Annotated in this window: 51 protein-coding genes and 1 riboswitch (2 of these 52 running past the window's edge); of the genes, 26 read left to right on the top strand and 25 right to left on the bottom strand. The window is 59.8% G+C overall.

Going from position 1 to position 55,997, the window contains the following annotated elements:
- The 15 genes from nuoG to AC2I9W_RS04860 form a co-directional block, all read left to right on the top strand.
- A protein-coding gene (gene nuoG / locus AC2I9W_RS04790; RefSeq protein WP_486408893.1) for an NADH-quinone oxidoreductase subunit NuoG crosses the window boundary here: on the top strand, positions 1–2,040 show its 3' portion. The gene continues 78 nt to the left of window position 1, outside the view; 2,040 of the gene's 2,118 nt are visible here — the last part of the coding sequence; its start codon lies beyond the left edge, outside the window; the stop codon is at positions 2,038–2,040.
- Complete coding sequence (gene nuoH / locus AC2I9W_RS04795) at positions 2,037–3,113, top strand: NADH-quinone oxidoreductase subunit NuoH (RefSeq protein ID WP_486408894.1); 1,077 nt, start codon at positions 2,037–2,039, stop codon at positions 3,111–3,113. Before nuoG ends, nuoH begins: the two co-directional genes overlap by 4 nt.
- Positions 3,114–3,124: 11 nt before the next feature.
- Positions 3,125–3,634 (top strand): NADH-quinone oxidoreductase subunit NuoI, encoded by a 510-nt coding sequence (nuoI, locus tag AC2I9W_RS04800; RefSeq protein ID WP_219344979.1) that lies wholly within the window; start codon positions 3,125–3,127, stop codon positions 3,632–3,634.
- A 34-nt stretch (positions 3,635–3,668) separates the two neighbouring features.
- Positions 3,669–4,343, top strand: coding sequence for an NADH-quinone oxidoreductase subunit J (locus AC2I9W_RS04805; RefSeq protein ID WP_486408895.1), 675 nt, complete (start codon positions 3,669–3,671; stop codon positions 4,341–4,343).
- Positions 4,340–4,648, top strand: coding sequence for an NADH-quinone oxidoreductase subunit NuoK (nuoK, locus tag AC2I9W_RS04810; RefSeq protein ID WP_158390244.1), 309 nt, complete (start codon positions 4,340–4,342; stop codon positions 4,646–4,648). Before AC2I9W_RS04805 ends, nuoK begins: the two co-directional genes overlap by 4 nt.
- A gap of 30 nt (positions 4,649–4,678) precedes the next feature.
- Positions 4,679–6,700 carry an NADH-quinone oxidoreductase subunit L gene (nuoL, locus tag AC2I9W_RS04815; protein WP_486408896.1) on the top strand — a complete coding sequence of 674 codons (2,022 nt, stop codon included), beginning with the start codon at positions 4,679–4,681 and terminating at the stop codon, positions 6,698–6,700.
- Between the two features lie 16 nt (positions 6,701–6,716).
- On the top strand, positions 6,717–8,192 hold the full coding sequence (locus AC2I9W_RS04820) for an NADH-quinone oxidoreductase subunit M (RefSeq protein WP_486408897.1): 1,476 nt from the start codon (positions 6,717–6,719) through the stop codon (positions 8,190–8,192).
- A 24-nt stretch (positions 8,193–8,216) separates the two neighbouring features.
- The gene (nuoN, locus tag AC2I9W_RS04825) at positions 8,217–9,710 is read left to right on the top strand and encodes an NADH-quinone oxidoreductase subunit NuoN (RefSeq protein WP_158390248.1); all 1,494 of its coding nucleotides are present in this window, start codon (positions 8,217–8,219) and stop codon (positions 9,708–9,710) included.
- 56 nt (positions 9,711–9,766) lie between these two features.
- Entirely contained in the window at positions 9,767–10,072 is a 306-nt protein-coding gene (locus tag AC2I9W_RS04830) for a DUF2818 family protein (protein ID WP_486408898.1), read from the top strand.
- A gap of 8 nt (positions 10,073–10,080) precedes the next feature.
- Positions 10,081–10,617, top strand: a complete 537-nt coding sequence (locus tag AC2I9W_RS04835; protein WP_486408899.1) for a DUF1178 family protein — start codon at positions 10,081–10,083, stop codon at positions 10,615–10,617.
- 669 nt (positions 10,618–11,286) lie between these two features.
- The gene (locus AC2I9W_RS04840; protein ID WP_486408900.1) at positions 11,287–12,054 is read left to right on the top strand and encodes an ABC transporter ATP-binding protein; all 768 of its coding nucleotides are present in this window, start codon (positions 11,287–11,289) and stop codon (positions 12,052–12,054) included.
- A 115-nt stretch (positions 12,055–12,169) separates the two neighbouring features.
- On the top strand, positions 12,170–12,889 hold the full coding sequence (locus tag AC2I9W_RS04845; RefSeq protein WP_486408901.1) for an ABC transporter ATP-binding protein: 720 nt from the start codon (positions 12,170–12,172) through the stop codon (positions 12,887–12,889).
- A 74-nt stretch (positions 12,890–12,963) separates the two neighbouring features.
- The gene (locus AC2I9W_RS04850; protein ID WP_158390258.1) at positions 12,964–14,160 is read left to right on the top strand and encodes an ABC transporter substrate-binding protein; all 1,197 of its coding nucleotides are present in this window, start codon (positions 12,964–12,966) and stop codon (positions 14,158–14,160) included.
- A 72-nt stretch (positions 14,161–14,232) separates the two neighbouring features.
- Positions 14,233–15,117, top strand: coding sequence for a branched-chain amino acid ABC transporter permease (locus AC2I9W_RS04855; RefSeq protein WP_158390260.1), 885 nt, complete (start codon positions 14,233–14,235; stop codon positions 15,115–15,117).
- 13 nt (positions 15,118–15,130) lie between these two features.
- Complete coding sequence (locus tag AC2I9W_RS04860) at positions 15,131–16,123, top strand: branched-chain amino acid ABC transporter permease (RefSeq protein ID WP_486408902.1); 993 nt, start codon at positions 15,131–15,133, stop codon at positions 16,121–16,123.
- A gap of 161 nt (positions 16,124–16,284) precedes the next feature.
- Here AC2I9W_RS04860 and AC2I9W_RS04865 read toward each other — a convergent pair whose 3' ends face one another.
- From AC2I9W_RS04865 to AC2I9W_RS04875, 3 genes are all read right to left on the bottom strand, one after another.
- A complete protein-coding gene (locus tag AC2I9W_RS04865) occupies positions 16,285–17,448 on the bottom strand; it encodes a lipocalin-like domain-containing protein (RefSeq protein WP_486408999.1) in 1,164 nt (387 codons plus the stop codon).
- Between the two features lie 62 nt (positions 17,449–17,510).
- Positions 17,511–17,951: a VOC family protein gene (locus AC2I9W_RS04870; protein ID WP_486408903.1), complete on the bottom strand. Its 441-nt coding sequence runs from the start codon at positions 17,949–17,951 to the stop codon at positions 17,511–17,513.
- A 101-nt stretch (positions 17,952–18,052) separates the two neighbouring features.
- Positions 18,053–20,734, bottom strand: a complete 2,682-nt coding sequence (locus AC2I9W_RS04875) for an ABC transporter permease (protein ID WP_486408904.1) — start codon at positions 20,732–20,734, stop codon at positions 18,053–18,055.
- 61 nt (positions 20,735–20,795) lie between these two features.
- A riboswitch (cobalamin riboswitch) is annotated at positions 20,796–21,021 on the top strand.
- A gap of 65 nt (positions 21,022–21,086) precedes the next feature.
- Between AC2I9W_RS04875 and AC2I9W_RS04880 the strand changes: the two genes are divergently transcribed.
- Genes AC2I9W_RS04880 through AC2I9W_RS04890 form a run of 3 tightly spaced genes read left to right on the top strand, consistent with a single transcriptional unit; the run spans position 21,087 to position 24,345 of the window.
- Positions 21,087–22,961: a TonB-dependent receptor domain-containing protein gene (locus AC2I9W_RS04880; RefSeq protein ID WP_486408905.1), complete on the top strand. Its 1,875-nt coding sequence runs from the start codon at positions 21,087–21,089 to the stop codon at positions 22,959–22,961.
- Complete coding sequence (locus AC2I9W_RS04885) at positions 22,946–23,794, top strand: ABC transporter substrate-binding protein (protein ID WP_486408906.1); 849 nt, start codon at positions 22,946–22,948, stop codon at positions 23,792–23,794. Before AC2I9W_RS04880 ends, AC2I9W_RS04885 begins: the two co-directional genes overlap by 16 nt.
- A gap of 11 nt (positions 23,795–23,805) precedes the next feature.
- A complete protein-coding gene (locus AC2I9W_RS04890; protein ID WP_486408907.1) occupies positions 23,806–24,345 on the top strand; it encodes an ATP:cob(I)alamin adenosyltransferase in 540 nt (179 codons plus the stop codon).
- On the opposite strand, the gene AC2I9W_RS04895 is transcribed toward AC2I9W_RS04890, so the two are convergent.
- The 5 genes from AC2I9W_RS04895 to AC2I9W_RS04915 all read right to left on the bottom strand — a co-directional run bounded on the left by AC2I9W_RS04895 (position 24,342) and on the right by AC2I9W_RS04915 (position 29,835).
- Entirely contained in the window at positions 24,342–25,049 is a 708-nt protein-coding gene (locus AC2I9W_RS04895) for an ABC transporter ATP-binding protein (RefSeq protein ID WP_486408908.1), read from the bottom strand. The genes AC2I9W_RS04890 and AC2I9W_RS04895 overlap by 4 nt on opposite strands.
- A gap of 37 nt (positions 25,050–25,086) precedes the next feature.
- Positions 25,087–26,094 carry a tRNA (adenosine(37)-N6)-dimethylallyltransferase MiaA gene (gene miaA, locus AC2I9W_RS04900; protein ID WP_486408909.1) on the bottom strand — a complete coding sequence of 336 codons (1,008 nt, stop codon included), beginning with the start codon at positions 26,092–26,094 and terminating at the stop codon, positions 25,087–25,089.
- A gap of 109 nt (positions 26,095–26,203) precedes the next feature.
- Positions 26,204–27,526, bottom strand: a complete 1,323-nt coding sequence (locus AC2I9W_RS04905; protein WP_486408910.1) for a sulfatase family protein — start codon at positions 27,524–27,526, stop codon at positions 26,204–26,206.
- A 16-nt stretch (positions 27,527–27,542) separates the two neighbouring features.
- Positions 27,543–28,541 carry a tripartite tricarboxylate transporter substrate-binding protein gene (locus AC2I9W_RS04910; protein WP_486408911.1) on the bottom strand — a complete coding sequence of 333 codons (999 nt, stop codon included), beginning with the start codon at positions 28,539–28,541 and terminating at the stop codon, positions 27,543–27,545.
- 97 nt (positions 28,542–28,638) lie between these two features.
- Positions 28,639–29,835, bottom strand: coding sequence for a multidrug effflux MFS transporter (locus AC2I9W_RS04915; protein WP_486409000.1), 1,197 nt, complete (start codon positions 29,833–29,835; stop codon positions 28,639–28,641).
- A gap of 383 nt (positions 29,836–30,218) precedes the next feature.
- Here AC2I9W_RS04915 and AC2I9W_RS04920 point away from each other — a divergent pair, with 383 nt between their 5' ends.
- Positions 30,219–31,094 carry a methylglyoxal synthase gene (locus tag AC2I9W_RS04920; protein WP_486408912.1) on the top strand — a complete coding sequence of 292 codons (876 nt, stop codon included), beginning with the start codon at positions 30,219–30,221 and terminating at the stop codon, positions 31,092–31,094.
- Between the two features lie 5 nt (positions 31,095–31,099).
- Here AC2I9W_RS04920 and AC2I9W_RS04925 read toward each other — a convergent pair whose 3' ends face one another.
- The 8 genes from AC2I9W_RS04925 to AC2I9W_RS04960 form a co-directional block, all read right to left on the bottom strand.
- The gene (locus AC2I9W_RS04925; protein WP_486408913.1) at positions 31,100–31,465 is read right to left on the bottom strand and encodes a YfeK family protein; all 366 of its coding nucleotides are present in this window, start codon (positions 31,463–31,465) and stop codon (positions 31,100–31,102) included.
- Between the two features lie 103 nt (positions 31,466–31,568).
- On the bottom strand, positions 31,569–31,976 hold the full coding sequence (locus AC2I9W_RS04930) for a cupin domain-containing protein (RefSeq protein WP_486408914.1): 408 nt from the start codon (positions 31,974–31,976) through the stop codon (positions 31,569–31,571).
- Between the two features lie 94 nt (positions 31,977–32,070).
- Entirely contained in the window at positions 32,071–33,672 is a 1,602-nt protein-coding gene (locus AC2I9W_RS04935; RefSeq protein WP_486408915.1) for an alkaline phosphatase D family protein, read from the bottom strand.
- Positions 33,673–33,747: 75 nt separating this feature from the next.
- Positions 33,748–34,764: a porin gene (locus AC2I9W_RS04940; RefSeq protein WP_486408916.1), complete on the bottom strand. Its 1,017-nt coding sequence runs from the start codon at positions 34,762–34,764 to the stop codon at positions 33,748–33,750.
- A 228-nt stretch (positions 34,765–34,992) separates the two neighbouring features.
- Positions 34,993–35,562: an ankyrin repeat domain-containing protein gene (locus AC2I9W_RS04945; protein ID WP_486408917.1), complete on the bottom strand. Its 570-nt coding sequence runs from the start codon at positions 35,560–35,562 to the stop codon at positions 34,993–34,995.
- A 127-nt stretch (positions 35,563–35,689) separates the two neighbouring features.
- On the bottom strand, positions 35,690–37,036 hold the full coding sequence (gdhA, locus tag AC2I9W_RS04950; RefSeq protein ID WP_486408918.1) for an NADP-specific glutamate dehydrogenase: 1,347 nt from the start codon (positions 37,034–37,036) through the stop codon (positions 35,690–35,692).
- Between the two features lie 607 nt (positions 37,037–37,643).
- Positions 37,644–39,896: a DNA mismatch repair endonuclease MutL gene (gene mutL, locus AC2I9W_RS04955; protein ID WP_486408919.1), complete on the bottom strand. Its 2,253-nt coding sequence runs from the start codon at positions 39,894–39,896 to the stop codon at positions 37,644–37,646.
- A 118-nt stretch (positions 39,897–40,014) separates the two neighbouring features.
- Positions 40,015–40,275 carry a glycine zipper 2TM domain-containing protein gene (locus AC2I9W_RS04960; protein ID WP_158390292.1) on the bottom strand — a complete coding sequence of 87 codons (261 nt, stop codon included), beginning with the start codon at positions 40,273–40,275 and terminating at the stop codon, positions 40,015–40,017.
- Between the two features lie 377 nt (positions 40,276–40,652).
- On the opposite strand from AC2I9W_RS04960, the gene AC2I9W_RS04965 reads away from it, so the two are divergent.
- On the top strand, positions 40,653–41,306 hold the full coding sequence (locus tag AC2I9W_RS04965; RefSeq protein ID WP_158390294.1) for a DedA family protein: 654 nt from the start codon (positions 40,653–40,655) through the stop codon (positions 41,304–41,306).
- Positions 41,307–41,430: 124 nt separating this feature from the next.
- Here AC2I9W_RS04965 and AC2I9W_RS04970 read toward each other — a convergent pair whose 3' ends face one another.
- The 3 genes from AC2I9W_RS04970 to tsaE all read right to left on the bottom strand — a co-directional run bounded on the left by AC2I9W_RS04970 (position 41,431) and on the right by tsaE (position 43,855).
- On the bottom strand, positions 41,431–41,646 hold the full coding sequence (locus AC2I9W_RS04970; RefSeq protein ID WP_486408920.1) for a glycine zipper 2TM domain-containing protein: 216 nt from the start codon (positions 41,644–41,646) through the stop codon (positions 41,431–41,433).
- A 197-nt stretch (positions 41,647–41,843) separates the two neighbouring features.
- Positions 41,844–43,337: an N-acetylmuramoyl-L-alanine amidase gene (locus AC2I9W_RS04975; protein WP_486408921.1), complete on the bottom strand. Its 1,494-nt coding sequence runs from the start codon at positions 43,335–43,337 to the stop codon at positions 41,844–41,846.
- Positions 43,334–43,855 carry a tRNA (adenosine(37)-N6)-threonylcarbamoyltransferase complex ATPase subunit type 1 TsaE gene (tsaE, locus tag AC2I9W_RS04980; protein WP_486408922.1) on the bottom strand — a complete coding sequence of 174 codons (522 nt, stop codon included), beginning with the start codon at positions 43,853–43,855 and terminating at the stop codon, positions 43,334–43,336. The genes AC2I9W_RS04975 and tsaE overlap by 4 nt, the downstream gene beginning before the upstream one ends.
- Before the next feature lie 12 nt (positions 43,856–43,867).
- Between tsaE and queG the strand changes: the two genes are divergently transcribed.
- Entirely contained in the window at positions 43,868–44,908 is a 1,041-nt protein-coding gene (gene queG, locus AC2I9W_RS04985) for a tRNA epoxyqueuosine(34) reductase QueG (RefSeq protein WP_486408923.1), read from the top strand.
- A gap of 56 nt (positions 44,909–44,964) precedes the next feature.
- On the opposite strand, the gene AC2I9W_RS04990 is transcribed toward queG, so the two are convergent.
- Positions 44,965–45,873, bottom strand: coding sequence for an AEC family transporter (locus AC2I9W_RS04990; protein WP_486408924.1), 909 nt, complete (start codon positions 45,871–45,873; stop codon positions 44,965–44,967).
- Between the two features lie 238 nt (positions 45,874–46,111).
- Between AC2I9W_RS04990 and AC2I9W_RS04995 the strand changes: the two genes are divergently transcribed.
- Positions 46,112–47,092 (top strand): tripartite tricarboxylate transporter substrate binding protein BugE, encoded by a 981-nt coding sequence (locus tag AC2I9W_RS04995; protein WP_158390307.1) that lies wholly within the window; start codon positions 46,112–46,114, stop codon positions 47,090–47,092.
- 88 nt (positions 47,093–47,180) lie between these two features.
- On the opposite strand, the gene AC2I9W_RS05000 is transcribed toward AC2I9W_RS04995, so the two are convergent.
- Complete coding sequence (locus AC2I9W_RS05000; protein WP_486408925.1) at positions 47,181–48,422, bottom strand: AAA family ATPase; 1,242 nt, start codon at positions 48,420–48,422, stop codon at positions 47,181–47,183.
- A gap of 41 nt (positions 48,423–48,463) precedes the next feature.
- Here AC2I9W_RS05000 and xerD point away from each other — a divergent pair, with 41 nt between their 5' ends.
- A complete protein-coding gene (gene xerD, locus AC2I9W_RS05005; protein WP_486408926.1) occupies positions 48,464–49,420 on the top strand; it encodes a site-specific tyrosine recombinase XerD in 957 nt (318 codons plus the stop codon).
- On the opposite strand, the gene AC2I9W_RS05010 is transcribed toward xerD, so the two are convergent.
- Positions 49,421–50,077 carry a Twin-arginine translocation pathway signal gene (locus tag AC2I9W_RS05010; RefSeq protein ID WP_486408927.1) on the bottom strand — a complete coding sequence of 219 codons (657 nt, stop codon included), beginning with the start codon at positions 50,075–50,077 and terminating at the stop codon, positions 49,421–49,423.
- 231 nt (positions 50,078–50,308) lie between these two features.
- Here AC2I9W_RS05010 and AC2I9W_RS05015 point away from each other — a divergent pair, with 231 nt between their 5' ends.
- Positions 50,309–51,310, top strand: coding sequence for a Bug family tripartite tricarboxylate transporter substrate binding protein (locus AC2I9W_RS05015; protein WP_486408928.1), 1,002 nt, complete (start codon positions 50,309–50,311; stop codon positions 51,308–51,310).
- Positions 51,311–51,435: 125 nt separating this feature from the next.
- Here the strand turns inward: AC2I9W_RS05015 and AC2I9W_RS05020 are convergent, their stop codons facing one another.
- The 3 genes from AC2I9W_RS05020 to AC2I9W_RS05030 form a co-directional block, all read right to left on the bottom strand.
- Positions 51,436–52,722, bottom strand: a complete 1,287-nt coding sequence (locus AC2I9W_RS05020) for an EAL and HDOD domain-containing protein (protein WP_486408929.1) — start codon at positions 52,720–52,722, stop codon at positions 51,436–51,438.
- Positions 52,723–52,767: 45 nt separating this feature from the next.
- Positions 52,768–54,027, bottom strand: coding sequence for an EAL and HDOD domain-containing protein (locus tag AC2I9W_RS05025; RefSeq protein WP_486408930.1), 1,260 nt, complete (start codon positions 54,025–54,027; stop codon positions 52,768–52,770).
- Between the two features lie 156 nt (positions 54,028–54,183).
- The gene (locus AC2I9W_RS05030) at positions 54,184–54,990 is read right to left on the bottom strand and encodes a ferritin-like domain-containing protein (RefSeq protein ID WP_486408931.1); all 807 of its coding nucleotides are present in this window, start codon (positions 54,988–54,990) and stop codon (positions 54,184–54,186) included.
- A 47-nt stretch (positions 54,991–55,037) separates the two neighbouring features.
- On the opposite strand from AC2I9W_RS05030, the gene AC2I9W_RS05035 reads away from it, so the two are divergent.
- Both AC2I9W_RS05035 and hslO read left to right on the top strand, forming a co-directional pair.
- The gene (locus AC2I9W_RS05035; RefSeq protein WP_486408932.1) at positions 55,038–55,562 is read left to right on the top strand and encodes a gamma carbonic anhydrase family protein; all 525 of its coding nucleotides are present in this window, start codon (positions 55,038–55,040) and stop codon (positions 55,560–55,562) included.
- A gap of 30 nt (positions 55,563–55,592) precedes the next feature.
- Positions 55,593–55,997: the 5' end (the start) of an Hsp33 family molecular chaperone HslO gene (hslO, locus tag AC2I9W_RS05040; RefSeq protein WP_486408933.1), read on the top strand. Its footprint extends 603 nt past the window's final position; the window shows 405 of its 1,008 coding nt (coding positions 1–405); it begins with the start codon at positions 55,593–55,595; the stop codon falls past the right edge of the window.

Consider the following 55,997-nt stretch of genomic DNA (forward strand, 5'->3'; position numbering starts at 1 on the left):
GGTACCTATATTCCTCACTTCTGCTACCACAAGAAGCTCTCCATTGCGGCCAATTGCCGCATGTGCCTTGTGGATGTTGAAAAGGCTCCCAAGCCCATGCCCGCCTGCGCCACACCTGTGACGCAAGGCATGATTGTGCGAACCAAGAGCGAAAAGGCCATCAAGGCCCAGCAGTCGGTGATGGAGTTCTTGCTCATCAATCACCCGTTGGACTGCCCCATTTGCGACCAAGGTGGCGAATGCCAGCTTCAAGACTTGGCGGTAGGCTATGGCGCAGGCTCTTCTCGTTACGAAGAAGAGAAGCGTGTGGTGCCTGTGAAAGACGTAGGTCCGCTGATTTCCATGCAGGAAATGAGCCGCTGCATCCACTGCACCCGCTGTGTGCGCTTTGGTCAGGAAGTGGCCGGCGTCATGGAGCTGGGCATGATTCACCGCGGTGAGCACTCCGAAATCACGACGGTGCTGGGTGAGACAGTGGATTCGGAGCTGTCGGGCAACATGATCGACATCTGCCCCGTGGGTGCGCTGACCAGCAAGCCTTTCCGCTACAGCGCCCGTACCTGGGAGCTGTCGCGTCGTAAGTCCGTGTCGCCTCACGACTCCACGGGCGCTAACCTGATTGTTCAGGTCAAGAACCACAAGGTCATGCGCGTTGTGCCTTTCGAGAACGAAGAGGTCAACGAGTGCTGGCTTGCCGACCGTGATCGCTTCTCTTACGAAGCACTGAATAGCGAAGAGCGCCTCACCAAGCCCATGCTAAAGCAGGGCGGTGTGTGGAAAGAAGTCGACTGGCAGACGGCTCTGGAGTATGTGGCCAATGGCCTGCAACAGATCAAGAACGACCATGGCGCCAGCGCCATCGGTACTCTGGTTAGCCCTCACAGCACGGTGGAAGAGCTGTACTTGGCTGGCAAGCTGGTGCGAGGCATTGGCAGCGAGAACATTGACTACCGTCTGCGCAATGCTGACTTCACCGCAGCACAAGGCGTGCAATGGCTGGGTCTGCCCATCGCAGCGCTGAGTCAGCTGCAATCTGCTCTGATCGTGGGTTCCAACCTGCGCAAGGATCATCCGCTGTTTGCACAGCGCATCCGTCAGGCTGCCAAGAAGGGCTGCAAGGTTTTTGCTATCAACGAACGCGTGTACGACTGGGCTCTGCCCGTCAATGCTTCCGTGGTCGCTGCTGGTGACTGGGCACAAGCTCTGGCGGATGTAGCCGCTGCTGTTGCCGAAGCCAAGGGCGTAGCTGCACCTGTGGCAGGCCAAGCACATGATGAAGCCAAAGCGATTGCTGCTGCGCTGCTGGCGGGCGAGCAAAAGGCGGTGCTGCTGGGTAATGCCGCTGCTCACCACGCTCAGGCCTCGACTCTGCTGGCTGTTGCCAACTGGATTGGCGAGCAGACCGGCGCGTCTGTGGGCTACCTGACCGAAGCCGCCAACACTGTGGGCGCGCAATGGGTCAAGGCGGTTCCTGCTGCTGGTGGCATGAATGCGGCTCAGATGCTGTCTGGCAACATCAAGGCTGCCATCCTGCTGAACAACGAACCCGAGTTCGACAGCGCTGCTGGCAAGGCTGCCATCGCTGGTCTGAGCAAGGCCGAGATGATTGTCACGCTGAGCCCGTTCAAGGCGAACATGGAGTTCAGCGATGTGCTGCTGCCTATCGCTCCGTTCACCGAAACATCGGGCAGCTTCGTCAATGCAGAAGGCCGTGTGCAGAGCTTCCACGCTGTGGTCAAGCCTCTGGCAGACACCCGTCCTGCATGGAAGGTGCTGCGTGTGCTGGCCAACCTGATGGGTGTTCAGGGCGTGGACTACGAAACATCTCAGGATGTGCTGGCCGCTGCCACCAATGGCGCAGCTCAAGTGCCCGCCAATGTGCTGAACAACATGGCCAAGGCAGTGAGCGCTGTGGGTGCTGGCAATGTGGGAGCTCCTGTGGTCGCAAGTATCTATCAGCTCGACAGCATTGTGCGCCGCGCTACGTCGCTGCAATTGACGGCTGATGCTCGTCAGGTTCGTGAGGGAGGCGCCGCATGATCGACGCATTGAAAGCTTGGGGCCTCGGTCTGTCCGCAGCCCCCTTCTGGACCGACGTGGCCTGGCCCGTCATCTGGATTTTGCTAGGCATCGTGGCCATCGTGGCTCCGCTGATGGGTGCTGTGGCTTACCTCACATTGTGGGAGCGTAAGCTGCTGGGCTTCATGCAAATCCGCTTCGGCCCCAACCGTGTGGGCCCCATGGGTCTGTTGCAGCCTCTGGCCGACGGCCTGAAGCTGCTGACCAAGGAGCTGATTCAGCCTACCGCTGCGGCCAAGGGCCTGTTCTACGTTGGCCCCATCATGGCCATCATGCCGGCTCTGGCTGCCTGGGTGGTGATTCCTTTTGCTCCAGACGTCGCTCTGGCCAATGTGAATGCGGGCTTGCTGCTGCTGATGGCCATTACTTCGATTGAAGTCTATGGCGTGATCATCGCGGGCTGGGCTTCGAACTCGAAGTACGCCTTCCTGGGTGCACTGCGTGCCTCGGCTCAGATGGTGAGCTATGAAATCGCGTTGGGCTTCTGTTTCCTGGTGGTCATCATGGTCTCGGGCAGCATGAATCTGAGCGAAATCGTGATGGGTCAAAGCCGTGGTCAGTTTGCTTCCATGGGCGTGAGCTTCCTGTCCTGGAACTGGCTGCCTCTGCTGCCTATCTTCATCGTCTACCTGATTTCTGTGGTTGCTGAAACCAACCGTCACCCGTTTGACGTGGTTGAAGGCGAAGCGGAAATCGTGGCCGGTCACATGGTCGAGTATTCGGGCATGGGCTTCGCAGTCTTCTTCCTGGCGGAATACGCCAGCATGTGGCTGGTGTCCATCCTGGCCGTGGTCATGTTCCTCGGCGGCTGGTTGCCTCCGTTTGACTTCCTGGGCTTTATCCCTGGCTGGATCTGGCTGGCGGTCAAGACTTTCCTGGTGGTGTCGTGCTTCATCTGGATTCGCGCTACCTTCCCTCGCTTCCGTTATGACCAGATCATGCGTCTGGGCTGGAAGATCTTCATTCCCGTCACACTCGTGTGGCTGGTGGTTGTGGGTGCTTGGCTGTACTCGCCCTGGAACATCTGGAAATAAGCGGAGTACGTATGTCTGCAGTCGCTGCAACTCCTTTCTCCTTTAAGGATTTCCTCAAGAGCTTCATGCTCTGGGAACTGGCCAAGGGCATGGCCCTGACTGGTCGCTACACCTTCCGTCGCAAGATTACGGTGCAGTTCCCTGAGGAAAAAACACCTCAGTCGCCACGCTTCCGTGGCCTGCACGCTCTGCGCCGTTATGACAACGGCGAAGAACGCTGCATTGCCTGCAAGCTGTGCGAGGCCGTGTGCCCCGCGATGGCCATCACCATCGAATCCGATGTGCGTGATGACGGCTCGCGCCGTACCACGCGCTACGACATCGATCTGACCAAGTGCATCTTCTGCGGCTTCTGCGAAGAAAGCTGCCCGGTGGACTCCATCGTCGAGACGCACATCTTCGAATACCACGGCGAAAAGCGCGGTGACCTCTACTTCACCAAGGACATGCTCCTGGCAGTGGGTGACCGTTATGAAGCCGAGATTGCTGCCAACAAGGCGGCCGACGCCAAGTACCGCTGAAGCGGCTCCTTGATCACTTGAAAAGATTCGATCCATGGACGCCAAAACTGGTTTTTTCTATCTGTTCTCGGTTGTGCTGCTGTTTGCAGCCTTCCGGGTTGTCACGGCCCGCAACCCTGTGCATGCCGTGCTCAATCTGATTCTGGCCTTCTCGCAAGCGGCTGCCATCTGGCTGCTGCTCAAGGCTGAATTCCTGGGCATTGCCTTGGTGCTGGTCTATCTGGGCGCTGTGATGGTGCTGTTCCTGTTCGTGGTGATGATGCTCGATATTCGTATCGACTCGGTGCGCCGCGGATTTTGGAAGCACTTCCCATTTGCAGCCTTGATCGGCGTATTGATCGCCTTTGAGATGGGCATGGTTCTGATGGGCGGCTTCGGCGATGTCGAAGAAGCCAAGGCTGCTGGCGCGACGATCGTCAACGCTGCAGGTCAGACGGTTCCTTATTCAAACACCCAGGCGCTGGGTAAGCTGCTGTACACGGAGTATCTGTACCCCGTGGAAATTGCAGCCGTGATCTTGTTGGTGGCCATGATTGCCGCCATTGCCCTGACGCTGCGCAAGCGCAAGGACAGCAAGGCCATGAACCCTGCAGATCAAATTCGCGTGCGTGCATCTGACCGCCTCAAGCTGGTCAAGGTCGAGGTGACCAAGCCCGCGCAAAAGCCTGACGCCCAAGCTGAGGCGTCTGCAGTGGAGACAAAAGCATGACATTGACTTTGGGCCACTTCCTGACGCTGGGTGCCATGCTGTTTGCACTCGCCGTGGTTGGCATTTTTCTGAACCGCAAGAACCTGATCGTCTTGCTCATGTCCATCGAGCTGATGCTCCTGGCCGTGAACACGAACTTCGTGGCGTTCTCCAGCTATCTGGGCGACATGCACGGCCAGGTGTTCGTGTTTTTCATCCTGACGGTGGCGGCTGCTGAAGCAGCTATTGGTCTGGCGATCTTGGTGCTGCTGTTCCGTAACAAGACAAGCATCAATGCGGAAGATCTCAACACCCTCAAGGGTTGAGTCCGCCGTAACTTGCAAGGTTCTCAAGAAATGAGTCAAACCCTTTCTGCATCCATGCTGCTGGCGGTGCCTCTGGCTCCGCTGGTCGGCTCCTTACTCGCGGGTATCTGGGGCACGGCCTTTGGCGGCAACAAGATTGGTCGCACCGGCAGCAGCTCCCTGACGATTCTGGGCGTGTTGGTAGCCTTCGTTCTGTCGGCACTTACGTTTCAGGCTGTTGTTTTTGACGGCGCAAAGTTCAACGAAACCATCTATACATGGATGGTTGTCGGTGGCCTGAAGATGGAGGTCGGTTTCCTGATCGACTCCATCACGGCCATGATGATGTGCGTGGTGACCTTCGTGTCGCTGATGGTTCACATCTACACCATGGGCTATATGGAAGAGGATGACGGCTACAACCGTTTCTTCTCCTATATCTCGCTGTTCACCTTCTCCATGTTGATGCTTGTGATGAGCAACAACCTGCTGCAGCTGTTCTTCGGCTGGGAAGCCGTGGGTCTGGTGTCCTATCTGCTGATCGGTTTCTACTACAAGAAGTCCACAGCCATTTTTGCCAACATGAAGGCCTTCCTGGTCAACCGTGTAGGTGACTTTGGCTTCATCTTGGGTATTGGCCTGATCGCTGCCTACACCGGCACGCTGAACTACACGGAAATCTTTGCCAAGCTGCCAGAGATCCAGAACACCCAGCTGCCCGGCACTGGCTGGATGCTGGTGACCGTGACAGCGATTTGCCTGTTCATTGGCGCGATGGGCAAGTCGGCTCAGTTCCCTCTGCACGCTTGGCTGCCAGACTCCATGGAAGGCCCCACACCTATCTCCGCGCTGATTCACGCGGCGACCATGGTGACGGCCGGTATTTTCATGGTGTCGCGCATGTCGCCCCTGTATGAGCTGTCGGATACTGCGCTGAACTTCATCCTGGTGATCGGCTCCATCACGGCGCTGTTCATGGGTATCCTGGGCATCATCCAGAACGACATCAAGCGCGTGATCGCGTACTCCACGCTGTCTCAGCTGGGTTACATGACCATTGCTCTGGGCGTTTCGGCTTACTCCGTGTCCGTGTTCCACCTGATGACACACGCCTTCTTCAAGGCGCTGCTGTTCCTCGGTGCTGGTTCCGTGATCATGGGTATGCACCACAATCAGGATATCCGCTGGATGGGTGGCGTGCGCAAGTACATGCCTATCACCTGGATCACCTTCCTGCTGGGTAACCTGGCGCTGATCGGCACGCCGTTCTTCTCGGGCTTCTACTCGAAGGACGCCATCATCGAGGCAGTTCACGCTTCCAACCTGCCTGCATCTGGCTTTGCCAACTTTGCAGTTCTGGCTGGCGTGTTCATCACGGCTTTCTACTCGTTCCGTCTGTACTTCATCGTGTTCCACGGTAAAGAGCGTTACGACCAGAACCCCGATGCGCATCACGATGACCACCACGGTCATGGCCACGATGCCAAGCCCCATGAGTCGCCTCTGGTGGTGACCGGCCCTCTGATGCTGCTGGCCATTCCTTCGGTGGTGATCGGTGCGATTGCCCTGATGCCCATGTTGTTTGGCGACTTCTTCAAGGGCGTGATCTACGTCGATGGCTCCAAGCATGGCGCCATGGCTGAGCTAGCAGAAAAGATTCACGGCTGGGTGCCCATGGCACTGCATGGCTTCCAGACTGCGCCTTTCTGGCTGGCTCTGGCGGGTGTGCTGGTCTCCTATGTGTTCTACATGGTCAAGCCTGAAATTCCTGCTGCCATCATGGCTTTCTCCAAGAAGATTGGTCTGTACCAGGTTCTGGAAGGCAAGTACGGCGTGGACTGGGTGTACGAGAACATCTTTGCCCGCGGTGCTCGTGCCTTCGGTACAGTCTTCTGGAAGGTGGGCGATCAGGCCATCATCGACGGTGCTGTCGTCAACGGCTCCTGGAAGCTCATGGCCAAGTTTGGTCAATGGATTCGCGGCCTGCAAACAGGCTATCTCTATCACTACGCGTTGGTCATGCTGCTGGGTATCGTTGCCCTCATGACGTACTTCGTGTGGCTCAACAAGTAGTAGGGGAAGAACAAAAATGGGTTTGTTGAGTCTTTCTATCTGGGTGCCGATTGCCTTTGGCGCCCTCCTGCTGGCCTTCAGCAAAGAAGGGCAGGCCAACGCAGTGCGCTGGTTGGCCCTGATTGGTGCGATGATCGGCTTTGCGGTGACCATTCCTCTGATCACCGGCTTTGACACCACGACTGCCAACATGCAGTTTGTGGAGAACGTGCTCTGGATCGAGCGCTTCAACATCCACTACCACCTGGGCGTGGATGGCATCTCCATGTGGTTTGTGCCACTGACAGCTTTCATCACGGTCATCGTGGTGATTGCCTCCTGGGCCAACATCACCGAGCGCGTGAACCAGTACATGGGCGCCTTCCTGATCCTCTCGGGTCTGATGATTGGTGTGTTCGCAGCACTGGACGGCATGCTGTTCTACGTGTTCTTCGAAGCAACTCTGATTCCGATGTATCTGATCATCGGTGTCTGGGGCGGCCCGAACCGTATCTACGCTGCCTTCAAGTTCTTCCTGTACACCTTGATGGGCTCGCTGCTCACGCTGGTTGCCCTGATCTATCTGTACACCCAGTCGGGTGGCAGCTTCGAGATCCTGGACTGGCACAAGCTGCCCCTGTCCGGCACTGCGCAGACGCTGATCTTCTTTGCCTTCTTCGCAGCTTTTGCGGTGAAGGTGCCCATGTTCCCCGTGCACACCTGGCTGCCAGACGTTCACGTGGAAGCGCCTACCGGTGGTTCCGCCGTGCTGGCCGCCATCATGCTGAAACTCGGTGCCTACGGTTTCCTGCGCTTCTCGCTGCCCATCGCTCCCGATGCAGCGCATGAGTGGTCGGGCCTGATGATCACACTGTCGCTGATCGCCGTGATCTACGTGGGTGTGGTGGCTCTGGTCCAGCGCGACATGAAGAAACTGGTGGCTTACTCGTCCGTCGCTCACATGGGCTTTGTGACTCTGGGCTTCTTCATGTTCAACAGCTTGGGCATTGCCGGCGGTCTGATCCAGATGATTGCCCACGGCTTTGTGTCGGGTGCCATGTTCCTGTGCATCGGCGTGCTGTACGACCGCGTTCACTCGCGTGAAATCGCCGCTTACGGCGGTGTGGTCAACACCATGCCCAAGTTCGCAGCCTTTGCCCTGCTGTTTGCCATGGCCAACTGCGGCCTGCCTGCAACGGCCGGCTTCGTGGGTGAGTGGATGGTGATTCTGGGCGCTGTGGAATACAACTTCTGGATCGGTTTGGGCGCAGCAACCGCTCTGATCTTTGGTGCAGCCTACACCCTGTGGATGTACAAGCGCGTTTACCTGGGTCCTGTGGGCAACGACCATGTTGCCGAGCTCAAGGACATCAACTGCCGCGAGTTCCTGGTACTGGGCGTCCTGGCTGTGGCAGTGCTGGCCATGGGTCTGTATCCCAAGCCCTTCACCGATGTGATGGACGTGTCTGTGGCTGAGCTCATCAAGCATGTGGCTGTGAGCAAGCTCAACTGACCCGACTGAAACGAGAGACACGAGATGATTGACAACATCAGCTGGCTGGCGATTTACCCGGAGATCATTCTCCTGGTGATGGCCTGCGTCATCGCCTTGGTGGATTTGGGCGTGAAAAGCGCTCGCCGCACAGGTACCTATGTTCTGACCATGCTCACCCTGCTTGTTGTGGCGGTGATGCAAGGCATGTATGCCTCTAGTGGCAATACCTTCTACGGCTGGGGCAACATGGTTGTCTCGGACGCCATGGGCAACTGGCTCAAGTGCTTCGCCACCGTTGCCATGATGATCACCATGGTCTATGGCCGCCCCTACGCGGCCGAGCGCGACATGCTGCGCGGTGGTGAGTTCTTCACCCTGTCGATGCTGTCGCTGCTGGGCATGTTCATCATGATCAGCGGCAACAACTTCCTGGTCCTGTACCTCGGCTTGGAGCTGCTGACTCTGTCCAGCTACGCGCTGGTGGCACTGCGCCGTGACCATGAAGCTTCTGTCGAAGCCGCCATGAAGTACTTTGTACTGGGAGCCATGGCTTCCGGCTTCCTGCTGTACGGCATGTCCATGCTCTATGGTGCAACCGGTTCGCTGGATATCGGTCAAGTCTTCAAGGCCATCAACTCCGGCGAAATCAAGCACCAGGTTCTGGTCTTCGGTCTGGTGTTCGTGGTTGCAGGTTTGGCCTTCAAGCTGGGCGCGGTTCCCTTCCACATGTGGGTGCCCGACGTCTACCACGGTGCTCCTACCGCCATCACCGCCCTGATCGGTGGCGCGCCCAAGCTGGCTGCTTTCGCAATGATCATCCGCCTGCTGGTGGACGGCTTGCTGCCGCTGGCGATTGACTGGCAACAGATGCTGATGGTTCTGGCCGTCTGCTCGCTGCTGGTGGGTAACTTGGCTGGTCTGCAGCAGACCAGCATCAAGCGCATGCTGGCTTACTCGACGATTTCCCAGATGGGCTTTGTGCTGCTGGGCCTGATGTCGGGTGTGGTCGATGGCAAGGTCGATCCTGCAACGGTTGAGAACGCCTACAGCTCCGCCATGTTCTACATGGTGACCTATGTGCTGACCGCTCTGGCTGCCTTCGGTGTGATCTTGCTGCTGGCCCGCGAAGGCTTTGAAAGCGAAGAGATTGCCGATCTGGCTGGCCTGAATCAGCGCAGCCCGCTGTACGCTGGCGTGATGGCCATCTGCCTGTTCTCCATGGCCGGTATCCCTCCGCTGGTCGGCTTCTACGCCAAGCTGTCCGTGCTGCAGGCACTGATTGCATCGGGCAGCAGCCTGTACATCGGTCTGGCCGTGTTTGCCGTGATCATGTCGCTGATCGGTGCCTTCTATTACCTGCGCGTGGTCAAGGTCATGTACTTTGATGCTCCAATCACGGCTACCAGCGTGTCCGCTCCTCTGGATGTGCGCGTTGTGCTGACCATCAATGGTGCACTGGTTTTGCTGCTGGGTATCTTGCCCGGCGGACTGATGGCCTTGTGCGCTGACGCTGTCGTGCGTGCCCTGGCTTCCTGATAAGACGAATGCAATGAGGGCTCGATGCCCTCATTGCTTTTTCTAGGATTGGTTGAGTGTCTATTACCGCCTCTATCTGGCTCATCATCTTGGCTGCCCTTGTGGCAGCCAATTTGCCTTTTATCAACCAGCGACTGGCCATCGTCGGCCCCGTCATGGCTGGGCGCAAGCCGCTGTGGGTGCGCTTGCTGGAAATGATCGTGCTGTATTTTTTGGTGGGCGGCCTGGGCCTGCTGCTTGAGCGCCGTGCCGGTCAGATCTCGCCCCAGGGCTGGGAGTTTTATGCCGTCACAGCCACGCTGTTTCTGACCCTGGCTTTCCCCGGCTTTGTGTACCGCTATCTGGTGCACCGCAAAGGCTGAGAGCTGCCATGAAAGTGCTTGATCTTCATTGCCCTGCAGGCCATGTCTTTGAAGGCTGGTTTGCTTCGGAAGATGATTTTCAAAATCAGCTGCAACGCCAACTGGTGCAATGCCCCATGTGCGGCGACAGTGATGTGACCAAGCGCTTGAGTGCTCCCAGAATCAACCTGGGCGCACAGCCTCCTAAAACGGCACCAGCCGCGCAGAAAGCTTTGCCTGCTGCAGCGGTGCAGCCAGCTGCTGTGCCCGCGCAGGTCGCAGCACCCAAAATGCCCGAGATCAGTGCCGAAGCACGCGAGCAACTGCACGCCATGCAAAGCGCCTGGATGCAGTGGTCGCGCAAAGTGGCGCAAAACACCGAAGATGTGGGCAAGCACTTTGCGGAAGAAGCGCGCCGCATGCACTACGGCGAGATTGAAGCCCGCGCTATTCGCGGGCAGACCAGCACTGAAGAGGCGCTGGAATTGTTGGAAGAGGGCATAGGCGTCGTGCCCCTGGCCCTGCCCGAAGGCTCGGGCGGCGAAGGCGGAGGCAGCCTGCAGTAGTGCAGTCCTGCTCTTGGCCGCATCACCGTTCAAACACCAGCCAGCGCTTTCACAAGCCGCTGGCTTTTTTATTTTCATAGCAGCTTGCGCTTGCCTATCAAGGAAATAAGCATTGAATGTGATTGAGTTGAAGGAGTAGTCAGCGCAAGGTGCTTTTTATTTAATAGCAATCTTTGTCGCTTTCTATATTCAATAGCGACAAATCGCAAGCATATTTCTGTAGCACTGGCTAGTAACTGAGCCGTTGCACTGGTTATTGATCTCTACGGGTTTTCTGCAGGTGTTGATTCGAGATAAGCAAGTGCTTGCAGATATTGAATCATCATTTTTGATAGCTGAAAGTGCTGGCCCCTGCTTGGTTGCGACTCTTGCATTGATATTTTTCGGACCGTTTTTCTGCTCTGTAAATCACTTTGAACTTTGGGTTTGATGTAAGTGATTGCTTTCTTGGTGGTGCCTTTGGCCACTGGGTGTGAGGGTAAGCGAGAGTCCGGTTGGGGAGCTGGCCTAGGAGTTTCCCGCTAAAGCCTGTGAATGCTGTGGAACAAGATCGCTGACGGTAAGTGGCTGCTCAACTTCATGAATCAAGTTTGTCAGCCACCCAGAGGCGAGAGAGTGCCAGTGGCTGCTCTGTCATTGTTGTCCTGCTTACGTATCGGCAAAGCGCGCATGAGCGACCTTATTCTCGAAACCAGACAGCTCACCAAAGAGTTCAAAGGCTTTACCGCCGTCAGCAAGGTGGATCTGGCCGTGCAGCGCGGCTCCATTCATGCGCTGATCGGGCCTAACGGTGCGGGCAAGACCACTTGCTTTAATTTGCTCACCAAGTTTCTGGAACCCACCTCCGGAACCATTCAATTCAACGGAGCGGACATTACCCGCGAAGCACCGGCCCAGATAGCCCGGCGCGGCGTGATTCGCTCGTTTCAGATTTCTGCCGTCTTCCCGCATTGCAGCTTGCTGGAAAACGTACGCATCGGTCTGCAGCGCAAGCTGGGTACGGCCTATCACTTCTGGAGCAGCGAGAAGTCGCTGAACCAGCTCAATGACCGTGCCATGGAGTTGCTGACCGAAGTCGGTCTGCAGGAGCTGGCCGACGAGCTGACGGTGAATCTGCCTTATGGCCGCAAGCGCGCGCTGGAGATCGCCACCACACTGGCCATGGAGCCCGAGCTGATGCTGCTCGATGAGCCCACGCAGGGCATGGGGCACGAGGACGTGGACCGAGTCACCCAGCTCATCAAAAAGGTATCGGCAGGGCGCACCATTTTGATGGTGGAGCACAACATGAAGGTGATTGCCTCCATTGCTGACCGCATCACGGTGCTGCAGCGCGGCGCGGTGCTGGCCGAGGGGCGCTACGAGGAAGTCTCCAAAAATCCGCAAGTCATGGAAGCGTATATGGGGACGACGGATGGGCAGCTGAATGGTCATTGATCCCCCCTGTGCCGCTTTGCGGCTTCCCCCCAGGGGGGACGACATCTTCGCTGCGGGGCGGCCCTTGCTTGATGTCTCTTATCTGGAATCTGCCAGTTTTGAAGTTTGGTGAACGATGAATAAAGCAAGTACTCCGGCGCTGGAAATTTCGGGACTCAATGCCTGGTATGGCGAATCCCATGTGCTGCATGGCATGGATCTGGTGGTGCATCCGGGCGAGGTGGTGACGCTGCTGGGCCGCAATGGCGCGGGCCGCACCTCTACGCTGCGCGCCATCATGGGGCTGACGGGCTCGCGCAAGGGCTCGATCAAGATCAATGGCGTGGAAACCATTCACATGCCTACGCACAAAATCGCCCATCTGGGCGTGGGCTATTGCCCCGAGGAGCGCGGCATTTTCTCCAGCCTGTCCTGCGAGGAAAACCTGCTGCTGCCACCGCCTCTGAAGACCGGTCAGCCGGGTATGAGCATCGATGAGATCTATCAGATGTTCCCCAATCTTTATGAGCGTCGGAGCAGCCAGGGCACGCGCCTGTCGGGTGGCGAGCAGCAGATGCTGGCAGTGGCGCGCATTCTGCGCACCGGTGCACGCTTGCTGTTGCTCGATGAAATTTCCGAAGGCCTGGCACCCGTGATCGTGCAGGCCCTGGCCCGCATGATCACCACGCTGCGCGAGAAGGGCTACACCGTGGTCATGGTGGAGCAGAACTTCCGCTTTGCTGCTCCGCTGGCCGATCGCTTCTATGTGGTCGAGCATGGGCATGTGGCACTTCGCTTTGATGCCAGCGAGCTGGACGCAAAGATGTCCGTGCTCAATGAGCTGCTCGGCGTCTAAGGCATTTCCCAAGGCATTTCGTTTTTTGAGCTTGTCGTTTTCGTTCACAACAAAGACCTAACCCGGAGATAAAGATGAAAGCAAAACTGAGCGTTCTCTCGTGCATGCTGGCTGCCGCTGGCCTGGCCAGCCCTCTGGTCCAGGCCCAGGAAAAAGTGAAGATTGGCTTTGTGACCGATATGTCCAGTCTCTACGCCGACGTGGACGGCAAGAACGGAGCCATGGCCATTCAGATGGCGATTGATGACTTTGGCGGCAAGGCCCTGGGCCAGCCCATCGAGCTGCTGAGCGCAGACCACCAGAACAAGGCCGACATCGCTGCATCCAAGATGCGCGAGTGGATTGATACGCAAAACATCTCGCTGGCCTTCAGCGGTACCAATTCGGGTGCGGCGCTGGCGGTGTCTCAGGTCGCCAACGAAAAAAAGCGTGTGCACATCAACACCGGCGCAGGCTCATCGGCCCTGACCAACGAGCAGTGCAACCCCTATACCGTGCACTATGTGTATGACACCGTGGCGCTGGCCAAGGGCACGGGTGGTGCGGTGGTCGATCGCGGCGGCAAGGACTGGTTCTTTCTGACCGCCGACTATGCCTTTGGACAGGCGCTGGAGGCCGACACCACCAAGGTTATCAAGGCCAAGGGCGGTAAGGTGGTGGGATCTGTCAAGCACCCGCTCAATGCCTCTGACTTCTCTTCCTTCCTACTGCAGGCGCAAAGCTCCAAGGCCCATATTCTGGGGCTGGCCAATGCGGGCGGCGACACCATCAACGCCATTAAGGCGGCCAAGGAATTTGGCATCAACAAGACCATGAAGACCGCCGGTCTGCTGGTCTTTCTGACCGATATTCACAGCCTGGGCCTGAAGAATACCGAAGGCCTGCTGCACACCAGCAGCTGGTATTGGGATATGAACGACGAGTCGCGCAAATTTGCCAACAAGTTCTTTGCCAAAGCCAAGCGCATGCCTACCGATGTGCAAGCTGGCAACTACTCGGCCACCATGAACTACCTAAAGGCAGTAGAGGCGGTAAAGACCACGAACCCCGAGAAGGTGATGGCCTACCTCAAGAGCACCCCCATTAGTGACTTTTACGGCAAGGGCGTGATTCGCCCCGATGGGACCTTCGCCCACGATATGTATCTGATGGAGGTCAAAAAACCTGCGGACTCCGCCAAACCCTGGGACTACCTGAAGGTGCTGCAGACCCTGCCTGCCGACACGGTGTGGACCACCAAGGCAGAAACCAAGTGCGCGCTCTGGAAGTAATAGCGCAAAGGCTGGAGCAGCAGCCTGCGCTGCTGCTCTGACGCACACCTCACCCTCACCAGCGCATCTCTCATGGAAATCTTCGGTGTTTCATTGCCCGGCCTGATGAGCCAGCTCCTTTTGGGGCTGGTCAACGGTTCGTTCTACGCAATTCTGAGTCTGGGTCTGGCCGTGATTTTCGGCCTGCTCAATGTCATCAACTTTGCGCATGGCGCGCTGTTCATGCTGGGCGCCATGTGCACCTGGATGGCCATGAGCTACTTCGGCATCAACTACTGGGTGATGCTGATTCTGTCGCCGCTGGTGGTGGGGCTGCTGGGCGTGCTGATAGAGCGCTTTTTACTGCGCTGGATCTACAAGCTCGACCACCTCTATGGCCTGCTGCTGACGCTGGGTCTGTCGCTGCTGATCGAGGGTGTATTTCGCTCCATCTACGGCGTCTCGGGTCTGGGCTACGACACGCCTGAGCTGCTGGAAGGTGCGACCAATCTGGGCTTCATGATCTTGCCTAACTATCGCGCATGGGTGGTGGTGGCCTCCATCGTGGTGTGTGTGGCAACCTGGTTTGTGATCGAGAAAACCCGCATCGGTGCCTACTTGCGAGCAGGCACTGAGAACCCGCGTCTGGTTGAAGCCTTTGGCGTCAACGTGCCCGTGATGATCACGCTGACCTATGCCTTTGGCGCTGCACTGGCTGCTTTTGCCGGCGTGCTGGCCGCACCCGTCTACCAGGTCACGCCGCTGATGGGGCAGAACCTCATCATCGTGGTGTTTGCTGTGGTGGTGATCGGCGGTATGGGCTCCATCATGGGCTCCATCCTGACCGGGCTGGGGCTGGGGGTCATTGAAGGGCTGACCAAGGTGTTCTGGCCCGAGGCCTCGTCCACCGTCGTGTTCTTCATCATGGTCATTGTTTTGCTGATTCGCCCCGCAGGCCTGTTCGGTAAAGAAAAATAAGAGGGCGCACACCATGAAATCCAAGACGCTTGTTCAACGCATTGCCCCTGTGGGCTATGGCCTGCTGCTGCTGGGCCTGATTGCTGCGCCATTTCTGGGGGCCTACCCGGTGTTTGTGATGAAGCTCATGTGCTTTGCACTGTTTGCTTCGGCCTTCAATCTGCTGTTGGGCTATACGGGTCTGCTGTCCTTTGGCCATGCAGCCTTTCTGGGGGGGGCGGCCTATGTGGCGGGCTACAGCATCAAGGCCTGGGGCTTTACGCCCGAAATAGGCATGCTGCTGGGCACCTTGGTCGGCGCTCTGCTGGGGTTGATCGCAGGCTGGTTGGCCATTCGCCGTCAGGGCATTTACTTCTCCATGATCACGCTGGCACTGGCGCAGATGCTGTTCTTTGTGGCGCTGCAGGCCAAGTTCACCGGCGGTGAAGACGGGCTGCAAGGTGTGGCCCGTGGCAAGCTGTTTGGCGTGATTGACCTGAGCAGCGATCTGACCATGTATTACGTGGCCTTGGTCGTTGTGGTGCTGGCCTTCTTGCTGATCGTGCGCACCATCCATTCGCCTTTTGGTCAGGTGCTCAAGGCCATCAAGGAAAACGAGCCGCGTGCCATTTCACTGGGCTATGACGTCAACCGCTTCAAGCTGCTGGCCTTTGTGATCTCGGCTGCTTTGACAGGACTAGCAGGCTCGCTCAAGACGCTGGTGCTGGGCTTTGCCACCTTGTCCGATGTTCACTGGACCACCTCTGGGCATGTGATTTTGATGACGCTGATGGGAGGGCTGGGGACCCTGTCCGGACCGATTCTGGGCTCTGCCGTGGTGGTGGCGCTGGAGAACAAGATTGGCGAGTTCGGCACTTTCATGGCGCGTACCACAGGCGTGGAGTGGTTCAGCACGCTGGGTGAGTCCGTCACCATCGTCACCGGCCTGATCTTTGTGCTGTGCGTGCTGTTGTTCCGCAAGGGCATCATGGGAGAGCTGATTGCCTGGCTGGAAAAACGGAAGTAACCCTTGAACGGCTTTGCTAGGGAGAAGCAGAGGAGGTCTTTCTGAAGGCCTCCCTCACGCTTTGCTTTGCTGTAGGGGTGGGAAACGACAGACTCGCTGCGGGGGAGGCCTTGCTTGCTGTTGCGGCGTGACGAGATTTTGAACAACTGCCTGCGGTGACGCTATAGCCTCATCGCAGCCGCATAACCTGTCATTTCCAGATAGCCCCGGCCCACAGGGCTGCTGCGGCCATCGGCGCTGATGCGGCGCAGTTCACACAGGCCTTCCCAGTAAATGGCGCCGGTGCTGGCGCGGCTGTCCAGCTCCTGAGCGTCCACCAAGGCATGAACTTCGAAATGACCAGCCGGAGTCTGTACGCTCCAGGCCACGGGATAGCGGGCCTTGCTGTGCGGGCTGCTCCAATAGCGCAGGGGGGTGAAATGAACCTGCTCGGGCGCAAAAATTTGCGCTGGCTGTTCAGGAGAGCGAAAAGAGCCACCAGCCCATAGCGCCGAGCCATCGGGGCGGCGCAGATGAAAGGCGGTGAGGGCGCTGCCGTCATTGAGATTCATGCCGATCCAGTCCCAGCCTTGTGCCTCCTTATCCATGATAGCGGTGCTGCACTCATGGTCTAGCCATGCTCGGTTGTGAGGGCTGGCTTGCACAGGCAGTTGCTGACCTCCAATGGCAATGGAGCCTGTAACGGCAAGCTGAGGCTGGCTGTAGTAGTAGCTGGCCTGCTCTTCGCGTGGGCCTTTGCGTGAAAGACCATTCGAGCCCTGTAACAGCAATGGCTGGGTGCTATGAAATTGAAGATCAAGCGTGAAATCTTTGGCGGCGAGCCTGGCGCGGTAATGGCTGCCTGCATCTGCCGCTTTGCCCGCTAAATTTTCGCGCTTCAGATACCAGTCCTGGATGAAGACATGAGTGTCCTCTTCAGAGGCATCGGCCAGACCCATGCCTGCACGCGCCATGCGTTGGTCGTGGTGCAGCTTGCGGCCCTGTACATCGCAGAGCGCGGCATGGGCAAAGATCAGTTGCTTGGCGGCCAGTGGTGACTGCAGACTCTGCGTGCCTTCAACGCGGGAGCGAAAAAACGTGAGCTGAAAGCCCCAGGGGCGGTCTCCCGCTTGCAACTGTCCGGTGATGTACCACCACTCGGTCTGTAGGTCGGGGTGACTGCCGAAGTCACGCGGAAATTGCAGCGTTTTGACAGGCAGAGCCATGGCTGAATGGGGCAGGGCCAAGTTGCTCAAGCCAAGACCAGCCGCAGCCAGTGCGTGCAGAGACATCCGGCGCGAGATGGTTGCATTAGCAGGTGCGAAATTGGCTGGCATCAGGGGCATTTGGCGCATGCCCCATTGTGACCGTTCAGGCTGCTGCGGTGACTTTATTGACTTGCTCTGTATCAGCCAATATCGAGCAACGGAACAATCACCATCCAACTGACGCCAAAGCGGTCTGTCACCATGCCAAAGCTGCGGGCAAAAAAGGTCTCACCCAGTGGCATCTGCACCTTACCGCCTTCGCCAATGGCTGCAAAAATGCGGTGGGCTTCATTTTCATTCGGGGCAGTGATGGAGAGGGCAAAGCCTTTGAAGTCAGGCTTGCCGCCATTCATGCCGTCAGACGCCATGACTTGGGTCTCCCCAATCTGCATATTGGCGTGCATGATTTTTTCAGGGGCCATCTGACCCGGGCCACAGCCTTCCTGGGCCGATGATTCAGGCTGTGGGGGGGCATCTTTGCAGCGCATCAGCGCAGTGATTTCAGCGCCAAGGGCCGCTTGATAGAAATCCAGAGCCTCTTCACAGCGGCCATCAAAAAACAGATAGGACTGGACTTGCATACGCACCCCCTAGAGCTGAGTCAGATGATTTATTGTGCAGCGCCGCTGTTTGCTGTTGTGTGAAAAACTCTGCTGGGATTGCAGGTATAACGGTTGGGTATTTACCAGTCTTCTTTGACGGCAAGTACGGCGTCTGCACTGGCGGCCTTGCGCCCGGCCAGCCAGGCGGTAATGACGCCGGCGAGTATCACGGCTGCCGCAAGGCTCAACAGGCGCAGGGCAGGCAGGCGCAGCTCCATCGTCCAGTGAAAGCTCTGCGGATTGACTACATGCACCAGGATGACGGCCACACCCAGGCCTAGCAAGCTGCCAGCCATGGCGCCCATTGCCGTCCACGCCAGTCCTTCGGTGGCCACCACACTCAGTACATTGCGCTGTGTCAGGCCCAGGTGCGCCAGCAGACCAAACTCCTTGCGCCGCGCCAGTACCTGGGCGCTGAAGCTGGCTGCAATGCCGAACAAACCAATGCCAATAGCCACGGCCTGCAGCCAGTAGGTCACGGCAAAGCTGCGGTCGAAAATGCGCAAAGAGCGCTCGCGCAGCGCGGCGCTGCTGACGAACTCCAGTGCTGGCGCAGGCCGCCCCGGCGTTGCAATGGCTTGTTCTATGGCAGCTTGCAGCTCGGCGGATGTGAGAGTGCTGTGCACCTGGGGCCAGGTGGCAATCTCGCTGATCTGCGCGGCATTGCCTGTATTGCCGGTGAGAGCCAGATAGTCCTGCCAGTCCAGTGCCACAGCGCCAAACTGGCGAACATAGTCGCGCCAGATAGATGCTATGTAAAACGTAGCTGCTTGCGCTTGATGGTCGTGCGCTTGAAGGCTAAAAGCCTTGGAAAGCAGCGGCCACTCATCTCCAGGCTTCAAGCCATAGAGCTGGGCCACGGCTTCGCTGATATGCACGGGAATGCCGCTGCGCGCTGAGGTTAGCGGGCCGTCGACCCATGGCAGTTGCATGGCCTGATCACCTTTGAGTGGGCGAATCAGCAGGCTGATGGCCGGGCGCTCAGGGCTCAGTACCAAGGTGCTGCTGCGCATGGCTTGTGCGCGCTCTATACCCGGTAACTGGCTGATGCGCTGTGCGGCGTCTGCAGGCAGCAGGGCTGCATCTGCGCGGCTTGAGCCACCGGCGGCGCGTACATAAAGAGGGGCGGGCAGCACGGCATCGAGCCACTCCATCATGCTGCCGCGAAAACTGGTGACCATGACTGTCAGCGCCACGGCCAGGCTCAGGCTGGCCACCACGCCGCCGACGGCCACGGTGGTGGCGTGGCGCATACGGCGTGCGCGCTCCAGTGCCAACATGACCAGCGGCTGGCGTGAGAGGCTTGAAGGGACCATGCCAAGCACGGCACCCAGCAGCCACGGCAGCGCCGCCATGCCGCCCAGCAGCAGCAAGCCCACGGCGATATAGGCGGTCAGTGGAATGCCCGCCACAGGCGGCATAAAGGCCAGTGCCACACTGGCTGTAAGCAGCAGCAAGGCGGGCCAGATATGCGGCGCTTTTTCATGGGCGCTGCCAAGGCCTTTGAGCGTGGCAGCCGGGGGCAAATCCATGGCAGTGCGTGCAGGCCACCATGCGCCAGCCAGCGTGGCGGCAATACCGAGCAGGCCGAAGACCACGGCCGCTATTGAGCTCCAGTGCAAATTGGGTTGAACCCCGGCAAAAAAGCCGCCGCCCAGATCGCCGCCCAGCACCTGCAGGGCCAGCCATGCTAGGCCACTGCCCAGAGCAATGCCGGCTAGGCTACCGATGATGCCCAGTGCCAGCGCCTCCAGCAGCACCAGTGCCATGCGCTGGCGTGGCGTGGCTCCTAAAACTGCCAGCAGCGCAAACTGCGGTGCGCGTTGCGCCACGCTGAGTGCCAGCACCGAGAACACCAGAAATGCCCCGGTGAACAAGGCCACCAGCGCCAGAACCGTCAGATTGACACGGTAGGCGCGTGACATCTCGCCCACGCGCTGCTGGTCGTCGCTGGGCTGCTGTATCAATATCTGCCTCTGCCAGTCTGGCAGCGCATGCAGGGCGGTGGTGACCTGACTGCGGCTGGCGCTGTCGGTCAGCAAGATGTCGATGCGGTCCAGCCTTTCAAAGTCAGCCAGCTTCTGCTGCAAGGCGGCAATGTCCATCACGGCCACGGGCGCGCCACTGGCTGCCACGGTGCCGGCAATGCGTAGCTGCTGCGGCTGACCATTGAGCAGCCAATTCAAGGGGGCGTTTGGGGCCTGATCGGGGCTTAGTTGCAGGGCTTGTAGAGCAGAGGCGTTGAGAAACACCGCATCAGGGGCGAACAAATCAAGCCGGTTGCCGCCTTCAAATAGGCGCGGCATCAGTGCCGGGGCGATGTGAGCAAGCTTGAGCGCATCGCTGCCCAGCACGCGTAGCGTGGTGCCGCGTGCAGCGCCCTTGGTGTTGCTGGCTGTGACTGCGCCTTCAGTGCTGCGTGCTGTGGCATCGCCCGAAGGAGCTGCGCTGGATGGCAGCAGGGCCGAGGTCTCCAGCCAGGGCACGGCGCTGGCCACGCCTTCGGCCTGTGCAGCCTGCGGGTACAGCGCCAGCGGCAAGCTGCCCTGCATGGCGTGCAACTGCAGATCGGGCTGGCCGTTGACACTGCGCACCGCACGCGAGAACTCATCAAGCGCAGATTGGTTGATGACATGCACTGCAAACCCCAGAGCCACGCCCAGCATGATGGCGATCAGCGCTGTAGCTGTACGCCACGGGTGCTGGCGCAGCTCTTGCCATGAAAAGCTGCTGAGCAGCAAAAACAAGGAGGTAGGAGTCATCAAAAACGGAGGCCGAAATTCTGCATCGGCCATTGGGTGCAGTGCTGGGTGGGACAGATCGCTAAAATAGCGCGCTTTGGTGCTCGCGGCGTTGTTCTGACGCAGCAGTTAAACGGGAAACATGGAGGTCTGCAATCACCGCAGGCTCAGCATGTACTGCCCCCGCAACAGTGAGTGCACAGGTGAAAACCACGCTGTCTATCGCAGCCACTGAAGCGCATTGCGCTTTGGGAAGGCCAGGCAGCGCGTGCATCAGTCTGGATACCGGCCAAACATGGGCCAGGGCTTGAAAAAGCCTCTGGTGTGGGACGCATCAGGCGGGGACGCCGGTGCCAACTGTTTGAGAACTTCTATGTCCAGCTCTATCTCCTTCGCTCAAGGCGATGCTGCCTTGCGTGCGTCTGCATCTGCTTTTTCTTCTTTTCGACTGACCTGGGTGGCGGCGGCTACTTTGTCTGCCTGTGCGTTGACTGCCCAGGCGCAGACAGAGCGGCAGATGGCCGAAACCGTGGTCACGGCCACGCGTATTCCGCAAAGCATGGACAGTATCACGGCCGATATGACCGTGATCGACAGCGAGCAGATCAGCCGTGCAGGCGCTGTAGGCGTGGCCGATGTACTGGCGCGTGTGCCTGGTGTTCAGATCAATCGCAATGGTGGTCCCGGCCAGGCGACCAGCGTGTATTTGCGCGGCATGAGCAATCAGCACTCCATTGTGTTTGTGGATGGCGTGCGTTACAGCACACAAGAAATGCAAGGCGGTGGCAACTGGGCATCCCTGCCTCTGGCACAGATCGAGCGTATCGAAGTGCTGCGCGGCCCTGCAGCTGCGGTATATGGCTCGGACGCCATGGGTGGAGTGATTCAGATCTTCACGCGCAAGGGACAGGAGGGTGCACCCTTGCCTTATGCGGAGCTGGGCTTTGGCAGCTATCGCAGCAGCAAAGCGGCTGCAGGCCTGACAGGTGGTGCGAATGGCTTGACCTATGCCTTTAATCTGGCCGATGAGCGCAGCCGCGGCTGGGATGTTGTCACGCCTTACGGCTTAAATAATACGGACAAGGATGGTTACTCCAATAGCTCCGCCAGCGTAAACCTGGGCTACAAGGCGGGCATTCATGCGCTGGATGGCAGCTTGCGCTACAACCGCCTGAAGTCTCACTATGACCAGAGCCCGGCGCCTTTTGACGATTACGACACGGTAGAAACCACCACAGCCAGCCTGAAATGGGGCGCGCAATGGAACGAGATGTACCGCAGCGTGGTGCAGCTCTCCCATACCGAGATGGATACTGAGCGCCGTACCAGCTCCCCCGAGTCGGCCAAGGGCAAAAGTGATGGCCTGCTGTGGCAGAACATCTTTACGCTGGGTGCCAACCGCTTCAATGTGGACTACGAGCGCAATGAAGATTCGCTGGATACCCGTTACGCTTGGACTCAGAACACTGACAGCAAGCGAGTACAGAACGCCTTGGCTCTGGGCTGGAACTACAGTTCGGGCGCACACAGCCTCAATGCCCATGTGCGTCACGATGAGGTGAAAGACCAAAAAAGCAAGACCACGGGTGGTCTGGGCTATGGTCTGCAAATCAACGATCAGTTGCGCTGGGTGGCGTCGGCAGGAACCGCTTTTCGCACACCAACCCTGTACGAGCGCTTTACTGGCCAGGCTGCTGCAGATCTACGACCCGAAAGCAGCCGCAATATAGAAACTGGTTTGCACTTCGAACAGGGCTCTAACACGCTTTCAGCCGTGATATACCAAAATCGCGTGCATGACCAAATTGCGTGGGACTCTTCCTGCTACTGTTATAGCAATTGGCAAAGTGTGAATATCAAGGGCCTGACCTTGTCCGGCAGCACTCGTCTTTCCGGCTGGAACCTGGGCGGATCGCTGGACATGATGCAGCCCATCAACCGCGAAAACGGCAAGCTGCTGCCTTATCGCTCCAAGCGCATGCTCAAGCTGTACGCAGACACCCAGGTCAATGCCTGGGTGCTGGGTGCGGAGGCACAGCTCTATAGCCAGCGTCAGGTGGATGTGGCCAATACCCAGCAGCTGGGTGGCTACAGTCTCTTCAACCTGTATGCCGAATATGCGGTCAACAAGCAGTGGAGTGTGCTGGCGCGGCTGAATAACCTGACCGACAAGGATTACCAGCCCAGCAAGGGTTATGCCAATGCAGGTCGCAACTTCTTTGTCAGCGTGAAGTGGACTCCTCGCTAAAGCGGTGGTTGCTGGCGGCAGCAGCTCTGTGCTGGGCAGGCGTGGCGCAGGCCGCGCCGCCTCTGCGCATCATCTCCTTGCTGCCGTCAGCTACAGAGACTGTTTGTGCGCTGGGCGCTTGTGATCGGCTGGTGGGGGTTGACGAGTTCTCGCAAGATCCACCGCAGGTGCGCAGCCTGCCCCAACTGGGCAAGACCTGGCAGCCGGATATGGAGCGCATCGTGGCTCTCAGGCCTGATCTGGTACTGCTGGGACGGGTGGATGGCGTGATAGCTCGTTTGCAGGCCGCCAGGATTTCATATCTGGTGGCCGATGCCGCCACGATCGAGCAGGTGCAGGCGGTGATGCATAAGGTGGATGAAGCACTGGAGACCGGGCAAGCGCTGGCCGTATGGCAACAGATGCAGCACCGACTGGAGACTGTCGTCGCCCCTGTCAAGGCGCGTCATCAGATCAAGGAGCCGCGTGTCTATCTGGAAGTTGACCCCGCCATGTATGCCGCAGGCCCACGCTCCTTCATGGGGCAGCTGCTGGGCCATCTGGGGGTGCGCAACATCACACCGGATGCAGCCAGCCCATTCATTCGACTATCGCCAGAGTTTGTGCTGCGCGCAGATCCTGACCTCATCATCTTGGCGCATCACGGCAGCAGCTTGCGCAAGCTCGAAGACAGGCCCGGTTGGCAGAAGATGCGAGCCGTACAGCCCGGGCAAAAGCAGCACCGTGTCTGTCAGTTGACGGCGGAGGAGGGACGCACTGTGACCCGCCCCGGCCCTCGACTAGATGAAGCAGCCACCATTTTTGCCGCCTGCTTGCGGCGACTCGATTTTTGATTGTTCAATCCATGAAGCTCAGCAAAAACTTTGACGAAGTCTGCTATCCCTTTATCTGTGAGATCTCCTACCTCTGTGACTTTGAAGTGACCACCGATGAGCTGTGCGGGTTGATTGGCAGCGCGCTGGAGTCAACGCCAGCTGAGTTTGCCGATCTGCGCGAAGACCTGGATCGCATACAGCCGCTGGCTTTTCATATCAATGGCTCGATTCGCGGCAAGCTGGCAGTAGATGAGGCAGATCTGGATTGGCTCAAGCAGCGCCTTGACTATTACCGCGAGCAGGCCGGAGAGCGCTTTCATGCCTTTGTGCTGCCGCGAGGTGCCGCCCCTGTGCCGCAGCTGCATCAGGCGCGCTCTGCGGCCAAGAAAGCCATTCGTTGCATGGTGCGAGTGGAGCAGGAGGGGTGCGAGATTCCTGAGATCCTGCCGCGCATGTGCAATGTGTTGTGCAATCTGTTCTTTGCGATGACGCTGACGGTCAATCAACGCCGAGGCGTGGAGGAAGTGCCTTTCGTCAGCAAGAGCTACAAGGTGCGCGACCCGCGCTAGGCGCGTTCCTCATGCATGCCGCTGGCCGTCAACCGCAGCACGCGGTCGGCGCGCCTGGCGGCTTCAGTGGAGTGGGTGACAAGCACCAAGGCCGTGCCTTGCTCGCGCGTCTGCGCCAGTAGCAAGTCCATGATTTGCTGGGCCGTTGACGGGTCCAGATTGCCGGTGGGTTCATCAGCCAGCAGCAGAGGCGGTGAGTGCACCAGTGCACGGGCAATGGCCACGCGCTGCAGCTGGCCACCGCTGAGCTGCTGAGGCAGGCGCTGGCCTAGGCCTTCCAGCCCCACGGCTTGCAGTACCTGTTGCACGCGTTGCTGACCTTGGGCATTCATGCGGCCCAGCAGCATCAGCGGCAGGGCGATGTTCTGCACCACATCCAGGTGCGGCAGCACATGAAAGGCCTGAAACACAAAGCCCAGATGTGCCCGTCGCCAGATGGCGCGCTGGGCTTCATCCAATGTGGAAAGGTCTGTGCCTTGATGCAGAACCTGGCCTTCTTGCCAGCTGTCCAGTCCTGCCAGGCAATTGAGGAACGTGGACTTGCCTACGCCGGAGTTGCCGATGATGGCGACAAATTCACCGCGCTGAACCTCGAAGCTGATCTGCTCGAAGACGCTGGATTGGGCATCTCCTTCGCCATAGCGTTTGGCAATATTGCGAACCTGCAGCAGCGGATGGGCGTGGGATGAGTCGTTGGCAGCCATGCGGCCATCTTAACGACGGGCGCTGCAGCAGCAGGTCTTAGCGGGCTGCTTGCTGCGCTGCATCAATGGCTGCCATGGCCGCATCCAGCAGTTGCTGCTGCGCATCGGGCGCATCGCAGGCAATGGCGTGGCGCTGCGGCATGGAGCGCAGCCAGGTGATCTGGCGTTTGGCGAGCTGGCGGGTGGCGGCAATGCCCCGCTCGCGCAGACTGGCCATATCCAGTGGCTTGCTGGGATCGGCCTCGAAGGCGTCCAGCACTTCCCATGCCTGGCGGTAGCCCACACAGCGCATGGAAGGCAGATCCAGATGCAGATCACCGCGTGCGCGCAGCTGACGTACTTCGTCCAGAAAGCCTTGCTCCAGCATCAGGTCAAAGCGCTGTGCAATACGTTGGTGCAACCAGGTGCGCTCAGCGGGCTCCAAGGAAAAAAGTGCTGCAAGGCCCATCTGCTCTGCGGGACCTGCTTTGTTTTTGGTAGTGTGAAAGCTGGACAGGGGCTTGCCCGAGATATGCCAGACCTCCAGTGCGCGTTGAATGCGCTGGCTGTCGCCGGGCGCCAGGCGGGCGGCGGTAATGGGGTCCAGCCCGCTCAGCAAGCTGTGCATGGCGGGCCAGCCGCGCACAGCAGCCTGCGCATCCAGCATGGCGCGTACTTCGGGGTTGGCGGGCGGCATTTCATCCAGCCCATCCATCAAGGCCTTGAAGTACAGCATGGTTCCACCCACCAGCAAGGGAATAGCATGGCTGCTGCGGATTTCATCGACCAGTCTTTGCGTGTCGCGCACGAACTCGGCCGCACTATAGGCCTGCAGCGGGTCGATGATGTCGATGAGGTGATGCGGCACGGCGGCCAGTTCTGCCGCGGTGGGCTTGGCCGTGCCAATGTTCATGCCCTGGTAGACCAGAGCGGAGTCCACACTGATGATCTCGGTCTTTTGTCCTCCTTGTGCCAGACGTTCGGCCAGCGCCAGCGCTGCCGCCGTCTTGCCTGAGGCAGTGGGGCCGGCAATGGCAATACAGGGCAGGGCGTGGGCAGCAGTCATGGGGCGAAATCCGTACAGATGAAAGCACAAGAACCAATGACGGGCAGCCATTGGTTCTTGCGGGTTGTGAAGGATAACGCAGTCAGCTGTTTGGCTGCATGGATGGGGCTTAGCCTTGACTCAGACGCGTCGGTACATAGCGGTCTGCCTGAATGTCGGGTGACAGACCGTGGCTGTAGCTTTCAGCGGGAATGGGTAGCAGTTGCCTGTCCCACTCTTGCCACTGCTGGCGCAGCAGGGCAAATATTTCGGGGTAATGCTCCTTGAGGTTGGCGCGCTCGCGTGTGTCGTCGACGACATTGAACAAAAATTCGTTGTCGTTGATCTTGAGGTACTTCCAAGGGCCCTGGCGTATCGCGCGCTGGCTCTGAGACTTGTAGCGCCAGAACAGGGTGCGGTCAGTGACCTCGGCATTTCCTTCGAGGATAGGCAATATGTTTTGTCCATCGCTCGGAAAATCAGGGTCCTGCCTGCCTCCGGCTGCAGCCAGCAGAGTGGGTAGCCAGTCAAATGTAGCGGTGACTTGCTCTTGTACCTGGGGTTGAATACGGGCTGTCCAGCGCAGCAAGGTGGGAACGCGGATGCCGCCTTCGAGCAGCTCTGTTTTCTGCCCCGTGAACGGCCAGGTCTTGGAAAAACGCTCACCGCCGTTGTCACTGGTGAAGATGACGATGGTGTTGTCGGCCTGACCTGTATCGTCAAGCGCTTGCAATACCTGGCCGACCGCCTTGTCCAGTGCTTCGACGATTTCGCCGTATTTCTTCAGGCTGCCACCGTCGTAGTGGAAAAGGTCCTTGATGCTGTGCGCGACATGTTCGTCATTCGGCCCCTCCCAGGGCCAATGGGGCGCGGTGAAGTGCAGTGAGAGGAAAAAGGGCTTGTCCTGACCTTTGCGTTCATGCACATAGTGTGTGGCTTCGTCCCCCAGGATATCGGTGTAGTAGCCCGTGCGCTCCACGGGGCTTTCGCCTTGCCAGAGGTCGGCGCTGAATTGTTCGCCGACTCCGGGCTTGTGTGTGAAGTAGTCGATGGCACCGCTGTGGTTGCCAAAGAAATAGTCGTAGCCGCTGCGTTGTGGCCCATAGGCAGGGGGCTTGCCCAGATGCCATTTGCCGATTAGCGCCGTGTCGTAACCGGCTTTCTTGAGCAGCGACGGCAGTGTGGGGTGATCTGGCGGCAGGCCGAGTTGTGCACCATAGCGAGCCAGAGGCTCTTCCAGTCCCGCCCGCAGTCGGTATTGGTAACGTCCGGTTATCAGGGCGATGCGCGTGGCCGAGCACACGGCAGAGTTGGCATAGGCCTGATTAAAACGCACGCCCTGCGAGGCCAGATGATCAAGGTGAGGGGTTTTGAAGTCGGTGGCGCCATAGACGCCGAGATCGGCCCAGCCCAAGTCATCGGCCAGGATGAAAACAATATTGGGAGCAGTCATGAGTCAGAGATTGTTGCTATTCGATGGAAAAGCCGGAGTTGAGGATGACCGGACGCCATTTGGCTACTTCGGCCACGCGTAACTGCTCCAGCTCCTGAGGGGCGCGTGGGTCAGGCTGTATTGAAAGCTCTGCCCATTTGGTCTGCAGTTTGGGGTTGAGCAGAGCGTGATTGACGGCGCGGTTTACGGTGGCAATGGCTTCAGGGGAGGTTCCTTTGCGGGCCCACAGGCTGTACCAGCCGCTGCCAGTGGCTTTGGGATAGCCCGCCTCAGCAAAGGTGGGTACATCCGGTAGATCCTGCGTGCGCTGGCTGCCAAAGGTCCCCAGAATGCGTACCTTGCCCTCTTTGTGTAGTGGCGCCAGTTCGCTGGTGCTCTGGATGGCTGAGGCTAGCTGGCCGCTGATCAGGTCCGTCATCATGGCAGGCCCCCCCTTGTAGGGGACATGCACGATGTTGACGCCAGCGGCCTCGCCTAGCAGCAGACCGAAGAAATGGGGCAGGCTGCCCACAGCGGGGCTGCCAAAGTTGGCTTTATCGGGATGGGCCTTGAGCCAGGCTACATATTCCCGAATAGTGTGCGCAGGGTGCTTCGCAGGGACGGCCAGACCGAACTGAAAATGGGCGAGCAGACCGACGGGGGAAAAGTCTCGAGCCGGGTCGTAACCCGGCTTTTTGTAGACGATCTGCGAGAGCACGGGTGTGATCAGCGGTGCAATGAGATAGGTGCCTCCGTCACTGGGGGCGTTGAGCAAGGTTTGTGCGGCAATCTGGCCATTGGCGCCGGGCTTGTTATCCACCACCACATAGTGGCTCTTGCCCAGTTGTGGGGCAATGTTTTCGGCCAGAACACGCGCCAGCAGGTCGATGCCGCCGCCGGCCCCAAAGCCCACCAGAATGCGGCTGGCTTGTGGCACGCCAAGGCCTTCGGATACTTTGGCCAGAGAAGTCAGAGAGAAACCAGCTGCGCTGGTAGCAAGCAGGGAGCTGTGCAGAAAAGAGCGACGTGAATGCATGGCAGGAGATCACAGAAGTGCGGCGTTTTCGCCAGTGCTGCCATTCTCAAAAAAATCACTTAAAAAGAAAAATAATAAAAACTGGTTTTTAAATAACCTAAATATCTTTATTGCAAGATGGGCTCTTGAGCTGGCCAAAACGCTGAACGAGAGTCCATGCCGTGAGTGCGGTGCAGACAGACCAGAACCAGATGCCCAAAGCCAGCGGCGCAGTGGAGTCCGCATCCAGATGCAGGCCCAGCCAGTGACCCATGGCGAAGGCAACGATCATCATCACAAAGCCATTGATGGCGGATGCCGTTCCTGCTGCTTGGGGGAAGGTGGCAATGGCATTGCTTTGCCCGCAGGGCATATGAATGCCGTGAGCAATCTGGTACAGGCAAAAAGGCAGTGCATAGGCCCAGATGCTGCGCAGATCAGCCAGGGCGGACATGCCCATGATGGAGCCAGCAGTCAGCGACAGGCAGCCTGCGACGGCGACTGCACGTTGCACGCTCATGCTGCGCAGCAGGCGGCGGCAGGCAAAGGTGCCTGCGATGTAGCACAGGGCATTGCCACCCATCATCAATCCATACTGTGTGCGGTCCATGTGAAGCACGTTGATATAGGTGAATGAAGAGGCTGCCAGATTGGTGAACAGGCCGGCATAGCTGAAGCAGGTCAGCAGGTTGTAGGCCTGGAACATGGGGTTGCGCACAATGCGTGACCAGGTGCGCAGCAGATTGCCCGCTTGCAGCGCCTGCGGGTTGCGCAGGGGAATCGACTCCTTGAAGCGCAGCAGCACCAGCAGCCAGGCCATGCAACCCATGAAGGCCTGGGCCAGCATGGTGGAGCGCCAGCCCAGCCAGCCCACGAGCAAACTGCCGCTGATGGGGGCCAGAAAAGCCAGCACGCCAAGGCCCGTCAGCGCCTTGGACATCACTTGCGCACCCAGATGCGGGGCGTAGAGATCGCGCACCACGGCGCGTGCGCACATCACACCGGCTCCCAGTGCCGCACCCTGCAGGCTGCGCCAGGCAATCAAGGTCTCCATGCTTTGGGCACTGGCGCAACCCAGTGCGCCCACCACATAGCCGGTAACGCCCATCAGCAAGACGGGGCGACGGCCCAGTCGGTCAGACAGAGGACCCCAGAAAATTTGCGAGCAGCCAAAGGCCAGCAAAAAAACGGTGAGGGTGAGTTGGGTCTGCGAGACATGCGCCGCAAAGCCCTGCTGCAACTGCGGCAGGGCGGGCAGGTAGAGGTCGGTGGCCAGCGGCTGTAAACCCAGCAGCAGGCCCAGGGTGAGGATGATGAATGCTGCAGATTCAGGAGCTGCTTGCCCTTTTGCATCAATGGCTGGGGCGGTATTTTTATTGGAATTGAGAGCGGGCGGCACAGGCATAGTCGCTCACACTAGCAGAACAAGCGCTGGCAACTGCGCACTGCTGGGACAGTATGTGACGATGGCACCCGTGCATGAATGCGCACCAGGCGCGTGTCTACTTTTGCGGGCGTGAGCGGGTTCTGGCCTGGTGACCCGTCAAGCCTTCATGCTGTGTAACAGTTCAAACCGCTTCCCGTCATTTGGAGCACTTGAATTGGCGATATTCTTGGAGGTTGCTTCAAACCGCAAATTCATAGCTGCTTGTGCAGGGTTTGCGTGCGTTTGAGGCCTGTTTGAAGGATGTGTTCACTATGTCGATCTGTCTGGGTCTTGCGGCCAACAAACTCCATCACCAAACCGAGGATGCTGCGCTGTTTGCCCTGCTGCGCGCCTGCGAAGCCGGGATTCGGGAGCTCAAGCTGGGCTTTCATACCGTAGGCCGCACCTATGACGCCATCACGGCGGCCAGCATGCTGCAGGGTTACAAAGGTCTGGTGCGCTACCCCTATGGCCGCGAAGGAGGGCTGATGAGACTGGTGGCTGAAGTCGTGGGCATGGAGGGCGATGAGCGCACGCTGGATGGCGCTATCTACCTGATGGACCCGGTGGACCCTTCCTCCATCTTCCCCGAAGCGCTGGCCTTGAAGCGCCAGTGCGTGATTCACGGCAAGCCTTTTCTCTCCACCGTGGCTTCCACGCGCGACTGGATCGAGATGGAGCGCATTCACGCGGGCCTGACACGTGACCGCAATGCCGATCGCTATCACGACTATGAAAACCAGACGCTGGCGCTGATTGCGCACGATGCCATGAAGCCCACCATGCTGGACTTTGCGGCGCGCAACTTTGATTTGCTCAGCCGCTACCGCCGCCGCGTGGGCACGGGCACCACGGGCCAGAAACTCAACGAGATGGCCTGGAGCAAGGGCTGGCCAGCCGACAAGCCCTGGGTGGACCGCTACAACAGCGGCCCGCTGGGAGGCGATGCGCAGATTGCCGATCTGGTGCTGGAAAAGCGTTGCCATCGCGCCATCTTTTTTGAAGACCCGCATGTGGCACGCCAGCATGAGGCGGACATTCAACTGCTGGAGCGCGCCGTGACCACGGTGACGCATGATGCGGTGTGCAGCACTTCGCCCCAGGTGGCGCAGCGCTGGTGCGACGCAGCCGTCAAGCGCGCAGGCTGAAGCCGTTACTGGCTGCTGCGCCAGCGCTTGAGTTCGGCCTGCAGCCAGCTGGCGCTGGGCTCGGCTTCCTTGCCTGCGCAGCGCACCTGATAGGGCTTGTGGCTCATGCTGCTTTCCGCAGCAGCGCGGGCGATGAAGTCTTCGGCGGTCGCTACCCAGCCCTTTTTGAGCAGATAGTCGTATTTGCCCCGCAGATGCTCGGCGGCCTTGATGCTGTCATACCAGCTGCCATTGCGCTGAAACTCGCAACCCGAGGCTTTGAGGTGGGCAATCAGATGCTCGATCTCTTGCGTTGCGGCCGGTGTAGGGGATGCGGCAAGGCTCAAGGTGCTGGAGGCACCGAGCAGCAGGGCGGTGATGAAGTGCTTCATGGTCCGCAGATCGTACAAAGAAACTCCCAACAAAAAGCCGCAGCCTCGCACTGCGGCCTTTTGTTTTGTGAAAAGAGCGTGACGGCGCCCGTGATGGCTGAACTCAAGGCGCAGGCGTGGCCAGCGGTTTGCCTTTCTCGACCACATAAACGCCAATGAGCTTGACGGTGCTGTTGCTGGCGTTGTGAGCGTCATGCACCACACCGGCTGGCACGACAAAGGACTCACCGGCCTTGATGGTGCGTGGCGGCTGGCCGTCAATGAGCAAATCCACCTCGCCTTCGCTGATGTAGCTGATCTCGTCACCGGGATGGGTGTGGCGGCCCGCACGCGATCCCGGGGCGACCTCTACCTTGGCGACCACGGCTTCGCGTCCGGGCACGGAGACATCGGCCTTGCCCACCATGGTGCGCGAGAGGCCGCTGGCCTGCGCCAAGGCGCTTTGGCTGAACAGCATGAAAGCGCTGGTACACAGCAGGGCAGAAAAGCTGGCGCGATACGTGACTGGCATGAGGACCTCCCAGGCAAAAAAGAGACAGGTTAAAACCTGTCTCTTTTACTGTGTGCCGGCTGGCAGCAGTGATGGGGGCTGCCCTAGGCCGGTATCAGGCGGATTGCGGCTCCAGCGTCTTGGTGTAGAGCGACTTTCCGTCCAGGTCCTTGAGCACCACGGTCAGCGCCTTGCTGCGGTGGTCGATGTCGACCTGGCCGAAGAACTGGTAGCCCTCGCTGGGGGCAGAGTTCTGGTGGGGCGCAGCCTTGCTGTAGACCACGTCCAGACCAAAGGTCTTGTCGGCATCGTTGGGGCCAAAGCCACCGGCGTTGAGCGGGCCGGAGACAAACTCCCAGAAGGGGTCAAAGTCCTGAAACTGGGCGCGGTCAGGGCTGTAGTGGTGGGCGGCGGTGTAGTGCACGTCCGCCGTCAGCCAGACCACGTTCTTGATGCCTGCATCCTTGATGCCCTTGAGCAAGCGGGCTAGCTCCAGCTCGCGCCCCTTGGGGCTGCCGTGCTCGCCATTGGCCACGGCTTCCCATACGGGGCGGCCTTGCGCATCCTTGCCATCGGGCACAAACAGGCCCAGCGGCATGTCGGCGGCAATCAGCTTCCAGGTGGCCTTGCTTTGCTTGAGACCCTCGATCAGCCATTCCAGCTGTGGTCTGCCAAAGAAGGCCGTCTCTGCGCTTTCCGTGGTCTGCAGGTTGTGGGTGTTGGGGCCGCGATAGCTGCGCATGTCCAGCACAAAGATATCGGCCAGCGGGCCTTGCGGCAGCACACGGTAAATGCGCTGGTGCTCGGCTGCGCCATAGGTGCGCATGGGCGCATATTCCATGAAGGCGCGCTGACCGCGGGCGGCCAGCAGCTGAATGTTTTTCTCGGTGTAGGCCTTGTTGTTGCTCAGGTCCTTGCTATCGGAATAGTTGTTGGTGACTTCGTGGTCATCCCACTGCCAGATCTGCGCAACCTCGCTGCCCAGGGCGCGCACATTGGCATCCATGAGGTTGTAGCGGTAGCGGCCCCGGAACTCGTTGAGAGTTTCTGCAACCTTGGAGACTTCGGGCGTGACGATGTTCTTCCAGACCGAGCCGTCGCGAAGCGGCACTTCGGCGGGAATGGGACCATCGGCATAAATCGTGTCGCCGCTGTGCAGGAAGACATCGGGGTTGAGCTTGCGCATCTGCTCATAAATGCGCATTCCGCCAAAGGCCTCGTTGATACCAAAGCCCTGACCGGCGGTGTCCCCGCTCCAGACCATGCGAAACGGCTTGCTGGCCGGGCCATTGGAGGCCAGCGGAGTGCGCAGATGGCCTTGTACAAAGGGCGAGCGCGTGTTGGCACTGGAGAAGTCCTCCAGCGCAACGCGATAAAAAATGTCCTGCCCAGCGGGCAGACCTTGCAACTCAATGCGGCCCGTGCCGTCGGAGCTGCTCAGCAAGTCGGGGCCGCGCAAGCGCGTGGGGTTGGCAAAGCTGGCAGTGGTGCTCCATTCCAGCCACATGCGGGCCTCGCGGCTGGCGCGGGCCCAGATGATGGCGCTATTGGCCGTGACATCACCGCTTTGCACGCCAGAAGTCAGCAGCGCACGGGCACTGTCACGAGTGATGGCTGCGGGTGCAGTCTGGGCACGCAATACGGCGGGCAGCAGGCCTGCGCCGGAAACAATGGCGCTGGCAGTCAGACCGTGACCCAGAAAGTGGCGGCGTTCCATTTTGGCTTTCTCCTGAAAAAACAAGAGGCCAGATTAGGGACCTCCTGTGACACAGGCATGAAAGCCCAGCCTGACTTAGAAGTAGTGGCGCATGCCCACAGCAATGGAGCTAAAGCCCACGCCTTGCTCGCCCGTCAGATAGCTGGCACGCCCATGGTTGTTGACGCGGGTGTAGAGCGCGTACAGCTTGGTGCGTTGGCTGAAGTTGTAGTTATAGGCCAGTGTCCACTGCAGAGCCTGGGTGCCGGCTTCGCCGCCCACCTTGCCGGCATAGCCGACGTTGAGGTGGTATTCGCTGGGGCCATCTTCATATTGAATGGCCATGCGGCCCATATGGCGCGTACCGTAGCTGCTATCAACCTGATAGTTGGCCTGATCCCAGCCACGGCTGTGCTGGTAGTAGCCGGCCAGTGTCCAGGGGCCGGTGGTGTAGGTGGCGCGCAGCGTGGTTTGTTCGGCTTCGCCCCAGCGGTTGTGGCCAAGGCCCAGCGTCACGTCGCCCAGCTCATAGTTGGCAGCAATATCCCAGGCATTTTTTTGAGGCTCGGTCTGCTTCTCGTGCAGGCTGCTTCCCAGCTCCACCGTCAAGCCCTTGTATTCAGGCAGCTTCCATGACACATGGTTGGCGCCGTTAGAGACCCATGCATAGAGTGCATCGGCCGAGCTGCCGGTGTCAAAGTTGTGCATGTTCACCACGTCGGCCGTGGCGTAGTAGGACTCGCTGATCATGCGCCCCATGCGCAGCATGCCGAAGCGGCCCGACAGGTTTACTTCACTCTTGCGGTTGAAGTAATTGGCATCGGTGTTGGCGCCGGTATCCAGCTCAAAGCCGTGCTCCAGAATAAAGCCGGCTTGCAGGCCGCCGCCCAGATCCTCCTGGCCGCGCAGACCCCAGAAGGATTCGTTGTTCTGCAGCCCCTTGACGGAGGACTGGCCTTTGATCTTGGAGCTTTCGATCGAGGTGTTGAGGCGGCCATAGATTTGCAGCGCCCCATTGGGCGCCTGCTGGGCTTGGGACAGAGAGGGGGCAATCAGCGCGGTCAAAGCCGTGCTGCTGGCCGCTAGCAGGCGCCAGTGCTTCATAGCAGTCATGGGTAATTACAAATGCAAAGTGCCCGGCGTTACCGGGCACTGAAGAGCGGTTCATCAGACGGTATGACTGATGCAGGAATGTCGCGAATCCTAGGGTAAGCCCGTGGTTTTTGCAGATGCTGGCGGTATATCTGCTGGATCTGCACAGGTTTTTGCATTTGAGCGGTTTGAGTCAGATCGCGACAAGCTTGAGCAGGCAATGGATTTTTGGCCTCCCGGGTCAGGCTTTTATGGGTGCTTCTGCTGCACTTTTTTTAGCATTGCCTTTCTGATCTGATCGAAGCGCTTGCCCTGAGGAAGGAGAGTGGCTGCGGTTTCCCCTCTGTGTCCTATGGCGCCTGGATCAGCACCTTCTGCCAGCAAGGTATAGATGGCATCTGGGCCCGTGGTTTCGTCGGTGGCATGACTCATCAGCGGCGTCCAGCCTTTATGGTCGCGCGCTTCGATGTCTGCGCCGGCTGCCAGCAAATGCCGGATGGATTCAGGCTCGGCCAGGTGATGCAGCAAGGTCTCTCCGGCGCTGTTGCGAATGTTCGGATCGGCACCGTTCGCCATGAAAAGACTCAGGATCTCGGGTGTGAAGAACATGGCTTGTTGCAGAAATACAGGCCAGCCGTCAGCCGTGCGTGCAAGGGCCAGGCGAGGCTCTTGCTGGAGAAAGGCGCGCACCTTCGCCGTATCGGCTTGTTCGACGGCGGTGGAAAAAGCTTCGACTTGAGGCAGAGCTTGGGCCCAGCCGTAAGAGGTGGCAAGCATCATGGACGCAGCGGTGATGAGAGAAAACAGTGGTTTTCGCATCAGTAGATGGAAGGGGAATACGGTCGCAAAGAGTGTGTCGTCTTGAGTATCGCAGTGTTCTTGGAGGCGCTGCAGCCATGAAAAAGGCCCCGAAGGGCCTTTTCGCGAGTCATGAGAGCCGCAAGGCTTAGATCACACCTTGTGCCAGCATGGCATCGGCCACCTTCACAAAGCCGGCGATATTGGCACCGTCGATGTAGCTCACTGTGCCGTCTTCGCGCTTGCCGTGCTTGACGCAGGCGGCGTGAATGTTTTGCATGATCTGCAGCAGGCGGGCATCCACTTCTTCAGCAGGCCAGGACAGACGGGCCGCGTTCTGCGACATTTCCAGGCCGGATGTGGCCACGCCGCCGGCGTTGGAGGCCTTGCCGGGGGCGTAGAGCACGCCAGCGGCTTCGAAGGCCTTGGCAGCTTCGTTGGTAGAAGGCATGTTGGCACCTTCAGCCACGCACAGCACGCCGTTGGCGATGAGTTGCTTGGCATCGGCTTCGTTCAGCTCGTTTTGCGTAGCGCAAGGCAGGGCCACGTCCACCTTGATGGACCAGGGGCACTTGCCGGCCAGGAATTCCACGCCGGACACCAGCTTGGCGTAGTCGCTGACGCGGCCGTACTTGTTGTTCTTCACATCCATCAGGATGGCCAGCTTCTCGGGGGTGAAACCGGCGGCATCGTAGGCTGTGCCCGAAGAGTCGGAGACGCTTACGACCTTGGCACCCAGCTGCATGGCCTTTTCAACGGCGTACTGCGCCACGTTGCCCGAGCCGGACACGGACACGGTCTTGCCTTCAAACGACTGGCCGCGGGTGGCCAGCATTTCGCGGGCAAAGTACACGGTGCCGTAGCCGGTGGCTTCGGGGCGGATCAGTGAGCCGCCAAAGGCCAGGCCCTTGCCGGTGAACACGGAAGCGGCCGTGTTCGACAGCTTCTTGTACATGCCGGCCATGTAGCCCACTTCACGGCCACCCACGCCGATATCACCAGCGGGCACATCGGTGTCGGGGCCGACGTGACGGAACAGCTCGGTGACGAAAGCCTGGCAAAAGCGCATGACTTCGGCAGGGCTCTTGCCCTTGGGGTCGAAGTCGGAGCCGCCCTTGCCGCCGCCCATGGGCAGCGTGGTCAACGCGTTCTTGAAGGTCTGCTCGAAAGCTAGGAACTTCAGGACGGACTGGTTGACCGAGGGGTGAAAGCGCAGGCCGCCCTTGAAGGGACCGATAGCCATGCTGTGCTGAATGCGGAAGCCGCGGTTGACTTGCACCTGGCCCTTGTCGTCCGTCCAGCTCACGCGGAACTGGATGATGCGCTCGGGCTCGACCAGACGCTCCAGCAGGGCGTGTTCAGCGTACTTGGGGTTTTTCTCGATGAAGGGCCACAGGCTTTCCATCACCTCGGTGACGGCTTGCAGGAATTCGGGCTGGCCGGGGTTGCGTTGTGCCACTTCTTCCAGGAACTGGCCTACGGACTCGTACTTCATAGAGAACTTTCTGACTAAGACAAGGATGCGCTGAAACTCGCGATGGAAAGATTATGCCAAAAAGTTATGCCTTTATGCATATGTTTGGTGCATGAGGATCCAGATCTGGTGCATGCATGCCCAAAATTGAGAAAGTGAAGCCGTGCTTTTTCTGATTTCTCAGCGACATGAGAGCAGGCGAGCGCCAGCCAGATTGTTCATCGCCTGAAAGGAAAAACGGCTGGAGCCATTGGTGCAAGTGCTGAACCTTGCCAAATCCACAAAGCCTGTGCAGGCACCGGATGCCCATGTATCAGAGCCATCGCAATATGCGAAGTCATGCGAATTGAATGGCGATGTGAATAGCGCTTGTGAAAGGCACTATCTGGGCCGACTCAATGCTTTGAGCAGTCATTGGCAAGGCAGACAGTCCGGTATGCACTGCCATCAGCGAGCAAGATCTGGAGCCGAGCTCAGGGCGAGCGCAGCTCAGCGCACTGTCGTTTGCGCAGGCAACAATGAATATTGAGGAGCTGCAAGCCCTTGCTCCTCAATGAACTTAGATAGAAAAGTATCTGAGTTCATTGATTGTCAGGCGCATGCAGCTTTTAATTTAATAGCAATCGTATCAGCGGCCGCGCAGGAACAGCGCGTCCAGCTCCTTCATGCTGAGCTGGCGCCAGGTGGGGCGGCCATGGTTGCACTGGTCGGAGCGCTCGGTGGTCTCCATTTGGCGCAGCAGGGCATTCATCTCGTCCAGCGTGAGCTTGCGGTTGGCGCGCACGGCACCGTGGCAGGCCATGGTGGCCAGAATCTCGTTGCGAGCGCGTTGCACCACGGTGCTGGCGTCATGCTGGGCCAGCTCGGCCAGTACGCTGCGCGCCAGCTCCACGGCATCGCCTTGTGCCAGCGTGGCAGGCACGGCGCGTACAGCCAGCGTCTTGGGTGAGAAGGGGGAGACTTCCATGCCCAGTGCCTGCAAGGTTTCGGCATGGGCTTCGGCCGTGGCGACCTCTTCAGGCGTGGCGGCAAAAGTGGCCGGGATCAGCAGCGGCTGGCTGGGCAGGTGCTGCTCGGCATCCTTGGTGTTGATGGCGTTCTTGAGCTGTTCATAGACGATGCGCTCATGGGCGGCATGCATGTCCACGATGACCATGCCCTGCGAGTTTTCGGCCAGGATATAGACACCATGCAACTGCGCCACGGCGCGGCCCAGTGGCCAGACGGGGGTGGTATTTGTGCTGGCTGCGGCCGTTGTTGTTGCAGTGGGTGCTGAAGCAGGCTGCTGTACGGTACTCACTACGGTTTCTATAGCAGCTGGTGCTTCTTGTACCTGTGCTGCCGGTACTTTTCGCTGAAAGTAGCTGGATTGACCTGAGGGGCGCAACTTGATGCCTTCGCCTTCAGGCCCTTCAGGCAGCGGTACGGGGCTGGGGATGGCCGTGGTGTTGGTAATCGTGCCGTTTTGGCCGAGGCTGAGTTCGGCGGTAGCGGGTGTGGGCGTCGGTGTGGCAACAGCAGGGGCAGAATCGGCGGCCTCTGCTTGCGGCTTGGCTTCGGGGGAAGATGCAGGCACGGCAGCGTTGCTGCGCATGGGCTCCCAGAGCTTGGCCAGATCGCTTACAGGGTTGCCCACGGCAGGCTCACCAAAACTCATGCGGGTTTGTGGCCAGGCGGGAGCTGCTGCAGCTCTGGGCCCAGCGGGGGCGGTCGCTATCAAGCCGCTGCCGTCACTGTCACTCAGCTCGGGCTGGCGTGCGGCATCCTGAGCCGCTTCTTGAGCTGCAGCTTCGACCACGGCAGCAGCGCGCGGCGTGGCCAGCGCATTTTCAATCGCATGGCGCACGGCCTGGTGCACTTCGCGGCTGTCACGAAAGCGCACCTCAATCTTGGTGGGGTGCACGTTGACGTCCACGCGTGCCGGGTCGATCTCGATATAGAGAGCGTAAATCGGCTGCTTGTTGCCGTGAAGAATGTCTTCGTAGGCGGAGCGCGCGGCGTGGGTCAGAACCTTGTCGCGCACAAAGCGGCCATTGACATAGCAGAACTGCTGGTCGGGGCGCGAACGAGCAGCATCGGGGATGCCGGCGCGGCCTGTGACATGCACAGCGCCGGACCAGTGATCGACAGCGACGGAGTTGGCGACAAACTTGTCGCCGAGCACATCGGCCAGGCGGCTGGAGATGGCTTCATTGGGGGCGCCGCTGGCAGCTCGCCATTGCTCGACCAGCTTGCCTTCATGCCAGATGGCAAAGCCCACGTCGGGTCGAGCCAGCGCATGGCGGCGCACGGACTCAATGCAATGCGCCAGCTCCGTGGCATCGGTTTTCAAAAACTTGCGTCGGGCGGGGGTGGAGAAAAACAGCTCCTTGACCTCGACGGTAGTGCCCTGATTGCGCGCAGCGGGGCGCAGTTCGCCGCTGCGGGCATCGAGCAAGAAGGCGGACTCCTGTCCAGCCGGGCGCGAGAAGATGGAGGTTTCCGAAACGGAGGCAATGGCAGCCAGGGCCTCACCGCGAAAACCCATGGTGGCCACGGTTTCCAGGTCGTGCAGATCGGTGATCTTGCTGGTGGCATGGCGGCGCAGGGCCACGGGCAGCTCGGCCTGGGGAATGCCGCAGCCGTCGTCCTCCACCGCAATCAGACGCACACCACCGGCCAACAGGCGCACATTGATCTGGCGCGCACCAGAGTCCAGGGCGTTGTCCACCAGCTCGCGCACCACCGAAGCGGGGCGCTCGACTACCTCGCCTGCAGCGATCTGGCTGATCAGCTCATCGGGCAGGTCGCGAATCGGCCGGCGCGCAGAGGCGTCAGTCTGGGCATTGGTTTCGGAGGAGGCGGGGGAGAGTTCGGGGCTGGATGCGTTCACGGAAAGCATTCTAGGCGGCAGCGCAAGTTGGCTGGAAAGTGCGTTTTTTGCGGGCCCTAAAGCAAAAAGCTGCCTGGGTCATCTCAGGCAGCTTTTGAGCGCATGCTGCTCGCGCAGCAATGGGGTTTTAGTGGCGGTGACGATGACCGTGGCCGCGACCACCTCGGGTCATTTCGTTGCCGATCAGCGCGCCGGCAGCTGCGCCGCCGATGGTGCCCACCGGGCCGCCGAACAGCACGTTGCCCACTGCGCCGCCAGCTACGGCACCGGCGCCAATGCCGACTTGCTGACGGCTGGGGCCGTGAGCGCAGCCACCCAGTGCCAGTGCGCCGACCAAGGCTGCAGCCAGCGTCAAAGCCTTGCCATAGCGAATCGTGTTCTTTTGCATATTGGTATTCCTCTCGTCGTGCTAGTTATGGGAAGCGATCACATCCTTGCAGACTCTCTTCCGGACAGAAGGGACAGACGCTGGATGGTGTGGGCCGAGGCCAATGTCATGACTGCAATGCACGGCTTGCGGTGACATGGCTCTACTGTGCCAGCAGAAATGGCAAGCTGACGTATTGTTGACGTTTAGTTTTATCAAAACTTGTAACAAAAAACGCAAAGCTGGCTGTGGTTGTTGCTGCCTGCAAGCAGCTGTGAGTCTGATCCCCAAAACATGGCTGAGCAGCAAGGAATGGAGCCTCTGTGGGCTTTGCGCAGCGCAGTACATTACTGGCCGGCATACGCTGGTATGTCAATCCTATTTTTGAGGACTGTGTTTTGGAAATCATTCAGTTTCTGATCGACTTCATCCTGCATATCGACAAGCATCTGGAAGCCTTTGTCGTAGCCTACGGGCCCTGGGTGTATGCCCTTTTGTTCATCATCGTGTTTGTAGAAACCGGTGTGGTCGTCATGCCTTTCCTGCCCGGTGACTCGCTGATGTTCATCGTCGGCGCACTGTGCGGGGCCGGCTATATGAGCTACCCGCTGGCCGTAGTCGTGCTGCTGGCTGCTGCCATTCTGGGCGACCAGAGCAATTACACGATTGGTCGCTATCTGGGCCCCAAGGTGTTCCAGTGGGAGGACTCCCGCTGGTTCAACCGTAAGGCATTTGACCAAGCCCACAGCTTTTATGAGCGCTACGGCGGTGTGACCATCATCCTGGCGCGCTTCATGCCCTTCATCCGCACCTTTGCTCCCTTTGTCGCCGGAGTGGCGCATATGAATCGTGCCAAGTTCACCATGTTCAATGTGGTGGGGGCTGTACTCTGGGTCGTGGGAATCAGCGCAGCGGGATACTTCTTCGGCAATATGGAGTGGGTCAAGAACAACCTGGAGAAGATCATTTGGGGCCTGATTCTGGTGCCTGGCCTGATCGCCATTTTTGGTGCCTGGCGTGCCGGAAAGGCTGAGAAAGCCAAGGCAGTATGATTTGCAAATGCATAGCACATTGGGCGCTCTCAGTAAGCGCTACAGCCTTGTTTGAGGCATGAAAAAGCCCCGGCATGCCGGGGCTTTTTGCTGGGCACTTGTGTCCCGCATTGAGTGAAAAAGCCTACTGGCGTTTGCCCACTTCGTTGCCGATCAAGGCACCTGCGGCCGCACCGCCTACGGTGCCAAGCGTGCCGCCAAATACCGCGTTGCCGACGACACCACCGGCAACGGCGCCAACACCGGTGCCGACCTGCGCGTTGGTGGGGGAAGTGGAGCAGCCTGCCATGGCAAGTGTGAAGGCTGCCGAAGCGCTGATTACAAGGGTTCGCAGTTTCATGAATCTCTCCTGATTAGCTGCCTTGAGGCAGTAGGCAAAGAACATGGTGTGATGTTGCCTGCGCCGCTGCTGCACACAGGTAGGAGATTGAGCCAAGCCTTTGTCGTGCAGGCTTGGCGGTGTCTGACACCTTGCAGAAAGCAGCAAGATTGATGTCCTGCGGCCTGCTTGGCCGTGAGCGCTTCAGTGTCGTGGCACTAGACCGAGCGGCTGCGCGCCAGTGGCGGATTGTGGGCGAAGTACTTGCGAATGCCCGTCATCAAAGCATCAGCCAGTTGCTCGCGATAAGCGGCGGATGCCAGCTTCGCCTCTTCCTGCGGGTTGCTGATGAAGGCGGTTTCTACCAGCACGCTGGGGATATCGGGGGCCTTGAGCACGGCAAAGCCGGCCTGCTCGACACGGGCCTTGTGCAGCTTGGCCATGGAGCCGATCTCGCCTAGCAGCGAGGTGCCGAGCTTGAGGCTGTCTTTGATCTGTGCGGTGGTGCTCATGTCCAGCAGCATGCGCTGCACATGGCGGTCTTGCAGGCCACCCACGTTCAGGCCGCCGACCAAGTCCGCTTGATTCTCCTTGTTGGCCAGCCAGCGTGCGGCTGTACTGGAAGCGCCGCGTTCACTGAGGGCAAACACGCTGGCACCACGTGCTGACGGGGTAGTGAAGGCATCTGCGTGAATGCTGATGAACAAATCGGCTTGCACGCGGCGTGCTTTTTCCACGCGCGTGGCCAGGGGAACGAAAAAGTCAGCATCCCGCGTCATGAAGGCTCGCATGGGACTGCCACCGATGCGCGAGTTGTTGATGCGCTCGCGCAGCAGGTGGGCGATCTTAAGCACCACATCTTTCTCGCGCAGGCCGCTGGGGCCAATGGCGCCGGGGTCCTCGCCGCCATGGCCGGGATCCAGAGCCACGATGATGATGCGGTCGGTGCTGCGTGAGGTTGCGATATTGGGTGCTGGCGCAGGTGCGGGCCTTGGCGCGGGCGCAGGAGCCGGTGGAGGGGGGGGCGGTGCAGTTACGGGAGCAGGAGCCTGTGCAATCACTGCCGGTGCTGGCGTAGGTGCTGTTGCTGGCGGGCGCTGGTGGTGCTGGGCAATCAAGTCGCCAAGAGGGTCTGCATCGGGCGTGGCGGCAATGACAGCTGACTCTGGTGTGCTTACAGGAGGGGGCAATGGAGCTGTTGCCGCTGCCGGGCTGCGGACATCGCGCAGACGGTCACTGATCAGGGCTTCCAGCGGATCCACGGCCTTGGCAGGGTACAAGTCCAGCACCAGACGGTGTTTGTAGGGGGCAATCGGCTGCAGTGTGAAGACCTGAGGACGGGCCTCCTGCTTCAGGTCGATCACCAGGCGCACTACGCCGGGGGCAAACTGACCCACACGAATGCTGGCGATATTGGGATCGTCGGCGCGGACCTTGGCCACCAGCTCCTTGAGTGCCGGGTTCAGGTCCAGGCCTTCGACGTCCACCGCCAGGCGCGGAGGACTGGGAACAAACACGGGCTTGGCCGTCAGCGGAATATCGGATTCCAGCGTGACGCGTGAATAGTCGGGAGCGGGCCAGACGCGTACGGCCACGATGGTGGCACCCTGCGCAATATGCTGGCGGCCCAGCAGCAGAACCACGCCGCCTGCCTGCAGCAGGTTGCGGCGTGACAGCCCTGGAGAAACTGTGTTGGAAGTTGTTTTGCTCATGCCGTCAATGCTTCAAGCACCGTGCAGCCAGCGGGGGTGGCTGCCTTGAGCGTCACCTGCCGCTGCACATCGTCAACTGCTTCAATATGGATAGCTATATCCGCAACAGGTGTAACCGCTGCGGCCTTCTCGGGCCATTCTGCCAGCTTGAGTCCGCTGCTTGCAAAAATGTCCCGAAAACCCGCATCTTCCCACTCTCGCGGATCGTCAAAGCGGTAGAAGTCAAAGTGCCAGATGGACAGCTCGCCGGCCTCGTGCGGCTCTACCACGGCATAGGTGGGGCTTTTGATGCGGCCTTGAACACCTAAAGCGCGCAGCCAATGGCGCACCAGGGTGGTCTTGCCTGCGCCCAGGTCGCCATGCAGGGTGACATACGCGTTGCGCAGCTGGGGCAGGGCAGCCAGTTGCCGGGCAAAGCACTCGGTATCTTGTTCATCGCGCCAGACTATCTGGCGCTGCGCCAGCGCTTGCATGGGCTCGCTTCCTACAATTCGGGGAGTATGTTGAGCAGCAGTCAATTGATTCCTTTGATGCAAGCCTGGGCTCGCGAGCTGGGATTTTCCCAAATCGGCGTGGCGGCCGTGGATTTGTCTTCGGCAGAACCCGGCTTGCTGCAATGGTTGGAGCAGGGGTTTCATGGCGAGATGCATTACATGCAGGCCCATGGTTTGAAACGAGCCCGTCCTGCCGAATTAGTTCCCGGAACCGTGAGCGTGATCACCGCGCGCATGGATTATCTGCCGCGCGATACGCCCAAAGGTTGGCAGGCCGTGGAATGGGATCGTCTCAAGCGGCCCGATGAAGGCATTGTCTCCGTCTATGCGCGGGGGCGGGACTATCACAAGGTGCTGCGCAGCCGTCTGCAGAAGCTGGCCGAGCGCATTGCGCAGGAGATCGGCCCGTTCGGTCACCGGGCATTCACCGACTCCGCCCCGGTGCTGGAGGCCGAGCTGGCGAGCCGCAGCGGTCAGGGCTGGCGCGGCAAGCACACGCTGGTGCTCAATCGGGATGCGGGCTCCATGTTCTTTCTGGGCGAAATCTATGTGGACTTTGCGCTGGAGGCTACCGAAGCCATCACCGCGCATTGCGGCAGTTGCTCGTCCTGCATGGATGCCTGCCCTACGGGCGCCATCATTGCGCCGCACCGGGTGGATGCACGGCGCTGTGTCTCTTACCTGACCATCGAGCATGCAGGCAGTATTCCCGAAGACATGCGCCCGCTCCTGGCCAACCGCATTTATGGCTGCGATGACTGCCAGCTGGCCTGCCCCTGGAACAAGTTTGCCCATCCCAGCACGCTGCCGGACTTTGATACCCGAGCCGGGCTGGCGGGAACGCAGCTGGTGCACTTCTTTGCCTGGGACGAAGCTACGTTCCTGCGCGTGACTGAAGGCAGCCCGATTCGTCGCATAGGTCATGCGCGCTGGTTGCGCAATGTGGCCGTGGCCCTGGGGAATGCCTGGCGTGAAACCGGCAACCCTGAGTTGAAGGCCGCGCTGCAAAGCCGGGCCGATCATCCCGATTCTCTGGTGGCCGAGCATGTGGCTTGGGCGCTGGCGCAGCGTGGCTGATTTTGAATGAAATTGGCCTCAAGCGCTTATGCAGAAAGCGCTTGCAGCTATCAAAATTAAATTCCGATCAGCCAGAGTCCGAACGGCAGGCTGAGCCCCCCCAGCATGGTGGACAGCGAAATCAGGCTGGCCACAAAAGAGCCCTCATAGCCCATGCGCACGGCCAGCACATAGCAGGACGATGCCGTCGGCAGGCTGGAGAACGCCATGAGCGCGATGGCTTGTGGCTGGTTGAGCTTGAAGATCTTGACCATGGCAAAGGCGATCAGCGGCTGAATGGCATGGCGAATCAGCAGCAACTCGCCCGCCAGCAGCTTGTTGCTAGCCAGCGCGCTGAGCTTGAGGCCCGCACCGGCAGCCATCAGCCCCAGCGCGATGGAGGCGGCGCCCAGTCGGGCTACAGGCGTTTCGATCAAAGCGGGAATCTTTAGTCCCGCTGCATTGAACAGCAGGGCACTGATGGTGGCGATGATGAGCGGGTTGCGCAGCAACTGCCCCACAAACGGCTGGCCGCTGCCGCGTGACATGGGCCAGACCGCGGCCACATTGAACAGCGGCACGGACACGCCAATCAGCACCGAGACATAGAGCAGCCCATCGGGCCCCGCCAGGCGCGAGACCAGCGCCAGCGCGATAAAGGAATTGAAGCGAAACGCCACCTGTGCCGCGCCCGCATAGCTGCGCGTGTCTATGCGTTTGCCCAGCCAGGGCAGGTGCGGCAGGCTGTAGGTCAGCGCAATGCCCAGTAGGCCACCCAGCACCCCGGCGGCCAGCAACTGGCTGGCCTCGCCCCACTGAATCGGGTTGCGCGTGATGGAATGAAACAGCAGCACCGGAAACAGCAGGTAGTACACCAGTTGCTCTACCGGCTGCCAGATGCTGCGGTTGATGGGCGTGAAGCGGCACAGCACATAACCGAGCACGATGAGCGCGAAGTCGGGGAAAAGCAGTTCGAGATAGTTCACGGACCGCAAGCATAGGGGCGTAGTGGTGATTGCTGAAGGAAAGCTGTCACCGATTTTTTTTGCGGATTAGCGCTTACTGTCGACAGGTCGCCGATTCAGGTTGAACCTTGACGCGGTTCAACAAATTTGCGAGAGCCTAGGGTAATCACTTAGAAATCAGGGCTAACAAGAATGTGTAGTGTTTTTCGCGGCACTTACTATCAGCGCTCAATTTCAGAACTCATAAGGAGACCCCTTCATGAAGCGTCGTATGTATATGGGCCTGACCCTGGCTCTGGCCACTGCAGGCTTTTCCGGTGCAGTGATGGCTCAAGCCAACTACCCCACCAAGCCCATCAAGCTGCTGGTGCCTTTTGCGGCAGGCGGCACGACCGACATCATTGCGCGCGTGATTGCCGATCCGCTGGGCAAGGAGCTGGGCCAGCCCGTCATCGTCGACAACAAGGGCGGCGGTGGCGGCGTGATTGGCGCACTGGAGACTTCGCGCCAAAAGCCTGATGGCTACAGCTTGGGCATCTCCACGCTGTCGACCATGGCCACCAACCCGGCCATCAACCCCAAGACCCCCTACAACCCGCTGACGGACTTCACGCCCATCATCAATATTGCGGCCACGCCCAATGTGATCGCCGTGAACCCCAAGTTCCCCGGTGCAGCCAATTACAAGGCGTTCGAGGCTGAGCTCAAGGCGCATCCCGGCAAGTACTCCTACGGCTCGTCCGGTACGGGTGGCATTCAGCACATGCTGATGGAGCTGTACAAGTCGCTGACGGGCATTGACATGACCCACGTGCCCTACCGCGGCGCAGGCCCGGCGCTCAATGACGCGGTTGCCGGCCAGATTCCCATGATTCTGGACAACCTGCCCTCGGCTCTGCCCTTCATCAAGGATGGCCGCCTCAAGGCCGTGGCCGTGGCGGCGCCCCAGCGTCTGGCCGTGCTGCCCGATGTACCTACCTTCAAGGAGGTGGGCATGGAGCAGGTCAACCGCATGGCTTCTTACGGCATTCTGGGCCCCAAGGGCATGGACAAAGCTGTGGTCGACAAGATCAATGCCGCTGTAAAGAAGGTACTGCAGGACCCCGCGGTGAAGAAGCGCATTGAAGACACCGGCTCGCTGGTGGTTGGTAACTCTACGGCTGAGTTCGCCAAGGAACTCAAGGACGAGTACGAAACCTACAAGCAGGTGGTGGCCAAGCAGAAGCTGACGCTGGATTAAGTTCAGTCCTACACTCGATGTGCTTCTGAATTAGAAGCGCTAACCGCAAGCCCAAAGTGCCTGAGAAAGCCTTTGGGTTTGTTTTCTTTCAGGCTTCAAGCCATTCCCAGCGTGGCAGCTCGCGCTCGCTCAGGTTGGCGATGCGGGTCTCACCCAGCTCTTTTTCCAGATGAATCGGCTGCCAGCGCTGCATGGTCGTGTCATCGTTCTCATCCACGTTTTCTGGTGCGCTGTGATCGAACTGCGCATCCTCTAGCGCATTGAGCAAACGGTTGGCGTGGGTGACCACAATCACCTGGGTCTGACGCGCGGCCTGGGTGATAAGGCGGCCCAGCGCTGGCAGCAGATCAGGGTGCAAACTGGTTTCAGGCTCGTTCAGCACCAGCAGCTGCGGCGGGCGCGGGCTGAGCAGGGCGGCAATCAGCAGCAGGTAGCGCAGCGTGCCATCCGACAGCTCTGCCGCGCTCAAGGGGCGCAGCAGACCGGGCTGGTGCATTTGGACGATAAGGCGATTGCCCTCGCTCGCAATGCTGAGACTGGCGCCCGAAAACGCATCCCCCACGGCTTGCTGCAGCGCGTCGTTATCGCCAATTTGCCCAATGGTTAGCAGCGCAGCCGCCATATCGTGGCCATCGCCGCTGAGCACAGGCGTATAGCAGCCCAGCTGCGGCTGGCGCGCCGGGGCATCGGCATCGGTGCGGAAATGGTCGTAAAAGCGCCAGGCGCGGATTTCCTCGCGCAGCGTAATGATCTCGGGCGCACCACGCGGGTCTACCAGTTCGGTCATCATGCTGGCCCAGCGGGCCACAGGACGCTCCAACGTCTGCCAGCTGGCGCGGCCACCGCCGTCGCTGCGCAGCTTTAGCGCAGGGCCTTTGCGCTCTACCAGCAGGCTGGAGGGACGGCGCACGGCACCGGCCCACACGGCTTCTGATTTGATCTCGGGGTCTTGCGCAAAAGGCGCAGGCACGCTGCTGGGCGCGGGGCGGCCCAGCGTAATCGCATAGCTCAAGCCATCCCAGCCTTGGCTGGCAAAGCCCAGCTCCAAGCGCTCGGTCTTTTTGCGCACCGTGCCTTGCACGGGATAGTCGCCCCGGCGCATGGCAGCCGTGATTTCTTCGGGCCCGGCCCAGAGCGTGGAGGGCAGGCCGCCTTCGCGCACCAGTGACTGCACGGCGCCGCCATAGGCAATATCGCCCAGCAGGCGCAGCGATTTATAGACGCTGCTTTTGCCGCTGCCATTGGGGCCGGTGACTACGGTCAGGCGGCCCAGCGGCATGACCAGGCGGCGCAGGCTGCGGTAGTTGGCAATGGCAAGAGTAGAAAGCATGGCGGGCCATGGTAGCAGCGTCAGCGTGTACGCTAGCGGCCATGTCAGAAGCCCCGAAAAAAACACGCAAGCCGCAGATTCCCGAGGATTGGCCCCAGCCCTTGCCCGCCAGCCAGGATGCTATGGATTTATTCATAGATGCCTTGCTGCTGGAGGATGGCCTCTCGCGCAACACGCTGGCGGCCTACCGGCGTGATCTCACGGCAGCATCGCGCTGGCTGGCCAAGCTCGAGCCTGCCAAAGCGCTGGATGAGGCGCAGGAATCTGACTTGCAGGACTATTTCAGCGCGCGGGTGGACGACACCAAAGCCACCTCATCGAACCGGCGCCTGACGGTGCTGCGCCGCTACTTTCACTGGGCGCTGCGAGAAAAGCGCGTAGCGGCTGACCCCACGGTGCGCATGCTGGCGGCCAAGCAGGCACCGCGTATGCCCAAGGTGCTGACGCAGCATCAGGTGGAGGCGTTGCTGAACGCGCCGGATGTGGATACCCCACTGGGCCTGCGCGACCGCGCCATGCTGGAGTTGATGTATGCCAGCGGCCTGCGCGTGAGCGAGCTGGTGGGCGTGCGCATGCACGAGCTGGACCTGCGCGCTGGCGTGCTGCGCGTCACCGGCAAGGGCCGCAAAGAGCGGCTGGTGCCCTTTGGTCAGGAAGCACAGCACTGGCTGGAGCGCTATCTGGCGCAGGCGCGCAGCGTCATTCTGGGGGGGCAGCAGGCCGAAGAGGTGTTTGTGACCCAGCGCGGAGCGGGCATGAGCAGGGTGATGTTCTGGGTCATCGTCAAGAAGTGTGCGCAGCTGGCAGGCATTACCTCGCCCCTGTCACCGCACACGCTGCGCCACGCGTTTGCTACGCATTTGCTCAACCACGGGGCCGATCTGCGTGTGGTGCAGATGCTGCTGGGTCATGCTGATATTTCCACCACCACCATCTACACCCATGTGGCGCGTGAGCGCCTCAAGGCGCTGCACGCAGAGCATCATCCAAGGGGGTGATCAGGCTGCAGGTGCGGCAAGCTGCAGGTAGTACAGCCCCCAGACTGCCGCAGGGTAGCGCTGCTTGAGGGGCAGGTTCCGCAGCTCTTCAATGTGCTGGGGGGCAAAAATAGCCCACAGCGGGCCTACGCCGCCCACCGCCAGCGGAATGCCGTCCAGCTGTGTGGCAATCAGCATGCGCCAGCGCACGGCCTGAGCCAGAGGCATCTGTGTGCGGTAGCCATCAATGCCTTGCAGCGTCAACTGCAGGCCTTGTGCCATGGCCTGCCCCATGTCGATGCCGCAAGCTTGCAGAACATGTTCGAGCAGCGGCCCTTGCAGGCTGTGTTCGGCTTCGTCGTATTCCAGCTGTGTCTTGACGGAGTGCTGCTCGAGGCTGTTGAGGGCATCCATGCCGCAGGACCATGCGCTCTCGAACTGGTAGCCGTGCATTTTCAGCATGCGGTCGGCCACAGCCTGTGGCTTGCCTCGATTGGCCTGTACTCCAGGGCCGCTGATGGTCAGCATCACGGGCTGAAGGCCGTCGAGCACGCAGGGGCGGGATGCCTTGCGGGTGGCTGCCGCCGTACCGGGCAGTGCCATGGCGCCCAGTGCGGCGCCAGCGGCACCGCTTTGCATCAACAGGGCGCGACGCGAAACAGTTTTTTGATCTGCCATGGTGTGCTTTCTCTGTGGTGATGGCAGCAGTCTAGCTGCTGGCCGGGCAAGATGTGCCGCCATGCAGTCCAGGCAGGCTGAAGGTGGAAGGCGGTAAATCTTTGGTCTATTTGATAACTATCGTTTTCAGAGTGCTGTTTTTGTTGCGCTCAATCGTCGAAACGACGCTCAAGTCGAATAGGGCATTCTGTTTGGTCAAAAATGCAGGTCTTGATTTTTGGATTTCGAGTGATGACTAACTTTTTTCGCCGCAGCGTACTGACCTGTGCTCTGGCCGCCGTGCTGCCTGCCGCTTTGTCTTTGAATGCTCAGGCCGCCGACAAGGCCGATTCCGCTTGGCCTAGCCGCCCCATTCGTCTGGTGGTGTCCTATCCTGCCGGGGGTGTGAGCGATGTGGTAGCCCGCGCTCTGGGTGAAAAGCTGACGGCTGCGCTGGGTCAGTCGGTGGTGATCGAGAACAAGGCGGGAGCAGGCGGTGCCATCGGCCTTGATCAGGTCGCCAAGGCCAATCCCGATGGTTATACCTTGGGCTTTTCTTCCATCAGCCCGCTGACGCTGAGCCCCCACCTGGGCAAGCCACTGTTCGATCCGCACAAGGACATCACTCCCGTGGTCAGCGTCATGTATTCGCCTGTGCTGCTGCTGGGAACGACCCGTCTGGCCGCCAAGAGCTTTCCCGAGCTGCTGACCCAGGCCAAGGCACATCCTGGCGATGTGCGCTGGGCCACGGCGGGTCTGGCTTCTCTGGGCCACATCATGCTGGAGCAGATTGCAGATCAGTCCAAGACCCAGATCACCCATGTGCCTTACAAGGGCGGTGGCCAGCAGCTCAACGACGGCTTGAGCGCGCAGTTCGAGGTGCTCTCCACCAATGCCGGCCCTGCCGTGATGCAGCACATCAAGGCAGGCAAGTTCCACGCACTGGCGGTGGGCGCTCCTGCGCGTCTGGATTCGCTGCCCCAGGTGCCGACACTGGCCGAGCTGGGCTACAAGAATGCCAACACCACGTCGGTGTTCGGCATCTTTGCCCCTGCTGGCGTGCCTGCTCCTGTGCTGGCCCGTCTGAATGCCGAGGTCAACAAGGCCCTGGCGTTGCCCGAGATGCGTCAGCGATTGGAAGCCACCGACAATGTGCCTACCGGCGGCAAAGCGGCAGACTTTGCCAAGCAGATCGAGGCAGAGTCCAAGGCCAATGCCCAGATCATCAAGGCTGCCAAGATTCAGACCAACTAAGCCATAAAACCATAGCGCCTGGAGCTTGCAGGACAAAGGGCTTGCGGTCATTAATACCGCAAGCCCTTTGTTTTTGTGTGAAAGCAGCTCTCTAATTAATAGTGTTTGGCTTGAGTACAGGCCGCTCAGGCTGATTCGCTGATCAGATTGTCGGCCCAGCTCAAGGCCTGCAGGTGCGCCCAGTTGACCTGGTGGTTGGACAGTTGCAGTGCATTGGCCGCATTGGCAAAAGCCGCTTCGTCGCCAGACTCGCAGGCGCGCGTCAGCTCGAGGAAGGGCGCGAATACGCCCTTGTTATGCACCAGCGCATCCACGACGGACTGGGGCAGGGCCACGGCTTCCAGCGCCTTGGTCATGGGCTGGCCCAGCATCACGTCGAGCAGCGAGAACACGCCCACCACAAAGGCGTGGTCGGATTCTTCGGGGGGCAACATCTCGGCGGTCAGCAGCTCCATCAGGCGCCCACGCACCACGGCGGTCTGGCCCACGGCTGGCGGTGTGCCGCCGGAGCGCGAAGTCGTCAGCAGCAAGGCCGCCCAGCGGAACAGCTTCTTGAGACCCAGAATCATCACCGCATGGCGAAACGAGGTGATCTCGCAGGAAAGGCCAAAGCCTGAGCTGTTGATGAAGCGCAACAGGTTAAAGGACAGCGTGGGGTCCTTCTTGAGCAGCTCTTCAATTTCTTCCGTGCTGGCCTGCTGGCGCACCAGATTGATGAGCTGGATGATGGTGGTCTGCGTGGGGCGAATGGTGCGTGCCTGAACCAGTTGGGGCTGGGCGAACCAGTAGCCCTGGAACAGCTTGACGCCCAGGCTTTGCATGTGCTCGAACTGCTCGGCAGTTTCCACCTTTTCGGCCACAACCTGCGAGCGGGTGTAGGACTGGGCAAACTTCACCAGCTTTTCTGCATGCTCGATGGCAAAGCTCTGCATGTCCAGCTTGACGAAAGAGGCCATGGGCAGCCAAGACGCATAGTTGCGGCGCAGCAGGTTCTGGTCAAACGCCAGGCGAAAGCCGCGCTGGCGCAGGGCTTCAAAAGTGGGCACGCAGGCCTCGATGTCCTGGGGCGTGGCATCGGCGGGCAGGGCCGGGACTTCGAGCACCATTCGGTCGGGGTGGATCAGCTCCAGGTGGCCACCGCTGAGACTGTCATGCGTGCAGTTGATGAAGACCGTCTTCTTGCCCACCAAGGCTTCGGCACCGGCGTAGGACAGGGCATTGAACAGCATCGCTGCATCCGAGGCAGCGGTATGCGCGTTGTGCGCAACCGAGCGGTCGAACAGCTCATAACCAAACACATCGCGCTTTTCGTCGACGATAGCCTGGCGCGCAATGCTGGCGATATTGGCATCGTCTTTGTCTGCGGCAGGGGCTGTAGTCGGCAAGGCGTTTGTGCTCTCGGAGGTATCCATGGTGGTAATTACTGGGCTAGGGTGTGCAAGTTCGGTTGCACGGATTCAGTGTGCGAGGCATTCGGTCCAGCTCAGTGCCTGCAGGTGGGCGCTGTTGATGTGCTGGGGCTGCAGCTCCAGGCTGGTGGCGCTGCGGTCAAACTGGTCCTGGTCATGGTTTTCGCAAGCCTTGGTGAGTATCAGCAGCTCACCCAGGATGCCCTCGTGGTGTAGCACGGCCGCGGCAACGGGCTCGGAGACCGGAATCAGGGCCAGCGCAGCCGGCAAAGGCATGCCCAGCATGTGGTCGAGCATGGAGAACATGCCGCAGATAAAGGCCTGGTCGGCATCAGCCTCGGTCAGGGAGTGCTTGGCCAGCAGCTCCATCAGGCGGCCGCGAATCACGGCGGTCTGGCCGACGGCTGGCGGCGGGCCACCGTCGCGGGCAGCGGTCAGCAGCATGGCGGCCCAGCGGAACAGCTTGTTCAGCCCCAGCAGCATGACGGCCTGCTTGAAGGAGGTGATCTTGCGGTGAGAGCCAAAGCTGGCCGAGTTGATCAGGCGCAGCAGGTTGAAGGCAAGAGCGGCATCTTTTTTGAGGACTTCCTCGATGGCATCGGTGCTGGCCTGCTCGCGCACCAGGGTCAGTAATTGAATGATGCTTTGCTGGGTTGGCGTCAGCAGGCGCGTTTGCATGACGGTGGGGCGTGCAAACCAGAAGCCCTGAAACAGGGCAATACCCAGCTTCTGCGCCAGCTCATGCTGCTGGGCGCTTTCGACCTTCTCGGCAATCAGCTCGGCGCGCGTGTGGCGGGTGGCAAATTTGACCAGCACCGTGAGCTGGGCCGGAGCCAGTGTGGACAGGTCTAGCTTGATGTAGTCAGCCAGCGGCAGCCAGGAGGCGTAAACGGACTCCAGAACCGTGTGGTTGAAGGCCAGGTGAAAGCCTTGCTCCTTGAGCGCCATCAGCGTGGGCAGGCGTGCGGCAACTTCATGAATGGCTGCGTGCCCCAATGGCGGAATCTCCAGCACGACCTTGTCGGCGGGCAGCAGCTCCAAGTGCTCGCCGGTCAGCCCTTCGTGCGTGCAGTTGACGAACATGAGCTTGGTGCCCACGAGGTCCTCTTCGCCGGCATGGGTGAGGGCCGCAAAGATCAGGGTGGCATCGGACGATAAGGTGTGGGCGTAGGGCGAGCGTGAACGGTTGAACAACTCGTAGCCAATGATTTGCTGCAGCCCGTTGACGATGGGCTGACGTGCAATCATGCCTGTGGACAGGTTGCGCGACGAGGTGAAGGCCGTGTCCTGTAGGGTGTGTTCACTCATTACTGCGTCGCATCTGTTTGTAAAAAAACGGCGTGGATCGTTTTTGTAAGAATGGGCTGATCATAGTGTCAGCTTTGCCGCTTCGGTTGCTGGGCGCTGAGAACTCGGGGCAGGAAGGTGTCATAGATGGCAGATTCTTGATTCGGGTCAAGGAAATCAGATCTGCTGCAGCCATGCGATCTCGGTGTCCGTAAAGCCTGCCGCGCGTCTGGCCCTTTCATTGAAGGGCGGACGCAGACGCGGGGCTTCATAGCGTGCAGTTAGCTCCAGATAGAGCGCTTCCGGCTCCAGATCATGCTTCTTGCACAGCCAGCGGTACCAGTGGTTGCCAATCGCGACATGGCCCACTTCTTCGCGCAGGATGATGTCCAGAATGTCGCAGGCCGCTAGCGCATCGGGGGCATGGGTATTGCGCAGCTTGTTCTGGATTTGCGGTGTGGCGTCCAGGCCGCGCGCCTCCAGGGTGCGGGGCACCAGTGCCATGCGGGCCACGATGTCTTGGGCGGTTTTCTCGCACATGGTCCACAGGCCCTGATGGGCCGGGTGGTCGCCATAGTCCTGGCCGTGGTGCAGGCGCAGGTGGTCGCGCAGCAGGCGGAAGTGCTTGGCTTCCTCGGCTGCCACCTGCAGCCAGTCGTGGTAGTACTGCTCGGGCATGCCGTCAAAGCGCCAGATGGCATCCAGCGCTAGGTTGATGGCATTGAATTCGATATGCGCAATAGCGTGGATCAGCACGGCCCGGCCTTCGAGGGTGGCGGGCGAGCGCCGGGCCACCGCTGTATGGTGCTTGAGCTCGGGCCTGGCCGGGCGACCGGGCAGCTCGGATTCGGGGATAGGCAGTGCCGGTGCTGTTTCTGCTATTGAATAGAGAGATTTATTCGCATGCAGATCAATGGCTGCAGCCGCTTTTTGCTCCGAATCTGATAAGCACAAGACCTCTAGCGCGCGATGACGTAACTCCATCCCTACAATTCTAGGTCTCTAAAAACAATCCACCGGGAGACAAGCTCATGGCCATTTATGAACTGGACGGCGTTGCGCCGAAGATTGACGAAAGCGCATGGGTGGCGGACAGCGCCGAGGTCATGGGCAGGGTGCAGCTGGACAAGGACGCCAGCGTCTGGTTCGGATGTGTCATTCGCGGAGACACCGAGAACATCACCATCGGTGCAGGCTCTAATATTCAGGATGCCAGCGTGCTGCATGCCGATTTTGGTAAGCCGCTGACGGTGGGTTGCAATGTGACGGTTGGTCACCAAGTAATGCTGCATGGGTGCACGATTGGCGATGGCTCGCTCATCGGCATCGGGGCAGTGGTGCTCAACGGCGCAAAAATTGGCAAGAACTGCCTGGTGGGCGCGGGTTCTCTGGTCACCGAGGGTAAGGAATTTCCCGATGGCTGGATGATTCTGGGTAGCCCTGCGAAAGCAGTGCGCCAGCTCACGCCTCAGCAGATCGAAGGTCTGGGCCAGAGCGCCAAAAACTATGTTGAAAATGCTCGCCGCTTCAAGAGCGGCTTGCGCAAGCTGGGCTGATGGCCCGGCCTTTTACCGGAACTGATAAGCGTGTCTGAACTGCATAAATTCATTTTTGACGGCCTGCCCGTGCGTGGTGCCATCGTTCGCCTCACCGATTCCTGGCAGGAAATCTTGCTGCGCCGCTCTGGCAACCACGATACCGGAGCCTATCCCGAGGCAGTCAGTGCTTTGCTGGGCGAAATGACGGCGGCCGGCGTGCTCATGCAGTCCAACATCAAGTTCAATGGCGCGCTGGTGTTCCAGATCATGGGTGACGGCCCGGTCAAGCTGGCTGTGGCCGAAGTGCAGTCCGACCTGAGCCTGCGCGCTACGGCGTCGCTGGTAGGTGAGGCCAACCTGCCTTTGCGTGGGCAGCTCGCTCCGTTGGCCGAGCTGGTCAATGCCCATGGCGTGGGCCGCTGCGCCGTGACGCTGGACCCCAAGGATCGACTG

The sequence above is a fragment of the Comamonas sp. FUJ_7 genome (genome assembly GCF_057369555.1).

What these genes read in the sequence shown, in the direction of transcription:
- AC2I9W_RS04910 (WP_486408911.1), bottom strand. Translation starts at nt 28,541, where the DNA reads ATGCATTCACGTCGCTCTTTTCTGCACAGCTCCCTGCTTGCTACCAGC.
- AC2I9W_RS04890 (WP_486408907.1), top strand. Translation starts at nt 23,806, where the DNA reads ATGAAGCTCAGCAAAAACTTTGACGAAGTCTGCTATCCCTTTATCTGT.
- nuoH (WP_486408894.1), top strand. Translation starts at nt 2,037, where the DNA reads ATGATCGACGCATTGAAAGCTTGGGGCCTCGGTCTGTCCGCAGCCCCC.
- nuoN (WP_158390248.1), top strand. Translation starts at nt 8,217, where the DNA reads ATGATTGACAACATCAGCTGGCTGGCGATTTACCCGGAGATCATTCTC.
- AC2I9W_RS04975 (WP_486408921.1), bottom strand. Translation starts at nt 43,337, where the DNA reads ATGAGCAAAACAACTTCCAACACAGTTTCTCCAGGGCTGTCACGCCGC.
- nuoK (WP_158390244.1), top strand. Translation starts at nt 4,340, where the DNA reads ATGACATTGACTTTGGGCCACTTCCTGACGCTGGGTGCCATGCTGTTT.
- AC2I9W_RS04935 (WP_486408915.1), bottom strand. Translation starts at nt 33,672, where the DNA reads ATGGAACGCCGCCACTTTCTGGGTCACGGTCTGACTGCCAGCGCCATT.
- AC2I9W_RS04945 (WP_486408917.1), bottom strand. Translation starts at nt 35,562, where the DNA reads ATGCGAAAACCACTGTTTTCTCTCATCACCGCTGCGTCCATGATGCTT.
- AC2I9W_RS04970 (WP_486408920.1), bottom strand. Translation starts at nt 41,646, where the DNA reads ATGAAACTGCGAACCCTTGTAATCAGCGCTTCGGCAGCCTTCACACTT.
- AC2I9W_RS04920 (WP_486408912.1), top strand. Translation starts at nt 30,219, where the DNA reads ATGTCGATCTGTCTGGGTCTTGCGGCCAACAAACTCCATCACCAAACC.
- AC2I9W_RS04930 (WP_486408914.1), bottom strand. Translation starts at nt 31,976, where the DNA reads ATGCCAGTCACGTATCGCGCCAGCTTTTCTGCCCTGCTGTGTACCAGC.
- AC2I9W_RS04805 (WP_486408895.1), top strand. Translation starts at nt 3,669, where the DNA reads ATGGACGCCAAAACTGGTTTTTTCTATCTGTTCTCGGTTGTGCTGCTG.
- AC2I9W_RS04880 (WP_486408905.1), top strand. Translation starts at nt 21,087, where the DNA reads ATGTCCAGCTCTATCTCCTTCGCTCAAGGCGATGCTGCCTTGCGTGCG.
- AC2I9W_RS04925 (WP_486408913.1), bottom strand. Translation starts at nt 31,465, where the DNA reads ATGAAGCACTTCATCACCGCCCTGCTGCTCGGTGCCTCCAGCACCTTG.
- AC2I9W_RS05025 (WP_486408930.1), bottom strand. Translation starts at nt 54,027, where the DNA reads ATGAGTGAACACACCCTACAGGACACGGCCTTCACCTCGTCGCGCAAC.
- queG (WP_486408923.1), top strand. Translation starts at nt 43,868, where the DNA reads ATGCAAGCCTGGGCTCGCGAGCTGGGATTTTCCCAAATCGGCGTGGCG.
- gdhA (WP_486408918.1), bottom strand. Translation starts at nt 37,036, where the DNA reads ATGAAGTACGAGTCCGTAGGCCAGTTCCTGGAAGAAGTGGCACAACGC.
- nuoI (WP_219344979.1), top strand. Translation starts at nt 3,125, where the DNA reads ATGTCTGCAGTCGCTGCAACTCCTTTCTCCTTTAAGGATTTCCTCAAG.
- AC2I9W_RS04865 (WP_486408999.1), bottom strand. Translation starts at nt 17,448, where the DNA reads ATGCCCCTGATGCCAGCCAATTTCGCACCTGCTAATGCAACCATCTCG.
- AC2I9W_RS04940 (WP_486408916.1), bottom strand. Translation starts at nt 34,764, where the DNA reads ATGACTGCTATGAAGCACTGGCGCCTGCTAGCGGCCAGCAGCACGGCT.
- AC2I9W_RS04875 (WP_486408904.1), bottom strand. Translation starts at nt 20,734, where the DNA reads ATGACTCCTACCTCCTTGTTTTTGCTGCTCAGCAGCTTTTCATGGCAA.
- mutL (WP_486408919.1), bottom strand. Translation starts at nt 39,896, where the DNA reads ATGCTTTCCGTGAACGCATCCAGCCCCGAACTCTCCCCCGCCTCCTCC.
- AC2I9W_RS05020 (WP_486408929.1), bottom strand. Translation starts at nt 52,722, where the DNA reads ATGGATACCTCCGAGAGCACAAACGCCTTGCCGACTACAGCCCCTGCC.
- AC2I9W_RS04995 (WP_158390307.1), top strand. Translation starts at nt 46,112, where the DNA reads ATGAAGCGTCGTATGTATATGGGCCTGACCCTGGCTCTGGCCACTGCA.
- AC2I9W_RS04870 (WP_486408903.1), bottom strand. Translation starts at nt 17,951, where the DNA reads ATGCAAGTCCAGTCCTATCTGTTTTTTGATGGCCGCTGTGAAGAGGCT.
- AC2I9W_RS04905 (WP_486408910.1), bottom strand. Translation starts at nt 27,526, where the DNA reads ATGACTGCTCCCAATATTGTTTTCATCCTGGCCGATGACTTGGGCTGG.
- AC2I9W_RS04895 (WP_486408908.1), bottom strand. Translation starts at nt 25,049, where the DNA reads ATGGCTGCCAACGACTCATCCCACGCCCATCCGCTGCTGCAGGTTCGC.
- AC2I9W_RS05010 (WP_486408927.1), bottom strand. Translation starts at nt 50,077, where the DNA reads ATGGCAGATCAAAAAACTGTTTCGCGTCGCGCCCTGTTGATGCAAAGC.
- AC2I9W_RS04835 (WP_486408899.1), top strand. Translation starts at nt 10,081, where the DNA reads ATGAAAGTGCTTGATCTTCATTGCCCTGCAGGCCATGTCTTTGAAGGC.
- AC2I9W_RS04845 (WP_486408901.1), top strand. Translation starts at nt 12,170, where the DNA reads ATGAATAAAGCAAGTACTCCGGCGCTGGAAATTTCGGGACTCAATGCC.
- miaA (WP_486408909.1), bottom strand. Translation starts at nt 26,094, where the DNA reads ATGACTGCTGCCCACGCCCTGCCCTGTATTGCCATTGCCGGCCCCACT.
- nuoL (WP_486408896.1), top strand. Translation starts at nt 4,679, where the DNA reads ATGAGTCAAACCCTTTCTGCATCCATGCTGCTGGCGGTGCCTCTGGCT.
- AC2I9W_RS04860 (WP_486408902.1), top strand. Translation starts at nt 15,131, where the DNA reads ATGAAATCCAAGACGCTTGTTCAACGCATTGCCCCTGTGGGCTATGGC.
- AC2I9W_RS04840 (WP_486408900.1), top strand. Translation starts at nt 11,287, where the DNA reads ATGAGCGACCTTATTCTCGAAACCAGACAGCTCACCAAAGAGTTCAAA.
- AC2I9W_RS04960 (WP_158390292.1), bottom strand. Translation starts at nt 40,275, where the DNA reads ATGCAAAAGAACACGATTCGCTATGGCAAGGCTTTGACGCTGGCTGCA.
- AC2I9W_RS04850 (WP_158390258.1), top strand. Translation starts at nt 12,964, where the DNA reads ATGAAAGCAAAACTGAGCGTTCTCTCGTGCATGCTGGCTGCCGCTGGC.
- AC2I9W_RS05030 (WP_486408931.1), bottom strand. Translation starts at nt 54,990, where the DNA reads ATGGAGTTACGTCATCGCGCGCTAGAGGTCTTGTGCTTATCAGATTCG.
- AC2I9W_RS05015 (WP_486408928.1), top strand. Translation starts at nt 50,309, where the DNA reads ATGACTAACTTTTTTCGCCGCAGCGTACTGACCTGTGCTCTGGCCGCC.
- AC2I9W_RS04855 (WP_158390260.1), top strand. Translation starts at nt 14,233, where the DNA reads ATGGAAATCTTCGGTGTTTCATTGCCCGGCCTGATGAGCCAGCTCCTT.
- AC2I9W_RS04820 (WP_486408897.1), top strand. Translation starts at nt 6,717, where the DNA reads ATGGGTTTGTTGAGTCTTTCTATCTGGGTGCCGATTGCCTTTGGCGCC.
- AC2I9W_RS05035 (WP_486408932.1), top strand. Translation starts at nt 55,038, where the DNA reads ATGGCCATTTATGAACTGGACGGCGTTGCGCCGAAGATTGACGAAAGC.
- AC2I9W_RS05000 (WP_486408925.1), bottom strand. Translation starts at nt 48,422, where the DNA reads ATGCTTTCTACTCTTGCCATTGCCAACTACCGCAGCCTGCGCCGCCTG.
- xerD (WP_486408926.1), top strand. Translation starts at nt 48,464, where the DNA reads ATGTCAGAAGCCCCGAAAAAAACACGCAAGCCGCAGATTCCCGAGGAT.